The sequence below is a fragment of the Mycolicibacterium palauense genome (assembly GCF_002592005.1).
GTDB lineage: Bacteria > Actinomycetota > Actinomycetes > Mycobacteriales > Mycobacteriaceae > Mycobacterium > Mycobacterium palauense.
Genome location: NZ_NVQF01000032.1, coordinates 1 through 56841 on the forward strand (window position 1 = coordinate 1; position 56841 = coordinate 56841).

The 56841-nt window shown below is 70.6% G+C and carries 55 protein-coding genes and 1 riboswitch (1 of these 56 only partly in view); of the genes, 30 read left to right on the plus strand and 25 right to left on the minus strand.

Annotation, left to right across the window (positions count from 1 at the left end):
- Positions 1–121: 121 nt before the first annotated feature.
- Positions 122–604, minus strand: coding sequence for an SRPBCC family protein (locus tag CSR00_RS14475; protein WP_099023110.1), 483 nt, complete (start codon positions 602–604; stop codon positions 122–124).
- 136 nt (positions 605–740) lie between these two features.
- Between CSR00_RS14475 and CSR00_RS14480 the strand changes: the two genes are divergently transcribed.
- Genes CSR00_RS14480 through mnhG form a run of 6 tightly spaced genes read left to right on the plus strand, consistent with a single transcriptional unit; the run spans position 741 to position 6867 of the window.
- On the plus strand, positions 741–3620 hold the full coding sequence (locus tag CSR00_RS14480) for a Na+/H+ antiporter subunit A (RefSeq protein WP_099023111.1): 2880 nt from the start codon (positions 741–743) through the stop codon (positions 3618–3620).
- Positions 3617–4084, plus strand: a complete 468-nt coding sequence (locus CSR00_RS14485) for a Na(+)/H(+) antiporter subunit C (RefSeq protein WP_099023112.1) — start codon at positions 3617–3619, stop codon at positions 4082–4084. Before CSR00_RS14480 ends, CSR00_RS14485 begins: the two co-directional genes overlap by 4 nt.
- Complete coding sequence (locus tag CSR00_RS14490) at positions 4081–5697, plus strand: Na+/H+ antiporter subunit D (RefSeq protein ID WP_099023113.1); 1617 nt, start codon at positions 4081–4083, stop codon at positions 5695–5697. The genes CSR00_RS14485 and CSR00_RS14490 overlap by 4 nt, the downstream gene beginning before the upstream one ends.
- A complete protein-coding gene (locus tag CSR00_RS14495) occupies positions 5694–6269 on the plus strand; it encodes a Na+/H+ antiporter subunit E (RefSeq protein WP_099023114.1) in 576 nt (191 codons plus the stop codon). The genes CSR00_RS14490 and CSR00_RS14495 overlap by 4 nt, the downstream gene beginning before the upstream one ends.
- Positions 6266–6544: a monovalent cation/H+ antiporter complex subunit F gene (locus CSR00_RS14500; RefSeq protein ID WP_099023115.1), complete on the plus strand. Its 279-nt coding sequence runs from the start codon at positions 6266–6268 to the stop codon at positions 6542–6544. Before CSR00_RS14495 ends, CSR00_RS14500 begins: the two co-directional genes overlap by 4 nt.
- Positions 6544–6867, plus strand: a complete 324-nt coding sequence (mnhG, locus tag CSR00_RS14505; RefSeq protein WP_407662447.1) for a monovalent cation/H(+) antiporter subunit G — start codon at positions 6544–6546, stop codon at positions 6865–6867. Before CSR00_RS14500 ends, mnhG begins: the two co-directional genes overlap by 1 nt.
- 25 nt (positions 6868–6892) lie before the next feature.
- Here mnhG and CSR00_RS14510 read toward each other — a convergent pair whose 3' ends face one another.
- The 6 genes from CSR00_RS14510 to CSR00_RS14535 are packed head-to-tail and all read right to left on the minus strand — an operon-like array spanning position 6893 to position 10597.
- A complete protein-coding gene (locus tag CSR00_RS14510; RefSeq protein ID WP_099023117.1) occupies positions 6893–7525 on the minus strand; it encodes an LON peptidase substrate-binding domain-containing protein in 633 nt (210 codons plus the stop codon).
- A 2-nt stretch (positions 7526–7527) separates the two neighbouring features.
- Entirely contained in the window at positions 7528–7890 is a 363-nt protein-coding gene (locus CSR00_RS14515) for a hypothetical protein (protein WP_099023118.1), read from the minus strand.
- Between the two features lie 9 nt (positions 7891–7899).
- Entirely contained in the window at positions 7900–9048 is a 1149-nt protein-coding gene (locus tag CSR00_RS14520) for a glutamate--cysteine ligase (RefSeq protein WP_099023119.1), read from the minus strand.
- The gene (sodC, locus tag CSR00_RS14525) at positions 9029–9763 is read right to left on the minus strand and encodes a superoxide dismutase[Cu-Zn] (RefSeq protein WP_099023120.1); all 735 of its coding nucleotides are present in this window, start codon (positions 9761–9763) and stop codon (positions 9029–9031) included. The genes CSR00_RS14520 and sodC overlap by 20 nt, the downstream gene beginning before the upstream one ends.
- A gap of 9 nt (positions 9764–9772) precedes the next feature.
- Positions 9773–10240, minus strand: a complete 468-nt coding sequence (locus CSR00_RS14530) for a LytR C-terminal domain-containing protein (RefSeq protein WP_099023121.1) — start codon at positions 10238–10240, stop codon at positions 9773–9775.
- 48 nt (positions 10241–10288) lie between these two features.
- Positions 10289–10597 (minus strand): nucleoid-associated protein NapA, encoded by a 309-nt coding sequence (locus CSR00_RS14535; RefSeq protein ID WP_099023122.1) that lies wholly within the window; start codon positions 10595–10597, stop codon positions 10289–10291.
- A 143-nt stretch (positions 10598–10740) separates the two neighbouring features.
- Between CSR00_RS14535 and CSR00_RS14540 the strand changes: the two genes are divergently transcribed.
- From CSR00_RS14540 to CSR00_RS14555, 4 genes are all read left to right on the plus strand, one after another.
- Positions 10741–11334, plus strand: coding sequence for a peptide deformylase (locus CSR00_RS14540; RefSeq protein ID WP_099023123.1), 594 nt, complete (start codon positions 10741–10743; stop codon positions 11332–11334).
- A 7-nt stretch (positions 11335–11341) separates the two neighbouring features.
- The gene (locus CSR00_RS14545) at positions 11342–12250 is read left to right on the plus strand and encodes an N-acetylglutamate synthase, CG3035 family (protein WP_099023124.1); all 909 of its coding nucleotides are present in this window, start codon (positions 11342–11344) and stop codon (positions 12248–12250) included.
- 3 nt (positions 12251–12253) lie between these two features.
- Complete coding sequence (locus tag CSR00_RS14550; RefSeq protein WP_099023125.1) at positions 12254–13087, plus strand: exodeoxyribonuclease III; 834 nt, start codon at positions 12254–12256, stop codon at positions 13085–13087.
- A 110-nt stretch (positions 13088–13197) separates the two neighbouring features.
- Positions 13198–13602 carry an Imm1 family immunity protein gene (locus tag CSR00_RS14555; protein WP_099023126.1) on the plus strand — a complete coding sequence of 135 codons (405 nt, stop codon included), beginning with the start codon at positions 13198–13200 and terminating at the stop codon, positions 13600–13602.
- Between the two features lie 424 nt (positions 13603–14026).
- Here the strand turns inward: CSR00_RS14555 and CSR00_RS14560 are convergent, their stop codons facing one another.
- Both CSR00_RS14560 and CSR00_RS14565 read right to left on the minus strand, forming a co-directional pair.
- A complete protein-coding gene (locus CSR00_RS14560) occupies positions 14027–15796 on the minus strand; it encodes an MFS transporter (RefSeq protein ID WP_099023127.1) in 1770 nt (589 codons plus the stop codon).
- A gap of 161 nt (positions 15797–15957) precedes the next feature.
- Positions 15958–16839 (minus strand): SCO6745 family protein, encoded by an 882-nt coding sequence (locus CSR00_RS14565; RefSeq protein ID WP_099023128.1) that lies wholly within the window; start codon positions 16837–16839, stop codon positions 15958–15960.
- Positions 16840–16933: 94 nt separating this feature from the next.
- Here CSR00_RS14565 and CSR00_RS14570 point away from each other — a divergent pair, with 94 nt between their 5' ends.
- From CSR00_RS14570 to CSR00_RS14615, 10 genes are all read left to right on the plus strand, one after another.
- A complete protein-coding gene (locus tag CSR00_RS14570; protein ID WP_218014486.1) occupies positions 16934–18340 on the plus strand; it encodes an aminotransferase-like domain-containing protein in 1407 nt (468 codons plus the stop codon).
- 61 nt (positions 18341–18401) lie between these two features.
- On the plus strand, positions 18402–18911 hold the full coding sequence (locus CSR00_RS14575) for a GNAT family N-acetyltransferase (protein ID WP_099023130.1): 510 nt from the start codon (positions 18402–18404) through the stop codon (positions 18909–18911).
- Positions 18912–18918: 7 nt separating this feature from the next.
- A riboswitch (TPP riboswitch) is annotated at positions 18919–19034 on the plus strand.
- A complete protein-coding gene (gene thiC, locus CSR00_RS14580; protein WP_099023131.1) occupies positions 19024–20625 on the plus strand; it encodes a phosphomethylpyrimidine synthase ThiC in 1602 nt (533 codons plus the stop codon). (Overlaps the previous riboswitch by 11 nt.)
- On the plus strand, positions 20622–21482 hold the full coding sequence (gene thiD, locus CSR00_RS14585; protein WP_245906018.1) for a bifunctional hydroxymethylpyrimidine kinase/phosphomethylpyrimidine kinase: 861 nt from the start codon (positions 20622–20624) through the stop codon (positions 21480–21482). Before thiC ends, thiD begins: the two co-directional genes overlap by 4 nt.
- Complete coding sequence (locus CSR00_RS14590; RefSeq protein ID WP_099023132.1) at positions 21472–22098, plus strand: alpha/beta hydrolase family protein; 627 nt, start codon at positions 21472–21474, stop codon at positions 22096–22098. The genes thiD and CSR00_RS14590 overlap by 11 nt, the downstream gene beginning before the upstream one ends.
- A gap of 94 nt (positions 22099–22192) precedes the next feature.
- The gene (locus CSR00_RS14595) at positions 22193–23680 is read left to right on the plus strand and encodes a flavin-containing monooxygenase (RefSeq protein ID WP_099023133.1); all 1488 of its coding nucleotides are present in this window, start codon (positions 22193–22195) and stop codon (positions 23678–23680) included.
- A gap of 18 nt (positions 23681–23698) precedes the next feature.
- Positions 23699–23992 (plus strand): DoxX-related protein, encoded by a 294-nt coding sequence (locus CSR00_RS14600; RefSeq protein ID WP_099023134.1) that lies wholly within the window; start codon positions 23699–23701, stop codon positions 23990–23992.
- A 66-nt stretch (positions 23993–24058) separates the two neighbouring features.
- A complete protein-coding gene (locus CSR00_RS14605; RefSeq protein ID WP_099023135.1) occupies positions 24059–24283 on the plus strand; it encodes a hypothetical protein in 225 nt (74 codons plus the stop codon).
- Entirely contained in the window at positions 24280–25149 is an 870-nt protein-coding gene (locus CSR00_RS14610; RefSeq protein WP_176562065.1) for an oxygenase MpaB family protein, read from the plus strand. Before CSR00_RS14605 ends, CSR00_RS14610 begins: the two co-directional genes overlap by 4 nt.
- Before the next feature lie 358 nt (positions 25150–25507).
- Positions 25508–26731, plus strand: coding sequence for an APC family permease (locus CSR00_RS14615; RefSeq protein WP_099023136.1), 1224 nt, complete (start codon positions 25508–25510; stop codon positions 26729–26731).
- Positions 26732–26735: 4 nt separating this feature from the next.
- Here the strand turns inward: CSR00_RS14615 and CSR00_RS14620 are convergent, their stop codons facing one another.
- Positions 26736–28412 (minus strand): SulP family inorganic anion transporter, encoded by a 1677-nt coding sequence (locus tag CSR00_RS14620; protein ID WP_099023137.1) that lies wholly within the window; start codon positions 28410–28412, stop codon positions 26736–26738.
- Positions 28413–28516: 104 nt separating this feature from the next.
- On the opposite strand from CSR00_RS14620, the gene CSR00_RS14625 reads away from it, so the two are divergent.
- A complete protein-coding gene (locus tag CSR00_RS14625) occupies positions 28517–29800 on the plus strand; it encodes a uracil-xanthine permease family protein (protein ID WP_407662445.1) in 1284 nt (427 codons plus the stop codon).
- Positions 29801–29805: 5 nt separating this feature from the next.
- Here the strand turns inward: CSR00_RS14625 and CSR00_RS14630 are convergent, their stop codons facing one another.
- Positions 29806–31311, minus strand: coding sequence for a M28 family peptidase (locus tag CSR00_RS14630; protein ID WP_407662446.1), 1506 nt, complete (start codon positions 31309–31311; stop codon positions 29806–29808).
- Positions 31312–31337: 26 nt separating this feature from the next.
- Complete coding sequence (locus tag CSR00_RS14635) at positions 31338–32843, minus strand: M28 family metallopeptidase (protein ID WP_099023139.1); 1506 nt, start codon at positions 32841–32843, stop codon at positions 31338–31340.
- A 120-nt stretch (positions 32844–32963) separates the two neighbouring features.
- On the opposite strand from CSR00_RS14635, the gene CSR00_RS14640 reads away from it, so the two are divergent.
- On the plus strand, positions 32964–33449 hold the full coding sequence (locus CSR00_RS14640) for a DUF1697 domain-containing protein (protein ID WP_407662448.1): 486 nt from the start codon (positions 32964–32966) through the stop codon (positions 33447–33449).
- A 54-nt stretch (positions 33450–33503) separates the two neighbouring features.
- On the opposite strand, the gene thiG is transcribed toward CSR00_RS14640, so the two are convergent.
- From thiG to thiO, 3 genes are read right to left on the minus strand one after another with little or no spacing between them, the layout of a single operon-like run.
- Positions 33504–34277, minus strand: coding sequence for a thiazole synthase (thiG, locus tag CSR00_RS14645; RefSeq protein ID WP_099023141.1), 774 nt, complete (start codon positions 34275–34277; stop codon positions 33504–33506).
- Positions 34270–34467 (minus strand): sulfur carrier protein ThiS, encoded by a 198-nt coding sequence (gene thiS / locus CSR00_RS14650; RefSeq protein WP_099023142.1) that lies wholly within the window; start codon positions 34465–34467, stop codon positions 34270–34272. The genes thiG and thiS overlap by 8 nt, the downstream gene beginning before the upstream one ends.
- Positions 34464–35522, minus strand: coding sequence for a glycine oxidase ThiO (gene thiO, locus CSR00_RS14655; RefSeq protein WP_099023162.1), 1059 nt, complete (start codon positions 35520–35522; stop codon positions 34464–34466). The genes thiS and thiO overlap by 4 nt, the downstream gene beginning before the upstream one ends.
- Before the next feature lie 165 nt (positions 35523–35687).
- On the opposite strand from thiO, the gene thiE reads away from it, so the two are divergent.
- Complete coding sequence (gene thiE / locus CSR00_RS14660; protein WP_328514713.1) at positions 35688–36374, plus strand: thiamine phosphate synthase; 687 nt, start codon at positions 35688–35690, stop codon at positions 36372–36374.
- Here the strand turns inward: thiE and CSR00_RS14665 are convergent.
- Complete coding sequence (locus CSR00_RS14665) at positions 36337–36846, minus strand: NUDIX hydrolase (protein ID WP_099023143.1); 510 nt, start codon at positions 36844–36846, stop codon at positions 36337–36339. The genes thiE and CSR00_RS14665 overlap by 38 nt on opposite strands.
- 162 nt (positions 36847–37008) lie before the next feature.
- On the opposite strand from CSR00_RS14665, the gene glnX reads away from it, so the two are divergent.
- The 4 genes from glnX to CSR00_RS14685 all read left to right on the plus strand — a co-directional run bounded on the left by glnX (position 37009) and on the right by CSR00_RS14685 (position 43439).
- A complete protein-coding gene (glnX, locus tag CSR00_RS14670) occupies positions 37009–38328 on the plus strand; it encodes a protein kinase G-activating protein GlnX (RefSeq protein WP_099023144.1) in 1320 nt (439 codons plus the stop codon).
- Positions 38329–38333: 5 nt separating this feature from the next.
- Positions 38334–39329, plus strand: a complete 996-nt coding sequence (locus CSR00_RS14675; protein WP_099023164.1) for a glutamate ABC transporter substrate-binding protein — start codon at positions 38334–38336, stop codon at positions 39327–39329.
- Positions 39330–39424: 95 nt separating this feature from the next.
- Positions 39425–41695, plus strand: a complete 2271-nt coding sequence (locus tag CSR00_RS14680; RefSeq protein ID WP_099023165.1) for a serine/threonine-protein kinase PknG — start codon at positions 39425–39427, stop codon at positions 41693–41695.
- A 154-nt stretch (positions 41696–41849) separates the two neighbouring features.
- Positions 41850–43439 carry an LCP family protein gene (locus CSR00_RS14685; RefSeq protein ID WP_099023145.1) on the plus strand — a complete coding sequence of 530 codons (1590 nt, stop codon included), beginning with the start codon at positions 41850–41852 and terminating at the stop codon, positions 43437–43439.
- 27 nt (positions 43440–43466) lie between these two features.
- On the opposite strand, the gene CSR00_RS14690 is transcribed toward CSR00_RS14685, so the two are convergent.
- The 3 genes from CSR00_RS14690 to fgd form a co-directional block, all read right to left on the minus strand.
- Positions 43467–44678, minus strand: coding sequence for an acetate kinase (locus CSR00_RS14690; protein WP_099023146.1), 1212 nt, complete (start codon positions 44676–44678; stop codon positions 43467–43469).
- Positions 44679–44682: 4 nt separating this feature from the next.
- Positions 44683–46782, minus strand: a complete 2100-nt coding sequence (gene pta, locus CSR00_RS14695) for a phosphate acetyltransferase (protein WP_099023147.1) — start codon at positions 46780–46782, stop codon at positions 44683–44685.
- 61 nt (positions 46783–46843) lie between these two features.
- Positions 46844–47854, minus strand: coding sequence for a glucose-6-phosphate dehydrogenase (coenzyme-F420) (fgd, locus tag CSR00_RS14700; RefSeq protein WP_099023148.1), 1011 nt, complete (start codon positions 47852–47854; stop codon positions 46844–46846).
- A 46-nt stretch (positions 47855–47900) separates the two neighbouring features.
- Between fgd and CSR00_RS14705 the strand changes: the two genes are divergently transcribed.
- Positions 47901–48644 carry an MBL fold metallo-hydrolase gene (locus CSR00_RS14705; protein ID WP_099023149.1) on the plus strand — a complete coding sequence of 248 codons (744 nt, stop codon included), beginning with the start codon at positions 47901–47903 and terminating at the stop codon, positions 48642–48644.
- 100 nt (positions 48645–48744) lie between these two features.
- Positions 48745–49002: a hypothetical protein gene (locus tag CSR00_RS14710; protein WP_099023150.1), complete on the plus strand. Its 258-nt coding sequence runs from the start codon at positions 48745–48747 to the stop codon at positions 49000–49002.
- Here CSR00_RS14710 and CSR00_RS30175 read toward each other — a convergent pair.
- The 3 genes from CSR00_RS30175 to CSR00_RS14725 form a co-directional block, all read right to left on the minus strand.
- Positions 48984–49421 (minus strand): hypothetical protein, encoded by a 438-nt coding sequence (locus CSR00_RS30175; protein WP_141564361.1) that lies wholly within the window; start codon positions 49419–49421, stop codon positions 48984–48986. The genes CSR00_RS14710 and CSR00_RS30175 overlap by 19 nt on opposite strands.
- On the minus strand, positions 49418–50722 hold the full coding sequence (locus CSR00_RS14720) for a hypothetical protein (RefSeq protein WP_141564362.1): 1305 nt from the start codon (positions 50720–50722) through the stop codon (positions 49418–49420). Before CSR00_RS14720 ends, CSR00_RS30175 begins: the two co-directional genes overlap by 4 nt.
- A gap of 586 nt (positions 50723–51308) precedes the next feature.
- Positions 51309–51767, minus strand: coding sequence for a GNAT family N-acetyltransferase (locus CSR00_RS14725; RefSeq protein ID WP_099023166.1), 459 nt, complete (start codon positions 51765–51767; stop codon positions 51309–51311).
- 84 nt (positions 51768–51851) lie between these two features.
- On the opposite strand from CSR00_RS14725, the gene CSR00_RS14730 reads away from it, so the two are divergent.
- Positions 51852–52727: an SDR family oxidoreductase gene (locus CSR00_RS14730; protein ID WP_099023153.1), complete on the plus strand. Its 876-nt coding sequence runs from the start codon at positions 51852–51854 to the stop codon at positions 52725–52727.
- A gap of 77 nt (positions 52728–52804) precedes the next feature.
- Here CSR00_RS14730 and CSR00_RS14735 read toward each other — a convergent pair whose 3' ends face one another.
- The 3 genes in view from CSR00_RS14735 to CSR00_RS14745 are tightly spaced (at most 40 nt apart) and all read right to left on the minus strand, a layout consistent with a single transcriptional unit that may run on beyond the window.
- Positions 52805–55423, minus strand: coding sequence for a helix-turn-helix transcriptional regulator (locus tag CSR00_RS14735; protein ID WP_099023154.1), 2619 nt, complete (start codon positions 55421–55423; stop codon positions 52805–52807).
- 40 nt (positions 55424–55463) lie between these two features.
- Positions 55464–56699: an O-succinylhomoserine sulfhydrylase gene (locus CSR00_RS14740; protein WP_099023155.1), complete on the minus strand. Its 1236-nt coding sequence runs from the start codon at positions 56697–56699 to the stop codon at positions 55464–55466.
- On the minus strand, positions 56696–56841 hold the final stretch of the coding sequence (locus CSR00_RS14745) for a rhodanese-like domain-containing protein (RefSeq protein ID WP_099023167.1). The gene runs 280 nt beyond the window's last position; the window shows 146 of its 426 coding nt (coding positions 281–426); its start codon lies off the right edge, out of view — the gene reads right to left on this strand; it ends in the stop codon at positions 56696–56698. Before CSR00_RS14745 ends, CSR00_RS14740 begins: the two co-directional genes overlap by 4 nt.

Genomic DNA, 56841 nt, shown 5'->3' on the forward strand with positions numbered 1-56841 from the left:
CTACCCACCACACCCGCATCCCGCCCTACCCGCACCGAACGTGCGTGCAGATCGGGGTGAAGCGCCGGGCATCCGACTGAGCGCACACTCGATGCGCCAGGACCGAAGCCCCGTCGACCCGCTACTTCCCCTCGGCCCGCTCCTCGGCCAGGGCGGCGAGGCGGTCCAGGGAGCCGCGCAGCCGCTCGGCGGTGGTGGCCCGGGCCCGCTCCTCGCGCGCGGGGTCGGACAGCTGCGTCCAGTCGTAGGTGTGGGTGACCCGGGTGCGCTGCCCGTCGATCGGGCTGAGCTCCCAGCGCCACAGGTGACCGGGCGGCGCCGCACCGGGTTCGGAGGGCCGCCACGCGATCCGCCGGCCCTCCTCGAACTCCACGACGTGGTTGTCGCGGCGCGCGCCGTTGGTCAGCGTCATCGAGAACACCTCGCCGACGCCGCGCACCCGATGCCCCGTCGGCGCGGCGGCCAGGTTGTCGTTGCCGTCCCAGCGGGGCTGCTGGGACGGGTCGGCGATGAGCTCGAAGACGACGGCGGCGGGGGCGGCGACCTCGCGGCCGGCGGAGACGATCCGCCCGGCGTCATCGGCGCGACCAGGTGACTCTGACATGGCTCTACCGTGCCACGGCGCTCGCGACGACTCGACGAAACCCGCCTCCCCGTAGACTCACTCGCGACCAAGCCAAGATTTCTCGTCCGGAATTTTCGGCTGACACCCCGACCGAAGACCCCCAGATCGGAGTGCCGTGCTCGCCATCCTGCTGGCCCACGCGGTCGCGACGGCGTTGGCGCCCGCACTGGTGCACCGGTGGGGTCGGCGGGCCTTCTATCCATTGGCGCTGGTCCCGCTGGGCTCACTGGTGTGGGTGGCGGCCAACTTCCCGGCCGACCAGTCCGACGACCACCGCGTCACCATCAGCTGGGTGCCGTCGCTGTCGATGGACATCGACCTGCGCTTCGACACCCTCGCGGCGATCATGAGCGTGCTGGTGCTCAGCGTGGGCGCCCTGGTGCTGTTCTACTGCGGGCAGTACTTCCACCACCGCGACGAGCACACCGAACCGCGGCTGCCCAGTTTCGCCGCCGAACTGGTCGCGTTCTCCGGGGCCATGTTCGGTCTGGTGGTCAGCGACAACATGCTGCTGCTCTACGTGTTCTGGGAACTGACGTCGGTGCTGTCGTTCCTGCTCGTCGGCCACTACGCCGAACGGGCCACCAGCCGCCGGGCGGCCACCCAGGCGCTGATGGTCACCACCGCCGGCGGGCTGGCCATGCTGGTCGGGATCGTCATCCTGGGCCAGTACTCGGGCACCTATCTGCTCTCGGCGCTCATCGCGCAGGGTCCGGGCGGCACCGCCATCAACGTCGGGCTGGTGCTCGTGCTGGTCGGCGCGCTGAGCAAGTCGGCCATCATCCCGATGCACTTCTGGCTGCCGGGGGCGATGGCCGCTCCGACCCCGGTCAGCGCCTACCTGCACGCGGCGGCGATGGTCAAGGCCGGGGTCTACCTGATCGCCCGGATGACCCCGGGCTTCGCCGACACCCTGATGTGGCGCCCGGTGATCGTCGGCCTGGGGTTGGCCACCATGCTGCTGGCCGGCTGGCGCGCGATTCGCGAGTACGACCTCAAGCTCATCCTCGCCTTCGGCACGGTCAGCCAGCTCGGCCTGATCACCCTGTTGGTGGGCTCCGGCGGCGCCGACCTGATGCTGGTCGGCCTGGCCATGCTGTTCGCCCACGCCATGTTCAAGGCCGCCCTGTTCATGGTCGTCGGGATCATCGACCACTCCACCGGCACCCGCGACATCCGCCGGCTCGCCTGGCTCGGGCACCGACTGCCCGCGCTGTTCGTCATCGCCGCGGGCGCCGCCGCGAGCATGGCGGCGATCCCGCCGTTCCTGGGGTTCGTCGCCAAGGAGGGCGCCCTGGAGACGCTGTTGCACAGCAGGGCGCTAGGGCCGTTCGGACCGTGGGTGCTGGCCGGGGTCGTCCTCGGCTCGGTGTTCACGACGATCTACAGCCTGCGGTTCCTGTGGGGCGCCTTCGCCCGCAAGGGCCGCAACCAGCCGAGCACCCGGGTGGCCGAGCTGCACCCGCCGACGGTGACCTTCCTGCTGGCGCCCGGGGTGCTGGCCGCCGCGGGCCTGGTGTTCGGTCTGGTGCCCGGGCTGCTGGAGAAGATGCTCGACGCCTACGCCGACTCGGTGCCCGGCGGCTACAAATACCACCTCGCGCTCTGGCACGGCTTCACCCTGCCGCTGCTGCTCTCGGCGCTGGTCCTGGCGGTCGGCATCGGCTCGTTCCTGGCCCGGGGCCGGCTGCGCCGCACCCGGGTGGACTGGCTGCCGCTGGGCAACGCCGACCGCGTGTACGACGCGGCCCTGCGGTATCTGGACTACGCCGCCTTCAAGCTGACCGGCGCCACTCAGCGCGGGTCGATCCCGGCCACCCAGTCGGCGATCCTGCTGACCCTGGTGGCGCTGCCGATGGTGGTGCTCACGCTGGGCGGGCGCAACCGGCCCGAGCTGCGGTTCTGGGAGGGCCCGCTGCAACCCACGGTCGGCCTGCTGATGGTGGGCGGCGCGATCGGGGCGACGATGATGCGCAACCGGCTGGCCGCGGTGCTGCTGGTGGGGGTGACCGGGTACGGCTGCGGCACCATCTTCGCGCTGCACGGCGCCCCCGACCTGGCCCTGACCCAGTTCCTGGTGGAAACCCTGACGCTGGTGATCTTCGTGCTGGTGTTGCGGACGCTGCCCGCCGAGTCCGACGGTGCGGCCATGCGCCAGCACCGGCTGCCGCGGGCGCTGCTGGCCTTCGCGGTCGGCGCGACGGTCTCGACGCTGGGCGCCGTCGCGGTGGCCGCGCGCACCGCCACGCCGCTGGCCGAACTGCTGCCCGACGCCGCCTACTACCGCGGCCACGGCGGCAACACCGTCAACGTCATCCTGGTCGACATCCGCGCCTGGGACACCCTCGGCGAGGTGTCGGTGCTGGTGGTGGCCGCCACCGGGGTGGCCTCCCTGGTGTTCCGGCACCGCCGGTTCGGCGGGGCGCCCCGGATCCCGCTGGCCGCCGGGCAGCCCGACATCGGGCCGGTGCTGGCCGCCAGCCCCTACAGTCCCGCGGTCAGTGACATCACCTGGCTGCGCGGCAGCGACTACCGCGACCCGCGCTACCGCTCGCTGGTGCTGGAGGTCGCGACGCGCATCATCTTCCCGCTGATCATGGTGCTCTCGGCGTACTTCTTCTTCACCGGCCACAACACGCCCGGCGGCGGCTTCGCCGGGGGGCTCACCGCGGGCCTGGCGTTGGTGCTGCGCTACCTGGCCGGGGGGCGCTACGAGCTCGGCGAGACGCTGCCGCTGGACGCCGGCAAGATCCTGGGCGCCGGGCTGGCCCTGTCGGCGGGGACGGCGGTGGCCTCGGTGCTGGTCGGGGCGCCCGCGTTGTCCTCGGCGCTGATCAGCCTCGACCTGCCGGTGCTGGGTCAGCTGAAGTTCATGACCTCGTTGTTCTTCGACCTGGGGGTGTACCTGATCGTGGTCGGCCTGGTACTCGACGTGCTGCGCAGCCTGGGCGCGCGCATCGACGAAGAGATCGCGGCCGGGGCGGTACGCCGATGACAACCTACGTAATGCCGCTGATCATCATCGGCGTACTGACCACCTGCGGGGTCTATCTGCTGCTGGAACGCAACCTGACCCGCATGTTGCTGGGCCTGCTGCTGGTCAGCAACGCGATCAACCTGCTGATCCTCACCGCCGGCGGGCCGTCGGGCAATCCGCCGGTACGGGGCCGCGGCGACGCCGTGGCCGACACCACCGCCGATCCGCTGGCGCAGGCGATGATCCTCACCGCGATCGTGATCACCATGGGGATCGCGGCGTTCGTGTTGGCCCTGACCTACCGGGCCTACCGGCTGACCACCGCCGAGGATGTCTACGACGATCCCGAGGATGCGCGGGTGTCGCAGCAGTCCGAATCCGACGCCGAGGAGAGGGCCATCGGCCAGCCCGAGGTGGTCTCCCCCGACACCGACGCGCCCGACGAACTCGACGCGCTGCCCGGCCACGAGGGCTCCCGGTGAGCGCCGCGCACCTGGGCCAGGTGCTGATCCCGCTGCCGGTGCTGATCTCGATGATCGCCGCCGCGGCGACGCTGATCGCGGGCCGGCGTCCCCGGCTGCAGCGCTACATCGCCCTGGGCGCGCTGGCCGCGGTGTTCGGGGTCAGCGCCGCGCTTCTGGTGGTGGTGGACCGCTACGGCACGATGGCCCTGCAGGTCGGCGGCTGGGGTCCCTCGGTGCCCGGCATGGGTCCGCTGGGCATCACCCTGGTGGCCGACCGGCTCTCGGCGCTGATGCTGGTGGTGTCGACGATCGTGCTGCTGGCGGTGGTGTTCTACGCGATCGGCCAGGGCATCCGCGACGGCGACGACCGCCAGCCGGTGTCGATCTTCCTGCCCACCTATCTGGTGCTCGCGGCGGGCGTGTGCAACGCGTTCCTGGCCGGCGACCTGTTCAACCTGTTCGTCGGTTTCGAGGTGCTGCTGGCCGCCAGCTTCGTGCTGCTGACCATCGGAGCCAGCGAGGAGCGGGTCCGCGCCGGCATCGCCTACGTGATGGTGTCGATGGTGTCGTCGCTGATCTTCCTGCTCGGCATCGCGCTGGTGTACGCGGCCACCGGGACGCTGAACCTGGCCGAGTTGGCGGTGCGCCTCGACGAGGTTCCGCAGGGCACCCGCGGCGCGCTGTTCGCGGTGCTGCTGGTGGCCTTCGGCATCAAGGCGGCCGTGTTCCCGCTGTCGACGTGGCTGCCGGACTCCTACCCCACCGCTCCGGCGCCGGTCACCGCGGTGTTCGCCGGCCTGTTGACCAAGGTCGGTGTCTACGCCATCATCCGCGCGCATTCGCTGCTGTTCCCCAGCGGCGGACTGGATCCGGTGCTGCTGGTGGCGGCGTTGCTGACCATGCTCGTCGGGATCCTGGGCGCGATCGCCCAGAGCGACATCAAACGCCTGCTGTCGTTCACGCTGGTCAGCCACATCGGCTACATGGTGTTCGGGATCGCGCTGTCCAGCCGGCTGGGCATGTCGGGCGCCATCTACTACGTGGCGCACCACATCATCGTGCAGACCACGCTGTTCCTGGTGGTGGGTCTGATCGAGCGTCAGGCCGGGGCCTCGACGCTGCGCCGCCTCGGCGGGCTCGCCGCGGCCAGCCCCATGCTGGCGTTCGTGTTCGTGGTGCCGGCGCTCAACCTCGGCGGCATCCCGCCGTTCTCCGGTTTCATCGGCAAGGTGGCGCTGCTGGAGGCCGGCGGCGCCAACGGCTCGGTGCTGGCGTGGACGCTGGTGGCCGGTTCGGTGCTGACCAGTCTGCTGACCCTCTACGTGGTGGTGCGGGTGTGGACCAAGGCGTTCTGGCGGGCCCGCGCCGACGCCCCCGAGGGGCAGGTGTCGGCCACCCCGGTGGCGCTGCTCGACGACGCGGAGGACATCGCCTACGCCGACCGCGCCGACGTGGGACGCATTCCGTTCGGGATGCTGGCGCCGACGATGGCACTGATCGGCGTGGGGCTGATCCTCACCGTGGCGGCCGGCCCGATCTTCGGCTACAGCGAGCGCGCCGCCGAGCAGATCCTGGACCGCGGCAACTACGTCTCGGCGGTCATCGGCGGTCAGCGGGGTGATGAGGGATGAGCGTGCGTCCCGGCCCCGCCCGCACCCGCCGGGTCACGCTGCGGGCCTGGTCGCTGATCTGGCTGGTGCTCGTCTGGGTGCTGCTGTGGGGCGATGTGTCCTGGGCCAACCTGCTCAGCGGGCTGGGGATCGCACTGCTCATCACGGTGCTGCTGCCGCTGCCGCCGGTGCCCGTGGAGGGGCGGCTGCACCCGCTGTCGCTGCTGCACCTGATCGTGCGGGTGGCCTGGTATCTGGTGCAGTCCAGCGTGCAGATGATGTGGCTGGCGGTCCGGCCGGCGCCGCCGCCGCTGGCGGCGGTGATGCGGGCCAACCTGCACATCAAATCGGACCTGGTGCTGGCGCTGGCGGTCAACATCATCAACCTGATTCCGGGCTCGATCGTGCTGGAGATCGACCAGGTGCGCCGGTTGATCTACGTGCACGTCATCGATGTCGGTTCGGAACGCGCCGTCCGGCAGTTCTACCGGCAGATCGCCAAGGTGGAGCAGCTGCTGGTGGCGACGTTCGAACGGGAGGCCGAGTGGCGTTCGGCCGCCGACCAGGACGAGCAGAGCGGAGGAACCCAATGAGCGTCGTGTGGATCATCGCGGGCGTGCTGCTGATCGCCGCTGCCGCCACCACGATGTTCCGGTTGCTGGCCGGGCCGAGCACCCTGGACCGCCTGGTGGCACTGGACACGCTGATCGCGGTGACGATGTGCGCGATCGGCACGTGGGCGGCGTTCAGCCTCGACACGACGGTCACCTACAGCCTGGCCGCGCTGGCGTTGATCAGCTTCGTCGGGTCGGTCAGCATCGCCCGGTTCCGGGTGCCCGACGAACGGCGGGAGCGTGGGCGGCCGTGATGGTCTCGGAGGTGTTGTGCGCGGTGCTGATCCTGGCGGGCTCGGTGCTGGCGCTGACCGCGGCCATCGGCGTCGTCCGCTTCCCCGACACGCTGTCGCGGATGCACTCGGCCACCAAGCCGCAGGTGCTCGGTCTGCTGCTGGTGCTCGCCGGGGCCGCAATCCGGCTGCGTGGCCACGCCGATGTCGGGATGCTCATCCTGACCGGCCTGTTCACCCTGATCACCGCCCCGGTGGTGGCCCAGCGGGTCGGTCAGCTGGCCTACCGGGAGAACCTGCGCAGGGACCGCCTGACCGTCGACGAGATGGACGACCGGGACTGAACAATCCGCGGGCCGGTTCCGGTGATCAGTTCGTGCCGAGCTGGAACTCGACCATGGCGGTGACGGTCTCCACCGCCTCGCGCAGGGCCACCAGCCGGTCCGCCGGCGACGGCGCGGCCAGCACCGCGTAGCGGTCCGCGCTGCCCATCGGCAGCCGGGACGCCAGGCGGTACAGGTAGCGGCCGGTGTCGTCGGCGACCGCGGGAGCCAGCAGCTCGTCGCGGGGCGGCAGCGCCATCTCGCGTGCCGAGGCGATCCGCTCGAACAACGCCCAGATGTCGTCCTCCACCGAGCGCAGCTCGTCGGCCGCGACGGGGCCGGGGGTGTCGGGCCACTCCTCGGTCCGCGCCCGGGGGTAGGGGTCGTCGGGCAGCCATTCCACGACACGGATGCGTTCGCCCAGCAGGCATCTCAGCCGGTACCGGCCGCCGCCGAGCTCCTGGTGCTCGGCGATGTGGGCCAGCACGCCCACGTCGCAGCGCATGTCACCGCCGCCGACCTCACGGCCCTGGGCGATCAGCACCACGCCGAACGCGCGGTCGCCGTCGGCCAGGCAGTCGGCGACCAGCGCCGAATACCGCGGCTCGAAGACCCGCAGCGGCAGTTCGTCGCCGGGCAGCACCGCGCTCTCCAGCGGGAACATGGGGCGTACCGGCACGGTTACCGCGGGCTCCCGATGACGGCGTCGGCCACCTTGGTGGTGGGCCCGGCGAAGGTGCACATCATGTCCGCCAGCCCGATCCACAGTTCGGGATTCATGGCCACGAGCTGGTTCTCCTCGCTGATCGCGTCGATCACCGCCCGCTTCTGCACGTCGTTGAACGTCTTGTACTCGCTGCAGGTGGAGTCCGCTCCCGGGGCCGCGGACCCGCCCGGGGAGGTCGAGGACTCCGATTCCAGCGGCACACCGGCGTAGGCCGGGTCGGCCTGCGGGGTTCCCGGGACGGTCTTGGCGCAGCCCACCATCGTGGCCGCGACGACGGCAAGCATCGTCAGGAACAGCGGTATGCGATGCGTGCTCACCGTTCCAGACTAGAGGTCGAGTTCGTCGATCAGTGCGTCCACCACCGCACGCAGGTCTCCGTCGTGTTCCTCGGCCACCCGCCGCTGGCGTTGATAGGAGGCGCCGCGCCGCGGGATGTCGGCGACGGCGGCAAGTTCGTCGGTGCAGTCCAGGAGCCGCGCAACGGGTTCCAGCCGGGTCAGCAGATCGTCGAGGTCGTCGGTGACCAGCCGCTCGTTGCTGTCGGCGTCGAGGATGATCACGGCGTCCAGGCCGTAGCGGGCCGCGCGCCACTTGTTCTCCTGGACGTGCCAGGGCGGCATGATGGGCAGCGTCTCCCCGGCGTCGAGGCGGTGGTCGAGGTCGACGACCAGGCAGTGGGTCAGCGCCACGAGCGCCGAGAGCTCCCGCAGGTTGGACACCCCGTCGAAGACCCGGATCTCGATGGTGCCCAGGTGCGGCGAGGGCCGGATGTCCCAGCGGACCTCGTTGATGTGGTCGATGATGCCGGTCTTCTTCTGGTCGTGGACGAAGCCCTCGAACTCCGACCAGGTCTGGAACTGGAACGGCAGCCCGGCCGTGGGCAGCTGCTGGAACATCATGGCCCGGTTGCTGGCGTAGCCGGTGTCCTCGCCGGCCCACCACGGGGAGGACGCCGAGAGCGCCAGCAGGTGCGGGTACTGGTTGAGCAGCGAGGAGATGATCGGCATCACCTTCTGCGCCGAGGACACCCCGACGTGCACGTGCACTCCCCAGATCAGCATCTGCCGGCCCCACCACTGGGTCCGCTTGATCAGCTCGGCGTAGCGGGGAGCGTCGGTGAGTTTCTGCGTCGACCACTGCGCGAACGGGTGGGTGCCCGCGCAGAACAGCTCCATGCCGCGGGCGCCGACGACGTCGCGGACGGTGCGCAGGGTGGCGCGCAGATCCGCCATGGCCTCGGCGGTGGTGTCGCACACGCCGGTGACGATCTCGACGGTGTTGCGCAGCAGTTCCTTGTGGATGTGCGGGTTCTCGCCGAGTTCGGCGATCACCGCGGCCGCCTCGTTCGACAGGTCCCGGGTGTCGGCGTCGACGAGGGCGAACTCCCACTCGACGCCCAGGGTCGGCCGCGGCGAGCCGGCGAAGTCGATGCGCGCCGGCCCGTCCGGGACGGCGTTAGGAGCCGCTGATGACACCGCAGGCGACTCGCGAACCGGCGTCACCGGTGGCCAGGGTGCTCTGGTCGGGCCCCGGCGTGCCGTTGACCTGGTTGTAGCGTTCCTCGGGGATGTTGGCGAAGTTGTCCGGGCCGGAGTGGATCATGATCGCCGTCCCGTTGCCGGCCTGCAGATCCTCTTCGGTGAACCGGTCGGTTTCGGTGACCAGCATGCCCGAGCCGTCCTCGCGCACCAGCAGCGGCGGCAGCTGTCCGCTCATCGCCGCGCCGCTGGCCTGCGTCCCGGGCGCGTTCCAGTGCCCACCGGCGGACAGGAAGTTCCCCGGGGCACCGCCGTCGGGGGCCACCGAGTTGGCCTCGCACTTGCCGACGGTGTGGATGTGCATGCCGTGGAAGCCGGGTTCGAGCTTGCCGGGGCCGGTCGTCTCGACGGTGACGGTGGCGTAGCTCTCCGAGAACTCGAAGGTCGCGGTGGCCACCTGCTGACCGCTGGGGTTCATCATCGGAACCTCCAGCGTGCCGCTCTCGCTGACCTGGGTTTCCTGCCCGGTCTCCTCGGTGCCCTCCATGCCCTCGGCGGGCTCCGGTGCGGGCGAACCGGTCCAGATCGCCGGCGTGGTTCCGGGTGTCGTCGCCGGCACCTGCCCGGGCGGGGCACAGGCACTGAGCAGCGCGACGGGCGTGGCGAAAAGGGCGGTGACGGTGACGGCGCGGAGCGTGGCAGCGGAGACCATGCGCAGAGCTTATCCCGTGACGACCACGATCACGCCCGGTGGTTGCTCAGCCACCGGCGGAATGCGCGGTTCCACCGGGGCGTCGAGGATGCGGCCCACCTCCTCGGCGGCCTGCTGCTCACCCTCGGCGCCGCCGAAATACACCGTGGTGACCGGGACGTCGGGCAACACGAGGTTGCCGGTCTCGGTGACGTTCCAGCCCTGATCACGCAGGACGTTGGCGGTCCGTTCGGCCGCGCCGGCCACCTCCGAGATGTTGAACACGCGAACCTCGGCCTGGGGGGCCGGTTCCTCGGAGGTCGTCGTCGTGGTGGTGGTCGTGGTGACCGTGGTCGCGGCGTTGTCCTCGTCGGAGTCACCGCCGCCGCCGCCCATGGCCTGGAACGCGACCAGCAGGAAGACCACACCGAGGAACAGCAGCACCATCACCATGGCGCGCAGGGGAAGCCCGGAGGAGTCGGGGACGCGCTCGTTCATCGCGCCTACCCTAGCCGCGGCCCGGCCCGATGGAAAAAACCGCCGGGATCAGGTGACCTCGAACCCGAGTCGCCGTGCCGCACGGGCCTTCTGCCTGCTCGCCCGCAACCGGCGCAGCCGCTTGACCAGCATCGGGTCGGCGGCCAGGGCCTCGGGCCGGTCGACGAGCGCGTTGAGAACCTGGTAGTACCGCGTAGCCGACAACCCGAAGAGCTCCTTGATGGCCTCTTCCTTGGCGCCGGCGTACTTCCACCATTGCCGTTCGAACGCCAAGATGTCGTGCTCGCGGCGGGTCAGACCATCGGTGAGCTCGGCGTCGTCCCCCGTCCGCTCAGCCCTTGCTGCGCCGCCGTCCATATCGCTCCCTCGGCCTCCTGGCCCGCATGATCGAAAATGACATCCGTGTACTTCGCGCGGTGTTCCGGCGAACATTCAATCACGGACAGCCTTGTTGGGACGGCACCCGACACCGCGCGTCGGCTGACTTAAGCTTGCCGACCATGGCAGTGCGACCAATCGTGATCGTGGGCGACCCCGTCTTGCACAATCCGACCCAGCCGGTGGCGGTCAACGACGACGGCACCCTCCCGGCCGACGTCGTCGAATTGATCGACGACATGTTCGAGACGATGGACGCCGCGTACGGGGTCGGCTTGGCCGCCAACCAGATCGGCGTACCGCTGCGGGTCTTCGTCTACGACTGCGCCGACGAGAAGGGCATGACCACCCGCCACCGTGGCGTCGTGGTCAATCCGGTGCTGGAGACCTCCGACGTCCCCGAGACCATGCCCGACCCCGACAACGACGACGAGGGTTGTCTGTCGGTGCCGGGCGAGTCCTTCCCGACCGGGCGCGCCGGCTGGGCGCGGGTGACCGGACTCGACGGCGAGGGCAAACCGGTGACCCTGGAGGGTCACGATCTGTTCGCCCGGATGCTGCAGCACGAGACGGGCCACCTGGACGGCTTCCTCTATCTGGACCGGCTGATCGGACGGCACGCCCGCGCCGCCAAGCGCGCGGTGAAGTCGCACGGCTGGGGGGTGCCCGGCCTGTCGTGGACGCCGGGCGAGGGCCCGGATCCGTTCGGGCACTGAGCCGCTGATGCCCAGGCCGGAGCTGCCACGCCCGGGCACCCGGGTGTCGATCCGCTACCGCCTCGCCGGCGGTGGGCTCACCGACGTGATCGGGCACCTGGAATCGGTGTCGCCCGCGGTGGCGGTGCGGACGAAGTCCGACGGCGTCGTCGAGATGGCGCCCGAGCAGATCGTCGCGGCGCGCGAACTGCCCTATGCCGCGGTGCGGACCTCCGAGATCCGCAACCTCGAGCACGCTGCGGCCCTGGCCTGGCCCGGAGTCGAACAGCAGTGGATCGGCGGCTGGCTGGCCCGGTTCGGCCACGGCGTCACCAGCCGGGCGAATTCCGCCGTGCCGCTGGACTTCTCCGCCAACCTGACCGCGGTACCCGCGATCGCCGACTTCTACCGCGCCCGCGGCCTGCAGCCGTGGCTGGCGCTCCCGGATCGGGTGGTGCCGGTGCGGGTACCGGGCACCACACCGACCCGGGTGATGGTCGCCGACCTCGCCGACATCCGCGCGGGCTCCGCCACCGGGGTGTCGTCGTCCCCGACGCCCGACGCGGGATGGCTGCAGACCTACGAGCGCAATGTGCCGCTGGACGTGCTGACGGCGGTGGTCGACGGCGCGGTGTCCTTCGCCACCGTGCCCGGGGCCGCGGTGGGCCGCGGGGCGGTCACCACGGCACCCGACGGCACCGCGTGGCTGGGGATCTCGGCGGTGCGGGTGGCCGCCGCGCACCGGCGGCGCGGGCATGCCCGCGCGGTCTGTGCGGCACTGGCGGACTGGGGCCGCGCCCGGGGCGCGAGCCGCGTGTACGTCCAGGTGCTCACCGACAACGAGCCGGCCATCACGCTCTACCACGAGATGGGCTTCCGGCTGCACCACGGCCAGCGGTACCTCGATGCCCACACTCTGCTGCCGCCTACGATCTAACCCATGCGACTGGCCACCTGGAACGTCAACTCGATCCGCACCCGCGTGGACCGGGTGACCGACTGGCTCGCCCGCGCCGATGTCGATGTGCTGGCGATGCAGGAGACCAAGTGCACCGACGCGCAGTTCCCCACGATGCCGTTCGCCGCCCTGGGCTACGAGGTGGCACACGTCGGTGTCAACCAGTGGAACGGCGTGGCGATCGCGTCCCGGGTCGGGCTGGACGCCGTGGAGATCGGGTTCGAGGGACAGCCGATGTGGAACGGCAACCCCGAGGCGGAGGCGGCCGCCGAGGCGCGGGCCATCGGGGCCACCTGCGGCGGGGTCCGGGTATGGAGCCTCTACATTCCCAACGGGCGCACCCTGGACGACCCGCACTACACCTACAAGCTGGAGTGGCTTGCCGCGCTGCGTGACACGGCCGCCGGCTGGCTGAGCGACGATCCGGACGCGCCGATCGCCCTGGTCGGCGACTGGAACATCGCCCCCGAGGACGAGGACGTCTGGGACATGGCCGCATTCGCGGGCAAGACCCACGTCTCCGACGCCGAGCGGGCCGCGTTCCGGGCGCTCAACGACGCCCGGTTCGCCGACGTGGTGCGCCCGTTCACCCCCGGACCCGGTGTCTACACCTATTGGGATTACACGCAATTGGCGTTCCAGAAGCGCCGCGGCATGCGCATCGACTTCATCCTGGGCTCCCCCGCGCTGGCCCGGCGCGTCACCGACGCCGAGATCGTCAAGGACGAGCGGCGTCCCGCCAAGAAGGGGGCCGAGGGACCGAAGGCCGTGGCGCCCAGCGACCACGCACCGGTACTGGTGGAGCTGGGCGGTTAGGAACGGGCGACGAACCTGGTTGGTGCCCCATGGGAGTCAGGGCAGCCTCGTCGCCCCCCGGCTGGTTCAGTGGTGGTCGCATATCCCGGATCGTCGGATAGCGTGGAGACGTGCTGCTGCGCTGGGAAGACCAAGACACGATGGTCGACACCCGGACGTTGGACGACGTGCTCGACGAGATCGCCGCGCGGGTTTCCGATCCCGTGCTGGTGTCGCTGAGCGGTCCCGCCGGCGCGCTCAGCCTGGGCCTGGGACATCCCGGTGGCGGGTTGCTGCTGTTCCTACCGGGCGATGGTTCCACCGGACCCCTTCACAGCATCGGCGACGTCCAAGCGCGCGATGGTCGCGATGGTGACGTGCGGTTCCGCCGGGCCGGTCAGTCTTTCTGTTTCTCCCCTCGATGCTTGATCCCCCACGACGTGATGCGGGACGCGGCACGCTTTTTCGTGGCCGCGGGGACGCTGCCGTCGCAAGTGAGCTGGGAGGCGGAACCATCCGCGGCCGGGCCGGCCTAAGAGCAGCCCGGCGGGTAGGAACCCGACGGGTATCGGCAACATGGGGCTCGCGGCCCACGGCGGTGAGGATCAGCGGTTTCATGCGGATCGCGACCATGTGGCGGTATACACCAATCAACAGCGCCAGGTGACCCGAGGAGACCGGCATGGGCATGGCGACGGCGAGCGAGGTTCTGGCCAGTGCACAGGAGCGGACCGCCCCCCGGCTGGATCGGCTGGGTCGTCGTGATCGTGATCGGGTTGGTGGGCGCAACACTCACGGAACGCATTCCTGCCGTCCACAACGCGACAGCCTGGCAGCGAGGGGTCGCCGCGGGCATCGGCGGTGCAGCCGCCGCTGCCGTCGTCTGGTGCCTGGCCTATTGCGTCTTCGGAGTCGACCTACCGTGACGACCCACCCTGGGCCGGTCGCGGGCCCGCCGGCTCACGCCTTGTCGTCGGCCACCGGGACATCCGCGTAGCGGCCCGGGTTGAACAGCGAGGCGATCCCGCCGATCACCATCATGATCGCCGCGGCGGTGAACACCACCGTCAGACCGGTGTGGAACGGCGCGGTGATCAGATCCGGGAAGAACGTCTTACCGGTCAGCACCTCGACGTTGACGCCGGGCTGGTGCAGCGCGTGATACGGCGCCAGCAGCTCGGCCATCGGGTTGTAGCCCAGGAACGCCGCGAACAGGCTGCCCACCGGGGGCAGGTCGGCGACGTGGTTGGCGACGTCGGCCGAAACACCCTGGGCCTGCAGGCCGGAACTCAACGCACCGGGCAGGGTGGCCGCGAGGCCGACGATCATCAGCGAGAAGAACACCCCGATCGACAGCGACGACCCGGCGTTGAAGAACGTCGCGCGCACCCCGGAGGCGGCACCGCGCTGCGCGGCCGGGACGCTGGACATGATCGCGGCGGTGTTGGGCGAGGTGAAGATTCCGCCGCCCAGACCGTTGATGAAGATCAGCAGCGCGAAGACCCAGTAGTCGAAGTTGACCGGGATCATCATCAGCGCGGCGAACGAGCCGGCCATCAGCGCCATCCCGGCCACGGTGAAGGGGCGGGCGCCGTAGCGGTCGGAGAGCAGCCCCGCCACGGGGCCCGCGATCAGGAACCCGACGGTGATCGGCAACATGTAGACCGCCGCCCACAGCGGGGTGGATTCGAAGGTGTAACCGTGCAGGGGCAGCCAGATGCCCTGCAGCCAGATGATGAGCATGAACTGCAGCCCGCCGCGCCCCATCGAGGACATCAGCCCGGCGAGGTTGCCCATCCCGAACGAGGTGGACTTGAACAGCCGGATGTCCACCATCGGCTGTGCGACGTGCAGCTCCACGAAACAGAAGGCCACCAACAGCAGCAGGCCCGCCGCGATCGAGCCGAGCACCCACGGGCTGGTCCACCCGGTGGGCGAATCTCCGTAGGGCTGAATTCCGTAGGTGATGCCGACCAGCAGCACCGTGAGCCCCACCCCGAAGGTCAGGGTGCCGGCCCAGTCCAGCCGCCCCGGTGTCCTGGCGCCGATCTCCCGTAGCGAGCGCAGGCTCCACACCGTGCCCAGCAACCCGATCGGAACGCCGACCCAGAAGATCGCCTTCCAGTGCCATTCGGACAGGAAGCCACCGATCAGCAACCCCAGGAAGGACCCGGCGACGGCGGCGACCATGTTGATGCCCAGCGCCATCCCGCGCTGGTTGGCCGGGAAGGCGTCGGTCAGGATGGCCGAGGACGACGCCATCAGCATCGCGCCACCGACACCCTGAACCACACGCCAGGCGATCAGCCACAGCGCTCCGTTGCCGAGATGGAACGGGTCGAAGGACAGCGCGACCGCCGCGAGCGTGAAGACGATGAAGCCCAGGTTGTAGATGCGGACCCGCCCGTACATGTCGCCCATCCGGCCGAACGGGACCACCAGCACGGCGGTGACCACCAGATACCCCATCAGCATCCACAGCAGGTAGCTGACGTTGCCGGGTGCCAGCGGGTTCAGCCCGATGCCGCGGAAGATCGCCGGCAGCGAGATCAGCACGATCGAGGCGTTGATGGTGGCCAGCAGGGTGCCCAGCGTGGTGTTGGACAGCACGACCCACTTGTAGAACGGGTGTTCGTGGTCGATGCGCCGGCGTCGCCGCGCGGTCTCGGCCACCGCGGCTTCGGGGTCGGTCGCCAACGGTGATTTCGTCGTATCGGCCTCAGTCGTCATCTCGCACTATTCGTCTTCGCCGTTCACGTGGTCGTCAGGGAAGCGGCAGCACCACAGCGTGCACCCAATTTCGCATATGTTAGCTATACAAAGCATCTCGGGGCAATATTGTTCCCCGAGGGGACACGGCGGACCTTGTTCCCCGAGGGCAGTGGGCCGGCTCAGCGTCCCGCCCGGCGCCCGGGCCGCGGGACGCCGATCGGATTCGGGTCGGTCATGGCGCCGGCGTCGTAGAGCGCCGCGCTGATCGGCGTGCAGATGTCGATCACCGCCTCGGCCCCCGCGGGCCCCAGCGCGGTCACCGGGTCGCCGGCCAGCATGTCGGTGCGGTCCTCGACCTCCCGGCGCAGCGCACCGCCCACCCGGGTGAGCCGCCCGTCACCGTCGATCAACCGCCGGGCCCGCATCCGGCGCCTGCCCGCATCCCACTCCTCGTCACTCCAGCCGCGGTTGCGCTGCAGCACCTCCCGGGTGACCGAACCGGTGGCGACGTGGGTCAGCAGTGCGTCGATGCCGGCCAGGCCCTCGCGCACGCAGGCCAGAACGTGCCCGTCGCCGCGGTGCTCCCGCAGCACGGTGGCCGCCAGCCAGATGCGCGCGGCCACGCAGTCGGGCCGGACCACCTGGGACCACGCCGCGGCCAGCGGGCGCCCGTCGAATCCGCACCCGTCGGCCGCGGCCTCCAGCAACCCGGCCAGCCGGTCCTGCTCCGGGCGGCCGACCCGGGCCAGATACGGGTTCAGCACCTCGACGGCGGTGTCGATCCGGGCCGCCAGGACGGCCTCCGGCGTCGCGTGCGACCAGGCCCCGGGCAGCGCGCGAGCCACCCGCCCGGGCGCGAAGCTGTAGAACATGGCGGCCACCGGCGCGGCGGTGATGGCCCCCAGCGGGGCCGAGCGGGCCGAGAAGTACCCCATCCAGTACCCACTCATGCCCAGGCCGAGCGCGACCTCGCGCGCCCGGGGCGCGAAGTAGACCGCCGCGTGCAGTGGCTCCACGGCCTCCCAGAGCCGCCGGGCAAGCGTCGCCGCCGGTGACACCACGTCTCCTCCTGATCCCCGAGCCATGCTCGCGTCAGTTCGGTTGATCTTCGGTTCGTCACTGAACCCCCGCCGGGCCCGGCAATACAGTGCCACTGTGAGCCACTATGACCGAATGGACCAGAACGCGTGGTGGTCGACGGTCGCGCTGGAGGGTTGGTCGGACCGCCCCGGCCCGCGCTACCGCCGCCTGGCGGACGCCATCGAGGGTGCCGTCGACGGCGGTCTGCTCGCCGCCGGGCAGCGCGTCCCCGCCGAACGCGTGCTCGCCGACCTGCTGGGCGTCAGCCGGGGCACGGTGGTCCGCGCCTTCGACGAGTCGGTCGCCGCGGGCATCCTGGGCCGGCTGCACGGCTCGGGCACCTTCGTGCGGGCCCGTCCACGCCGGATGTCCCGGCCACCCGCCCCCGTCGACGAGCCCGACCCCGACCTGATCGACCTGTCGCTGGCCGGTCCCCCGTCACCCGACCACCTCCCGGTCACCACCGTCGACGTCGCCACGGCGCCCCTCGACGCCGCCGCGGACCCCGTCGGCCTGCGCGCCCTGCGGGAAGCGCTGGCGCGCCGGCTCGGTGATCGCCTCGGGGTCCCGACCACCCCCGAACAGCTGCTCATCACCGCGGGCACGAGCGAATCGCTGACGCTGCTCCGGGACGGTCTGGGACTGCACGCCCGTGACGTCCTGGCCGGCTGCCCGGCGGGCCGGGCCGTCGTGCGGGCCTGCGACCGGTGGGACGCGCGGGTGATCCCGGTCTCCACCGACGCGTTCGGCATCGACGTCACCGCCGTTCAGCGGCTGCAGCGCCGTGTCCCCGAGCCGGTGCTGCTGCTGTCGGCGACCACGGGCCCGCGCGCGGTGCCGCTGACCGACCCCCGGCGCCGCCGCCTGGCCCAGTTGCTGGGCACCGGGCCCGCGATCGCCGTCGAGGAGGTGTCCGAGACCGCCTGGCTGTCCGCCGATTCCGGGGACGGCGCGCCGCTGTCCGCGCTCTCCGACCAGGTGGTGGCGGTCGGCGACCTGGACCGGCTGTTCTGGGCCGGCCTGGGCATCGGCTGGGTCCGGATCCCCGACGGCCTGCGGGCATCGTTCACCGCCCCGGCCGGTTTCCGGCCACCGGGGGTGGCCTCGCAGCTGCTGGCCGCCCGGCTACTCGCCGCCGCCGAGCCGGCCTGGTTCGCGGATCGACGCGCCCGCTGCCGCCACGACGGCCACCTCCTGAGCGGGCTGCTGGCCGCCGAGCTGCCGGCCTGGATTCCCGAGGCCACCGCCGCCGGCCCGGGCCTGTGGGTGCGTCTGCCGGTGCCCGAGACCACCACCTTCAGCCACGTGGCGCGCCGATTCGGCGTGGTGGTCTCCCCCGGCGCCGGGTACTGCCTGGACGGCGCCCATCACGACGCGATCTGGCTGTCGGGCTGGGCCGACGAGGCGGTGCTCCGGCGGGCGGTGGATGCGCTGGCCGAGGCGTGGCGCGCCTATACCCAGCGGGTCGCGGCCACCGTGTGACTGGGCCACCGGCACCAAGTGGCCCTGTCGCCCCCGCCGGCGGCCGCCGTTGCATGGGCGCATGGACGACACCACATCGGCGACCACCATCCGGATCCGGCGGCTGGGCCGCGGGCCGGCCGACCGTGCCCGGGTCGCCGAACTGCAGTCCCACTGTTCGGCCTACGACCTCAAGATGCGTTTCGGCTATCCCCGGGCGCGCCCGGAGAACGTGGACTGGTCGCTGCCCCGGGGTCGCCGCGACGTGGCCTCGCTGATCCTGGTGGACGGGACACCGTGCGGGACCTTCTGCTGCCGCGCGGGACGGCACGGATACGAGCTGGCCGGGATCGTCGCCGAGCCCTGGCAGCGACGCGGCCTGGGACGCGCCGGGCTGCTCTGGACCCTGGCCCGGCTGCCGCACGGAGCCGTGGTGATGGGGCAGATCGACGCGGTCAACGTCGCCGCCCGACGCCTGCTTCAACGCTGCGTCGCCGGCGTTGCGTTCGACTTCGACAGTGAGACAGTGAGTTTCGAATTCAGCAGAATTTCGGCGAGGGAGGGGTGTTGCAAACCGGTGGTCCTGCACTAGGTTGGGTGCAGTAACCCACGGGAGCGCACGCCCGAGTGCGCTGAGAGGACGGCTGAACAGGCGCCGTCGACCGTACGAACCTGTCCGGGTCATGCCGGCGTAGGGAGTGAACATGACTGCTGTGCCCGTTTCCGTCGAGTCCGTCACCACCGGCCCCATCGCGGGCAGCTCGAAGCTCTACCGCACCACCGCGCAGGGGGATCGGGTGCCGTTTCGCCGGGTGCACCTGTCCGACGGCGACCACCTCGATCTCTACGACACCTCTGGGCCCTACACCGATTCCGACGCGGTGATCGACCTGACCGCGGGCCTGCCGCCGCGGCCCGGGGTGGTGCGCGACCGCGGCACCCAGCTGCAGCGGGCCCGCGCCGGCGAGATCACCGCCGAGATGGCGTTCATCGCCGAGCGCGAGGGCCTGCCGGCCGAGCTCGTACGCGACGAGGTCGCCCGCGGCCGTGCCGTCATCCCGGCCAACCACCACCACCCCGAGAGCGAGCCGATGATCATCGGCAAGGCCTTCGCGGTGAAAGTCAATGCCAACATCGGCAATTCGGCGGTCACTTCGTCGATCGGCGAGGAGGTCGACAAGATGGTGTGGGCCACCCGGTGGGGTGCCGACACCATCATGGACCTGTCCACCGGGCGCGATATCCACACCACCCGGGAGTGGATCCTGCGCAACTCCCCGGTGCCCGTCGGCACGGTGCCCATCTACCAGGCCCTGGAGAAGGTCAACGGCGATCCCACCAAGCTGACGTGGGAGATGTACCGCGACACCGTGATCGAACAGTGCGAGCAGGGCGTGGACTACATGACGGTGCACGCCGGGGTTCTGCTGCGCTACATCCCGTTGACCGTCAACCGGGTGACCGGGATCGTCTCCCGCGGCGGGTCGATCATGGCGGCCTGGTGCCTGGCGCATCACACCGAGTCGTTCCTGTACACCCACTTCGCCGAGCTCTGCGAGATCCTGGCGCGCTACGACGTGACGTTCTCGCTGGGCGACGGGCTGCGCCCGGGCTCGATCGCCGACGCCAACGACGAGGCGCAGTTCGCCGAGCTGCGCACCCTCGGTGAGCTGACCGCGATCGCCAAATCCCATGGGGTGCAGGTGATGATCGAGGGTCCCGGGCACGTGCCGATGCACAAGATCGCCGAGAACGTGCGCCTGGAGGAGGAGCTCTGCGACGAGGCGCCGTTCTACACGCTGGGGCCGCTGACCACCGACATCGCGCCGGCCTATGACCACATCACCTCGGCGATCGGCGCGGCGATGATCGCCCAGGCCGGCACCGCGATGCTGTGTTACGTCACGCCCAAGGAGCACCTCGGGCTGCCCAACCGCCAGGACGTCAAGGACGGCGTGATCGCCTACAAGATCGCCGCCCACGCCGCCGACCTGGCCAAGTGCCATCCCCGCGCGCAGGAACGCGACGACGCGCTGAGCAAGGCCCGGTTCGAGTTCCGCTGGCATGACCAGTTCGCGCTGAGCCTCGATCCCGACACCGCGCGGGAGTTCCACGACGAGACCCTGCCGGCCGAACCGGCCAAGACGGCGCACTTCTGCTCCATGTGCGGGCCGAAGTTCTGCTCCATGCGCATCACCCAGGACATCCGCGACACCTACGGCGAGCAGATCGAGCAGGGCATGGCCGCCAAATCCGCGGAGTTCGCCGAGCACGGCAACCGGGTCTATCTACCCTTGAGCACGTGAACTACCTACCGTTGACACCGCCGGGGCAGACGCCGCTGCGGGTGATGACCATCGCCGGGTCCGATTCCGGCGGCGGCGCCGGCATCCAGGCCGACCTGCGCACCTTCGCGATGCTCGGCCTGCACGGATGCGTCGCCATGACCGCGGTCACCGTGCAGAACTCTGTGGGAGTCAAGGGCTTTCACGAGATCCCCCTCGACGTGGTGGCCGGCCAGATCTCCGCGGTCACCTCCGACATCGGCATCCAGGCGGCCAAGACGGGGATGCTGGCCTCCTCGGAGATCATCGAGACCATCGCCGCGACCTGGCGCACCGAGATCCTCGACGGCCCCGGCGCCCCGGCCCCACTGGTCGTCGACCCGGTGTGCGCCTCCATGCACGGCGACCCGCTGCTGCACCCCAGCGCGCTCGACGCCCTGCGCACCCGGCTGTTCCCGCTGGCCACGCTGATCACGCCCAACCTCGACGAGGTGCGGCTGCTGGTGGACATCGAGGTGGTCGACGAGTCCTCACAGCGGGAGGCGGCGCGGGCGCTGCACGCCCTGGGCCCGCGGTGGGTGCTCGTCAAGGGTGGCCACCTGCGGTCCTCGGCGCAGAGCCCGGACCTGCTGTTCGACGGCAGCGACTTCCACGAGTTCGCCGCACCCAGGGTGCACACCGGAGACGACCACGGCGCCGGGGACACCCTGGCCGCGGCCACCAGCTGCGCTCTGGCACACGGCTATTCGGTGCCCGACGCGGTGGCGTTCGCCAAACAGTGGGTCACCGCGTGCATCCGGGCCGCCTATCCGCTGGGCCACGGCCACGGCCCGGTTTCGGCGCTGTTCCGGTTGACCGGCCTGCCCGATGAATCCTGACGCGATCGCGGGCGTCGCCCACGAACCCGAGGCCGCGCCGACGGGTGTGGTGCTGCTGACCCACGGCGCCGGCGGCAGCCGCGAATCGCCGCTGCTGATCCGCCTGTGCGACGAGTGGGCCCGGCGCGGCTGGCTCGCGGTGCGCTACAACCTGCCCTACCGGCGGCGCCGCCCCAAGGGGCCACCCTCGGGGTCGGCGGCCTCCGATCAGGCCGGTGTCCGGGAGGCCATCCAGGCGGCCCGCGCGGCGGGGCTCGGCCCGGTGATCGCCGGCGGGCACTCCTACGGCGGCCGGATGACCTCGATGGTGGTCGCCGACCGGGGTCAGGGCGGGGCCGCCGCGGACGTGCTCACCCTGTTCTCCTATCCGCTGCACCCGCCGGGCAAGCCGGAACGCGCACGCACCGAACACCTGCCGGCGATCACCGTCCCGACGGTGTTCACCCACGGCACCGCCGACCCGTTCGGCAGCATCGAGGAGCTGCGCGCCGCGGCCGGGCTGCTCGGGGGGCCAAGCGAGATCGTCGAGATCACCGGTGCGCGCCACGACCTGGGGTCCAAGACGCTGGACGTGCCGGTGCTGGCGGTCGACGCCGCGATTCGCCTGCTGGATTGACGGGTCGCGGCGGCCACACCAGCGACTTTGGTCCCTAGAGTTAGGGCCGACACGCTGATATTACCGCCGAGTAAGTCGTTGTAGTCTGGCTGCCATGTCCGCAGCACCACTGGATGCCGTGATCGTCGGCGCCGGGTTCGCCGGCATCGGCGCGGCCATCCAGCTCACACGGCTGGGTTACCGGGATTTCGTCATCCTCGACCGCGAGGACGACCTCGGCGGCACCTGGCACGTCAACCACTATCCGGGCCTGGCCGTCGACGTGCCGACCACCACCTATTCGTACTTCTTCGAGCCCAACCCGAACTGGTCGCGGCTGTTCTCCACCGGCACGGAGATCAAGCAGTACGCCGCCGACGTCGCCGACAAGTACGACCTGCGCCGGCGCATGCGGTTCAACACCACCGTCGAGAGCGCCCGCTGGGACGAGGAGACCGATCAGTGGCGGGTGACGCTGGCCGACGGCCAGACGCTGGCCGCCCGCTACCTGATCACCGCGACCGGGTTCCTCTCGCAGCCGCACATGCCCGACATCCCCGGGATCACCGAGTTCGGTGGGCGGATCATCCACACCACCGCCTGGGACGACGCCTACAACCCCGCCGGTGACCGCATCGCCGTGATCGGGACCGGCGCCACCGCGGTCCAGCTCGTTCCCGAACTGGCCAAGTCGGCCGCCGACCTGACCGTCTACCAGCGCACCCCGATCTGGGTGGTGCCCAAGATCGACGTCCGGTTCTCCGAGCGCGCCAAACGGCTCTTCGCCCGGGTGCCGTTGACGCAGCGCGCCATCCGCGCCGTCACCGACGGCGTCTACGAGTTCATGGTCTATGTCGGTGTGGTGCACAACAAGGTGTTCCGGGGCCGGTTCAACATCGCGGCCTCCGATCTGGCCAAGATGCACCGGTTCGCCTCGATCCGCGACAAGGATCTGCGCGCCCGGCTGACCCCCGACTACGACTTCGGGTGCAAGCGCCCCACCTTCTCCAACAGCTACTACCGCACGTTCACCAAGCCGCACGTGCACCTGCAGGACGCCGGGATCGCCCGGATCGAGCCCGACGGCATCGTGGCCAACGACGGCACCAAGACGGCCATCGACACCTTGGTGCTGGCCACCGGCTTCGACCTGTGGGAGGCGAACTTCCCGGCGATCGAGGTCATCGGTCGCCAGGGCCGCAATCTGGGCAAGTGGTGGCGCGACACACGGTTCCAGGCCTACCAGGGCATCTCGATGCCGCTGTTCCCGAACTTCCTGTCGCTGGCCAGCCCGTACGCCTTCCTGGGGTTGAACTTCTTCAACACGATGGAGTACCAGATGCGGCTGATGGACCGGTTGTTCACCGAGGTCCAGCGGCGCAAGGCGACCACCTTCGAGGTCACCGAGGACGCCAATACGCGCTATCTGGACCGGATGACCGAACTGCTCGGCGACTCGCTGTTCACCAACGGCGACTGCGCCTCGGCGCGGTCGTACTATTTCAACCCCAGCGGGGAGGCCACCCTGCTGCGCCCGATGAGCATGCGCAGGGCGATCCGGGAGGCCTCGCGGTTCCCGCTGTCGGACTACCGCATCTCCTGACCAGAAACGAGGACCGCGATGACGGACGCACCACAGGGTTGCCAGGGTTGCCGGGGTTCCCGTGCACCGCGGGTGGCGGGACTGCTGCTCACCGCCGCGGGTTTGTCGCATTTCGTCAAACCGGGCATCTACGAGCCGTTGACCACGGCCGCCTTCCCGACCCGCACCCGCCAGTACGTGTACATCAACGGCGGCATCGAAACCGCGCTCGGCCTGGGGTTGCTCAGCCGTCGCACGCGCAGGTTCTCCCTCGTCGGCATCCTGGGCTACCTGGGGTATCTGGGCGCCAACGCCGCCCGCAACGCCGGCTGACGTCCTCGGCCATTCGGCCCCACCGGGCGAGAATAGCCATTAACATAGCGCCTCGGAAGGAGGCGCATGCTCACCAGGATCCGACAGTTGCTCGCCTATGAGTTCACCGTCGCCGAGCTCATCGGACTGGCCATCATCGTGGGTACGCCGTACCTGCTGATCGGGGTGGTGTGGTCGTTCACCCACACCGACCATCTCGACCAACTCAGGGGCGTCGACCTGGCGGTGTCGTTCCTGGGTTCGATCGTGTGCTGGCCGGTGCTGGTGTTCTCGAATGTGTGCATGACATGACGACGGATCTGCAGCGCACCCGCATCCGGATCACCCGGCGCACCGCCCGCTGGGACGACCGCGAGGTCACCGCCGCCGATGCCATGGACTTCTGGGCGTTCGCCGCCGGTGCGGCCAACGTGGTGATGCAGTTGTCCTGGCCGGAGGTCGGCCACGGCGTCGCGGAGAGCACGGTGACCTCCGGAAGCCTGATGCACCATCCGTGGAAACGCGCCCGCACCACGTTCAGCTATCTGGCGGTGGCCATCATCGGCAACGACGAGGACCGCGCCGCCTACCGCGCCGCCGTCGACGGTGCGCACCGGCAGGTGCGTTCGACCCCGGCGAGCCCGGTCAAGTACAACGCGTTCGACCGGGACCTGCAGATGTGGGTGGCGGCCTGCCTGTTCGTCGGCCTGGAGGACACCTATCAGCTGCTGCGCGGGGAGTTGACCGAGGAGCAGGCCGAACAGTTCTACCGGTCGGCGTTCACGCTGGGCACGACACTGCAGGTGTCCGAGGATCAGTGGCCCCCGACCCGCGCCGCCTTCGACACCTACTGGGAGCAGGCGTGCCGGCGGGTGGCGATGGACGACACCGTCCGCGACTACCTGCACCATCTGATCGGGCTGAAGATGGTCAACCCGATGCTGCGTCCCTTCAACGGCCCGCTGCTGCGCTTCCTGACCGCCGGGTTCCTGGCCCCGGTGTTCCGCGACGCGCTGGGTGTCACCTGGTCGGACCGCCGCCAGCGCTGGTTCGAGCGACTGTTCCTGCTGGTGGCGTTCGTGAACCGTTTTCTGCCGCAGTTCATCCGGCAGGGCGGCAGTTATGTGCTGCTCGCCGACATCCGGCGGCGGGTGCGGCGCAACAAGCCGCTGATCTGACCGGATCCGTGTCGCGAGTCGGACAGCCATGACCTCCCGCGCGGTTTCGCCGATCCTGTAGCCACCGAGGAGAAGTCCGATGCAGCGGCACGGCAACGACAGGCTGGCGGGTGGCCGGCGAGGTCTCGACAGGCGGTGCTACCCCGCGATGCCGTCGATGAGGCGGTCACAGACGATGTTCATCTCCTCGCGCGCGGTGCGCGGGTCCTCGGACCGCGACACGTAGAGCGCGGCCGCCGGCTGGCCGCGGCCTTCCCCACTCCGAGTTCATCGAGGTGCCGGGTGCGCGAACCTTTGTGAGCCTGGATAATCCGGGCATGGTGATCGACGCGATCGCACGGGTGAGCCCCGCCGTGAAGTGACCGGCGCGCTGTCGCGCCGGCTCGGACTGCTCGACGCCGTCACCGTCGGCCTCTCCTCGATGATCGGTGCGGGAGTGTTCGCCGCCTTCGCCCCCGCCGCCGCGGCCGCCGGGACGGGCCTGCTGGTCGCGCTCGGGGTCGCGGCCGTCGTGGCCTACTGCAACGCCATGTCCTCGGCGCGGCTGGCCGCCCGCTACCCCCGGTCCGGCGGCACCTACGTCTACGGGCGCGAACGGCTGGGCCCGTTCTGGGGATACCTGGCCGGGTTCAGCTTCGTGGTCGGCAAGACTGCCTCGTGTGCGGCGATGGCTCTGACCGCCGGCCTGTACCTGTGGCCGCAGCAGGCGCACCTGGTCGCCGCGGTGGCCGTCGCCGCGCTCACCGCGCTGTCGTGCAGCGGTATTCAGCGCACCGCGCTGACCGCCCGGCTGATCGTGGTGGCCGTGCTGGCGGTGCTGGCGGTGGTCGTCGTGGCGATCGCGGTCTCCGGACGGGCCGACCCCGCCCACCTGCAGCTCGCCGAGGTGGGCGCCGGCGGCGTGCTGCAGGCCGCGGGACTGCTGTTCTTCGCCTTCGCCGGCTACGCCCGCATCGCCACGCTGGGCGAGGAGGTCCGCGACCCGGCGCGGGTGATCCCGGCCGCGATCCCGCTGGCCCTGGGGATCACCCTGGTGGTCTACACCGCGGTGGCGGTCGCGGTGCTGGCCGCCCTGGGCGCTCAGGCGCTGGCGGGTTCGGCGGCCCCGCTGTCCGACGCGGTCGCCGCCGTGGGTCTGCACGGGCTGGACCCGGTGGTGCGTGCGGGTGCGGCCCTGGCCGCCCTGGGCGCCCTGCTGGCCCTGATCCTCGGTGTGTCCCGGACCGCGCTGGCGATGGCCCGCGACGGCCATCTGCCCGCCCGGCTGGCCTCGGTGTCCGGTTCGGGTGTGCCGCGCACCGTGGAGGTGACCGTCGGGATCGTGGTGGCGGTGCTGGCGGCCACCGCCGATCTGCGCGCCGCCCTGGGGTTCTCGTCGTTCGGGGTGTTGGTCTACTACGCGATCGCCAACTGTTCGGCCTGGTCCCTGCGGCGCTCGGTCATCCCGGTGGCGGGCCTGTTCGGTTGTGTCGTGCTGGCGGTGACGCTGCCGCGGGGGTCGGTGCTCACCGGCGCCGCGGTGCTGGCCGCCGGTGCCGCGCTGTACGGGATCCGGGCGGCGTTGCGCGCGCGACGGGCCTGACCGGCTACCGGTTGCGGAACGCCTCCACCGCGGTGGGCAGGGTCGCGAAGATCCGGTCCTCGCCGACCCGCTGCAGGAATCCCCCGGCCTCCAGGTCGTCGCGCAGATCCTGTTTGACCCTGGCCATCGCGAACACGATGCCGCGGGAGGTCAGTTCTCGGCGCAACTGCTCCAGGGCGTCGACCGCGGTCATGTCGGGGTCGATGTTGGCCTCGGAGTTGAGCACGAACCATTCCACCGGGACGGGGCTCTGATCGACCGCGGACAGCGCGCGCTGGCGGAAGTTCTCGGCGTTGGCGAAGAACAACGGTGCGTCGTAGCGGTAGACGACCAGGCCGGGCACCGGCATCGCCTCGGGGTAGTCGTCGATGTCGTGCATACCGGCCAGCCCCGGCACGTAGCCGAGCACCCCGTCGTGGGGGCGCGCGACGCGGCGCAGTACGTCCAGGATCGACAGCATGATCGCCACCAGCACCCCGTAGAGCACGCCCAGGGCCAGCACCGCCACCGTGGTGGCCAGCGCCAGCACCAATTCGCTGCGGCGGAACCGGGCCAGCCGGGCGAACTCGTCGACGTCGATCAGTTTCAGCGCCGCATAGATGACCAGTGCCCCCAGCGCGGGCATCGGGAAGTGCTCCAGCAGGCCGCGGCCGCCGAGCATCACCGCCACCACCGTGGCCAGCATCACCAGCGAGTACAGCTGGGTGCGGCTGCCCACGCTGTCGCCCAGCGCGGTGCGGCTTCCGCTGGAGCTGACCGGAAAGCCCTGGGTGACACCGGCGCTCAGGTTGCACACCCCCAACGCCCGCAACTCGGCGTTGACGTCGATGTTCTGTCCCTTGCGCGCGGCGAAGGTGCGTGCGGTCAGCGTGTTGTCCGAGAACGCCACCACCGCCACCCCGATCGCCGGGATCACCAGCGCGGCGAGATCGGCCGCGCCGACGTCGGGCAGCCCGGGGACCGGCAGCCCGGGCGGGATCCGGCCGACGACACGGATTCCGCTGTCGTCCAGGGCGAACACCATCACCACCCCGGCGGCCAGCAGCATCGCCAGCAGGGGCACCGGGAAGCGCGGAAAGATCCGGTAGACGACGACCAGCAGGGTCAGCACTCCCGCCGACAACAACACCGTCGGCGGGTGCCACTGCCCGATCTGGGTGACGAAGGACCGGACCTGGTCGACGAACTCCTCGCCCCGGACCGGTACGCCGGTCACCTTGCCCAACTGCCCGCCGATCATGATGGCCGCGACCCCGGTCATGTAGCCGATCAGCACCGGGCGCGACAGCAGATCGGCGAGGAATCCCAGCCGGGCCAGGCCCGCCAGCAGGCACATCCCGCCGACCAGCAGCGCCAGCACCGCGGCCATGGCCGCATAGCGTGCCGGGTCGCCGAGGGCCAGCGGCGCCAGCGCAGTGGCCGTCATCAGCGCGGTGGTGGACTCGGGTCCCACCGACAGCTGCCGGGAGGATCCCAGCAGCGCGTAGACGGCCATCGGCACCAGCGCCGCCCACAGTCCGGCCACCGGCGGCAGTCCCGCGACGGTGGCGTAGGCCATCACCTGGGGCACCAGATAGGCGGCCACGGTGATCCCGGCCAGCACGTCGCCGCGCAGCCACCGGCGCTGGTAGTGCCGCAGCCTGACCAGTCCGGGTGCCCATTCCGTCGCGCTCGCCGCCATCACCGGTGATTTTGACATCTCGGCCCGCGCCGTGTTCGGAACACGATTTCGCAGGACGTTTGAGGTGCGGGCCGGGCCGCCATGGTGTGTAGTCGGGAATCGTGATGCCGCTGAGTTGGATCCCGGTGCCGAGCCGCACCGACGAGGACTTCGTGGTCGCCCCGCACGAGCGCCTGAGCTGGCCCCGGACCATCGGGATCGGCGCCCAACACGTGGTCGCGATGTTCGGTGCGACGTTCCTGGTCCCGGTGCTCACCGGGTTTCCGCCCGCCACCACGCTGTTGTTCTCCGGGGTGGGCACCCTGCTGTTCCTGGTCATCACCGGGAACCGGCTGCCCAGCTACCTGGGATCGAGTTTCTCGGTGATCGCCCCGGTGACCGCCGCGGCGGCCTCCGACGGCCCCGGGGGCGCGCTGGCCGGCATCGTCGCCGTCGGGGTGCTGCTCGTGGTCATCGGTGTGGTGGTGCACCTGGTGGGCACGCGGTGGATCGACCTGGTGCTGCCGCCGGTGGTCACCGGAGCGATCGTCGCACTGATCGGATTCAACCTGGCCCCGGCGGCCAAGTCGAACTTCGAGCAGGGCCCGCTGGTCGGCATCGTCACCCTCGTGCTGCTGGTGGCCGCGCTGGCGTTCTTCCGCGGCCTGCTGGGCCGCCTGGCCATCTTCCTGGCGGTGGCGCTGGGCTATCTGCTGGCGTTGGTTCTCGGCGAGGTGGACACCGCCGGGATCGGCGCCGCGTCGTGGATCGGCCTGCCCGAATTCCAGACGCCGACCTTCACCCTCTCGGTGCTGCCGATGTTCCTGCCCGCGGTGATCGCCCTGGTCGCCGAGAACATCGGGCACGTGAAGTCGGTCGGACAGATGACGGGCACCGACACCGACCCGGTGACCGGCCGCGCACTGGCCGCCGACGGCGTGGCCACGGTGCTGGCCGGGGTCGGCGGCGGCTCGGCCACCACCACCTACGCCGAGAACATCGGCGTGATGGCCGCCACGCGCGTCTATTCGACGGCCGCGTACTGGGTGGCCGGGCTCGTCGCCATCGGGCTGTCGCTGTGCCCGAAGGTGGGCGCGACCATCTCGGCGATCCCCGCCGGGGTGCTGGGCGGTGCGACGGTGGTGCTCTACGGCCTGGTCGGTGTGCTCGGCGTGCGGATCTGGCTGACCAACCGCGTCGACTTCTCGCGGCCGATCAACCAGATGACCGCGGCCATCGCGCTGATCATCGGCATCGCCGACTTCACCTGGCAGATCGGCGGTCTCACGTTCACCGGCATCGCGCTCGGGTCGATCGCGGCGCTGCTGGTCTACCACGGCATGCGGCTGCTGGGGCTGCTGCGCGGCGGGCATCCCGAGGCGGTGCCCACCGACGATGTCGTTGGTTGATGTCGTCAGGGCGCCAAGGCAGCCCGGTGCCGCCGGTCGCGCGCCGGCACCCCGTTGACGCCGTCGATCGACTGGGCATAGGTGGCCACCGCGAACGCCGCCGCGGGGGCGGTCACCGCCAGCGCCTCGCGGTTGACCGCGGCGACGTCGTCGCCGGCGGTGTGGTAGTTCGGGTCGAAGGGCCGGCCGGCCGTGCCGTCCCACAACCGGGCCTGGGTGTTGGTCATGGTCTGGTCCGCTCCGGTGGTCACGCCGCCGATCGGCACCCCCGCGGTCAGGAACGGGCTGTAGTCGGTGTCGGCGGCCAGCGGCATGTCCGCGGGCCGCCGGCCCGCCAGGTTGAGGTAGCCGGCCAGGGTCCGCTCGATGCCGGCCGAGCCGGCCGGGACGTCGTCGGGGTCGACCTGCGGGCTGACCGGCCCGGACTGGTCGCCGTCGTAGGTGAAGTAGCCGGCGTTGGGTGAGGCGAGCATGTCGAAGTTCAGGTAGAGCGCGATGTCGTTGAGGTCCGTGCGGCTCAGGCCGAAGACGTAGTCGACCGACCCGGCCAGGCGCCGTTCCTCGGCACCCCAGAACGCGAACCGCACGGCGTTGGCGGTCTCCGGCGCCGGCCCCAGCTGCAGCGCGGTCTCCAGCACCGCGGCGACCCCGGAACCGTCGTCGTTGATGCCCGGCCCCTCGGCCACGCTGTCCAGGTGCGCGCCGACGACCACCACGTCGTGTTGTGACCCGGTTCTGGTCTGGGCCAACACGTTGTGGGAGACCACCTTGACGACCTCGGTGTCCAGCAGCAGCCGCACCGGCGCCGAGGTGCGGCGCATCGCGGATCCGGCCTCCGGCCCGGCCACCGCGACGGGGATCGTCATCCCCTCGTAGTAGCCGTGTCCGAACAGTCCGGGTGGGCTGCCGTTGCGGCCGCCCTCGCTGATCACCACCAGCGCGGCGGCCCCCCTGGCCACGGCGGCGTCGTGCTTGGCGACCACCGAGCACCCGGTGTCGTCGACGACGGCGATTCCGCCGGGGGCGACAGATCCCGGGGTTCCCGGATAGTCCGCCGGTGAGCAGCCCGCACTGTTCCGCGGGACGAGCACCCTGCCGCGCACCCCGTCGGCCGGTGTCCGCAGCAGCAGCGAGGCCTGGTCCACCTCGTAGGTGCGGCCGCCGACGGTCAGCCTCGGATGCCCGGGCTGCAGCGTCTCCAACCGCTGGAACTGCGGTGTCTGAACGTCAAAGCCCCTGTTGCGCAGGGCCGTCACCACGTAGTCGACGCTGGCGTCGAAGCCCGCGGTGCCGTCGGCGCGGGTGCCGCGGTGCTCGTCGGCGATGGCCTGCAGCCGCTGCAGGTGCTCGACGAGGGCGTCCACCTTGACCGCGGCGGCCAGCTGCCGGGCGAAACTCATGGCCGGCTCGGGCGGTTCGGCGCCGTGGTTCCCCGCGGCGCAGGAGGTGAGCAGCAACAGCGCCGACAGGGCCGCGGCGAGGGACCCGGCAGCGCGCGGACGGAGCGTCACCTGCACAGGGTAGTCCCGCTCACCGGTCAGGATTCCTTGATGGCGTGCCGGGTGCGGTCAGCGCGGTCCGGGATCCCGTTGCGTCCGCTGAGGTCCTGGGCGTACAGGCCGACCGCGAAGGCCACCCCGCCGCCCTGGATCGCCAGGCAGTCCTGGTCGATGTTGTCGATGGTGTCGCCGGCCTTGTGGTAGTTCGGGTCGTAGGGTTCGTCGGCCTGTCCGCCCCACAGCTGGGCCTGTTCGGCCGTCTTCTTCTGCTCCGCCCCGGCGAACAACCCGCCGGAGGGGACACCGGCCCGGGTGAAGGCGTCGTAGTCGGAGCGCCCGTCGAATTCGGTGTCCTGGGCGGGCTTGCCCGCCGAATTCAGGTATTCGACCAGGGTGCGTTCGATACCCGCCGAGCCCTCGGGGACGCGCGGAACCTGCTGACCCGACTCCCGGGGGGCGGACTGGTCGCCGTCGTAGGTGAAATACCCGGCGTTCGGCGAGGCCAGCATGTCGAAGTTCAGGTACAGGGCGATGTCCTTGAGCCCCTCGACGCTCAGCGTCTCGATATAGCTGCGCGAACCCACCAACCCGAGTTCCTCGGCGCCCCAGAACGCGAACCGCACGGCGTTGCGCACCGGCGGGGTGGGCCCCATCTGCAGCGCCGTCTCCAGCACGGCGGCGACCCCGGACCCGTCGTCGTTGATGCCCGGCCCCTCGGGGACGCTGTCGAGGTGGGCGCCGGCCATCACCACGTTCTCGGTGGACCCGGTCTTGGTCTGGGCGATCACGTTCCGGGCGGTCACGTCGCGGACGCTGGCGTTCAGCGCGACGGTGACCGCTCCGCTGTATCCGCGCAGCGCCGCACCGTCGGGCTTGGTCACCGACACCACCGGGATCGTGACCTCGGTGTCCTCCCCCAGCGTGCCGCCCATGGTCTCCTCGTCGACGTTGTCGGCGATGATCAGCGCGGCGGCGCCGCGCTGGGCGGCGGCGGCCAGCTTCTCGGAGAACGGGCAGGTACCGCGGTCGACGAGCACCACCGCACCGGCCACCGGCAGCCCGTCGTAGTCCGAGGCCGTGCACCCGGGGGTGTCCTCGACCGGGGCGGGCACCAGCGGCCCGCGCACACCGTCCCCGGACGTCCCGACGGTGTATTGCAGCGGACGCGCCTCGTACCGGGCCCCACCGGCGCTGATCGTGCCGGGCTCGGACTCGGAGACCCGGAAGGTGAACTCGGGGGTCTGCACGTCGAAGCCCCTGTCACGCAACGCGTTGGCGACGAAGTCGACGCTGGCCCGGTAGCCGGGGGTTTCCACGGCCCGGGTGCCGCCGTTGGCGTCGGCGATGTCCTGCAGCGTGTGCAGGTGGCCCATCATCGCCTCGACGCCGACCCGCTGGCGCAGATCGCCGGCGTAGCTCGCCGCCTCGGGGTGCGCGGCGGTCGGCGCGGCCGGCTGGGCCGACCGGGCCGACCCACCGCACCCGGCCATCAACACCGCGACCGTCATGGCGGCCAACCCGACGGTCCATGTCCTGCGCACCATTTCACCCAGACTAGAGGACCGGGGCGCGGGGCCGGCGCGTTCGGCACCGTGCACACTCGGGAGGTGGCCTCACGCGTACTGTTCCTGCGCGCCGTCAACGTCGGCGGCGCCACATTGCCGATGGCCGGGCTGCGGGCGCTGGCCACCGAGCTCGGCGCCCGCGACGTCTCGACCTACATCGCGTCGGGGAACCTGCTGTGCAGCCCACCCGGTGACGCCGACGAGTTCGACCGGGCGCTGGAGTCGGCGGTCGAGACGAAGTACGGGTTCTTCCGGGAGGTGATCAGCCGCACCCCCGAGCAGCTGCGCGACGCACTGGAGGCCCATCCGTTCGAGGTCGTCGAGGACCGCTTCTCCTATGTGTACTTCCTGACCGGCACCCCGGAGGAACCGGCCGTCCGGGCGTTCGAGGCCCGGGTGCAGCGGAGCGAGTTCGGCGCCGACGAGGCCCGCGTGCTCGGCAGCGACCTGCACATCCGGTACGCCGCCGGTGCGGGCCGGTCGAATCTGGACGCCCGCACCATCGCCAGGGAGCTCGGGGTGCAGGGCACCGGGCGCAACCTGGCCACGGTGCGCAGGGTCATCGGGCTCGGCGCGGGTGAGTGACCACCGACTCCCCGGCACGGCCATTCCGGTGGTGTCGGGTGAAACGGTGCCGGGTCACGAGGCCGAGACGGCTCCCGTCGGGCTCGATGCCTGCGCCCAGAACCGCTTGGGGATCCGGCCGGCGTGCCGGGCCAGGTAGCCGGCGGTCACCCCGGCGGCCATCGCGGCGGCCATCGCCGGCGGGTCCGCCGAGCGGGTGACCGCGGTGGCCAGCAGTACCGCGTCGCAGCCCAGTTCCATCGCCAGGGCGGCGTCGCTGGCCGTGCCGATCCCGGCGTCGAGGATCACCGGGACCCCCGCCTGGTCGACGATCATCTCGATGTTGTGCGGGTTGGCGATGCCCAGCCCGGTCCCGATCGGGGAGCCCAACGGCATCACCGCCGCGCACCCGGTGTCCTCCAGCCGCCGGGCCAGCACCGGGTCATCGGTGGTGTAGGGCAGCACGACGAATCCGTCGTCGACCAGTTGCTCTGCGGCGCGGACCAATTCGACCGCATCGGGCAGCAGCGTGCGCTCGTCGGCGATCACCTCCAGCTTGACCCAGTCCGTGCCGAGCGCCTCGCGCGCGAGCTGCGCGGTCAGCACGGCCTCCGCGGCGCCCCGGCAGCCGGCGGTGTTGGGCAGCGGGGTGATCCCGAGCCGTCCGAGCAGATCCAGCACCCCGGTGCCGCCCTCGGCGTCCACCCGGCGCATCGCCACGGTGGTCAGTTCGGTTCCGGAGGCCACCAGCGCCTCCTCGAGCACCGCCAGGTTGGCGGCACCCCCGGTGCCCATGATCAGCCGCGATCCGAAGGTGCGCCCGGCGATCTCCAGCATCGAGTCAGCCACCCTGCACCGCCGTGACCACCTCGACGCGGGCACCCTCGGGAAGGGTCGTCGCCCAGTCCGAACGCGGGATGACCGTCCAGTTCAGGGCCACGGCGATGCCCTTGTCGGGGAACCCGAGCCGCTCCAGCAGCGCGGCGACCGAGGTCGACTCGTCGACCTGGATCTCCTCGTCGTTGACGATCACCCTCATGTCCTGACCTTCACATCCGTTCTCAGTTCGTCCACCAGCTCCGCCAGCACACGCTCGGCGGTCCAGGGGGCCAGCAGGAAGCCCGACCGCCCGTGGCCGGCGGCCACCAGTGTCCGCTCATCCAGCCGCCCCACCAAGGGGACCCCGTCCGGGGTCATGGGTCGCAGCCCCGCCGAGCACTCGGCCAGCTCGTACTCGCCCAGCGCCGGAACCACCGCGCAGGCGTCGTCGAGCAGTTCCCGCGCCCCGGTGACCGAGACGGCGGTGTCGCGTCCGTGCTCGTACTGGGTGGCCCCCACCACCACGCCGTCGCCGCGCGGCACCAGGTACACCTGCCTGCCGTGGACGCGGGCGCGGATCACCCGCCGCGGCGGCGGCATGCAGCCCTTGCGCCACCGCAGCCGCAGCACCTCACCCTTCACCGGGCGGATCGGCAGGCCGGGCCACAGCGTCGGCGCGTCGACGCCGTTGGCGATCACGGTCATCTCGGCATCGGCATCGGCCTCGGCGAGGTCGGCGACCGGCGGCGCCCATTCGACGCCGAGCCGGTCGCAGTGCTCCGCCAACGCGCGAACAACCAGCCGGTTGTCGACGGCGAGCTCGGTGCCGGCCGCGAACCCGTGCCGGATGCCCTGGGCCAGAAGGGGTTCGATGTCACGGGCGGCGGTGGTCGTGGTGACCGGGTGGCCCTGGGCGGCCAGCCACTCGGCCACCGTGCGCAGGTCGGCGGCGTCGGCCCGGTCCACGGCGACCACCAGCGACTCGTGGGCGGTGAACACCTCGGCGGGCAGGCCGTCGCGGTAGCTGCCCGGCCCCTCGAGGCGCCACAACCGCAGCGACTCCAGGCCGATCCGCAGCAGGGCGTCCTCTCCCGGCCAGCCCTCACTGTGCGGGGCCAGCATGCCTCCGGCCACCCAGGAGGCGCCGGGCTCGTCGCTGCGGTGCACCCGCACTCGCCAGCCCTGTTGGGCGGCCCGGCGGGCCACCGACAGGCCGATGACGCCGCCGCCGATGACGGCCAGCGACCGGGTGGCCCGCGCCGGAGACGCTGTCATGGGTTTCCTCCCTTCGCCGGCATGACCCGGATCAGGTGCAACGGTCAGGGCGGTGTCCTGTTCCCCGCGGAAAACTCCGTGAACTCCGCGGAAGACGAGTGCCCACTCTCAGTCCCGTTTCCCCGGGACTCCCGTGTGTACGGCCCTCCACAGTACCCTCGCGGGGTGACTCGACACCCGGAGCCGCTGCCGCTGGACCGCCTGGCCGGAGCACGTCTCTACCTGTGCACCGACGCCCGCCGCGAGACCGGCGACCTGGCCGAATTCGCCGACGCCGCGCTGGCCGGCGGCGTGGACATCATTCAGCTGCGGGACAAGGGCTCGGTCGGCGAACAGCGGTTCGGGCAGCTGGAGGCCCGCCAGGAGCTGGCCGCGCTGGAGATCCTGCTCGACGCGGCCCACCGCCACGGCGCCCTGGTGGCCGCCAACGACCGCGCCGACGTCGCCCGCGCGGCCGGAGCCGATGTGCTGCACCTGGGCCAGGACGACCTGCCGCTGCAGGTGGCGCGCGACATCGTCGGCGCCCGCGTCGTGATCGGCCGCTCCACCCACGATGTCGAACAGGTGGGCACCGCCACGGTCGAGGAGGTCGACTACTTCTGCGTGGGGCCGTGCTGGCCGACGCCGACCAAACCGGGCCGCCCCGCGCCCGGCCTTGACCTGGTGCGGGCCGCGGCCTCGCTGCAGACCGCCAAGCCGTGGTTCGCCATCGGCGGGATCGACGAGCAGCGGCTGCCGGAGGTGCTGGCCGCCGGCGCCAGGCGCGTGGTGGTGGTCCGCGCCATCACCGGGGCCGAGGACCCGCGAGCGGCGGCTAGTCGTCTGTCGGCAGCGTTGCGAGCAGCGGGATAGTCGCGGCCACCTCGCGCAACCGCGGCCAGCTGGCGGCGAAACCGGGGTGCAGCGGCAGCCCGGCGACCTCGTCCTCGGCCACCCAGCGCAGCTCGGAGCTCTCCCGGTTGGGAACGGTGTCGAGCATCGCCGGCGCGTCGGCGATGACGGTGGTGTAGGTCCACTGGGTGCCCCCGGAGCCGACCACCTCGGCGGTGACGACGCTGACCCGCACGGTCAGTGCGGCCGAGGTCAGCCCGGCCTCCTCGTGGGCCTCCCGCACCGCGGCCTGTTCCGGGGTCTCGTGACTGTCGCGGGCGCCCCCCGGCAGCCCCCACGTCCCGCCCTGGTGGCTCCACGGCGCCCGATGCTGCAGCAGCACCGCCGATCCGTCCGGGTGCGGGGCCCGCAGCAGCAGCCCGGCCGCGCCGTGCCGGCCCCAGAAGTGCGCACCGGTGTCGGACAGCACCCACCCGTCTCCGTCACCGCGCACGCGCTCAAGGATAAGCAGGTGCACAGCTTCGCGTGCGGGCCCGCACGGACGCCGCGCCGCCGAACCCGATCCGCCACATCCGTCACACCATTGCTCTTAGAATCTCTTTATAGAGTGGGACAGGTCGGAACAAGCCGGACGACACGAAGGTAGGTCCGCAAGGTGACGGTTGAGCTGGCGCATCCGTCGACCGAGCCGCTGGCGTCCCGGTCGCCGACCCGCCCCGCCCACCCGCGCTGGTGGTTCCTGTGGACCACCCCGGGCCGCATCCTGCTGATCGGGTTCATCCTGGCCACGCTCGGCGTGTCCAGCGCCTTCGCCACGTCCACCACCATCGACCAGCGCCAGCAGCAGCTGACCACGGTGCTCAACCACACCGAGCCGCTGTCCTTCGCCGCGGGCCGGCTCTACACCACGCTGTCGGTCGCCGACGCGGCCGCGGCGACGGCCTTCATCGCCGGGGTGGAGCCCAGGCCGGTGCGGCAGCGCTACGAACAGGCGATCACCGACGCCGCGGTCGCCCTCACCCAGGCCTCCAGCGGGCTCACCGACGAATCGATGCAGGAACTGCTGGGCCGGATCAACGCCAACCTGGCCGTCTACACCGGCCTGATCGAGACGGCACGCACCAACAACCGGTCGGGCAACCCGGTCGGCTCGTCCTACCTGTCGGAGGCCTCGGGGCTGATGCAGGGCACCATCCTGCCCGACGCGCAGCGGTTGTATCAGGACACCTCGTCGCGGGTGGACGCCGAGACCACCGCGTCCACCCGCATCCCGGCGCCGGTCATCCTCGTCGTCGCGACGACGATCGTGTTCGGGGCATTCGCGCACCGCTGGCTGGCCCGCCGGACACGCCGCCGGGTCAACATCGGTCTCGTCGCGGGCGGGCTGGCCATCGCGATTATGGTGGGATGGGTGGGCACGGCTCTGGCCATCTCCACCGCGGGCAGTCGCAGCGCCAAGAACACCGCGGCGGAATCACTGAAAACCGTCACCAACCTCGCCATCACGGCACAGCAGGCCCGGGCCGACGAGACGCTGTCGTTGATTCGGCGTGGCGACGAGGACGTCCGCAAGCAGTCCTACTACCAGCGCATCGACACCATGAAACAGCAGCTCGCCGACTACCTGGCCCGTGACGACGCGATCGACAAGTCCGACCTGGCCAACGCCAGCGCACTGCTGGACCGCTGGCGGGCCGCCGACGAGCGGATCAACGCCTACATCTCGGTGGGCAACTATCAGGCCGCCACCCAGGTGGCGCTGGGCACCGGTGAGGACGATTCGACGCCGGCCTTCGACAAGCTGGAGGCCGCACTCGACGGCGGCATCCAGGAGAGCCGCGAGCAGCTGCGCGACGACATCCTCAACGCCCGCCGGGTGCTCTCGGGCGCCACCATCGGCGGGGTGGTGCTCTCGCTGGGCGCGGCGATCGCGGTGGCCCTGGGTCTGTGGCCCCGGTTGAGCGAGTACGGGTGATCGCGATGACCATCACCCGGCCCCGCCTCCGGACATCGGCCAGGACCGTGGTCTGCCTGCTGGCGGTGCTGGCCACGGTGCTCTCCGGGTGCGCCCAGTCGCAGTCGACGGCGGTGGTGCCCAGCCTGACGCTGCCGCCGCCCACGCCGGCGGGGATGCAGGAGATCAAGCCCGAAGGCCCACCGCCGCCACCGATCGACAACAGCGACTGCAACCTGACGGCCAGCCTGCGCCCGTTCCCCACCAAGGCCGAGGCCGACGCGGCGGTGGCCAACATCCGCAACCGGGGCCGGCTGATCGTCGGGCTCGACATCGGCAGCAACCTGTTCAGCTTCCGCGACCCCATCACCGGTGACATCACCGGATTCGACGTGGACATCGCCGGCGAGGTGGCCCGCGACATCTTCGGGACCCCGTCGCAGGTCGAGTACCGCATCCTGGCCTCGGGTGACCGCATCCATGCGCTGGAGCGCAACCAGGTCGACATCGTCGTCAAGACGATGAGCATCACCTGCGCCCGCCGCAAGCTGGTGAACTTCTCCACGGTGTATCTGACGGCCTACCAACGGATCCTGGTGCCGCGCGACTCCGCGATCAGCCAGGCCAGCGACCTCTCGGGCCGGCGGGTGTGTGTCGCGGAGGGCACCACCTCGCTCAAACGGGTCCAGGAGATCACGCCGGCACCGATCATCGTGTCGGTGGTGACCTGGGCCGACTGCCTGGTGGCGATTCAGCAGCGCCAGGTCGACGCGATCAGCACCGACGACACGATCCTGGCCGGGCTCGTCGCCCAGGACCCGTTCCTGCACATCGTCGGCCCGAGCATGGCGCAGGAGCCCTACGGCATCGGGATCAACCTGGAGAACACCGGGTTGGTGCGGTTCGTCAACGGCACCCTGGCGCGCATCCGCCGGGACGGAACCTGGTACACGCTGTACCGCAAGTGGCTGACCGTGCTCGGCCCGACACCGTCTCCGCCCCCGGCCCGGTACCTGGACTAGGCGCGCACATGGGGGAACCGCAGATCGACGACGAATACGACCCGGACGAGGGACCGGGCACCCAACCGGCCGTGAGGACCCAGCCGGCGGAATCCATGCTCGACCCCGAGACCGACTCTGAAGACGGCTCTGAAACGGACTCGGAAACGGACTCAGAAACCGGCCCGGAAACCGACTCTGAAACCGGTTCGGTGCCGACCCAGCGCCCGGTCGGCACGCAGGCGATCTTCCGGCCCGATTTCGACGACTCCGAACCGCTGTCGCATCCCACCGTCGACACCGAACCCACCGACACCACCACGGTGACCCGCGCCATCGCCCCGACGCGGCGCATCGGCGGCGGCCTGGTGGAGATCCCGCGGGTACCCGAGATCGATCCGCTCTCGGCGTTGATGACCAACCCCGTCGTCGCGGAGTCCAAGCGGTTCTGCTGGAACTGCGGCAAGCCGGTGGGCCGCTCCAGCCCGGACGGCAGGGCGCTCTCGGAGGGCTGGTGCCCGCACTGCGGCAGCCCGTATTCGTTCCTGCCGCAGCTGGGGCCCGGCGACATGGTCGCCGACCAGTACGAGATCAAGGGCTGCGTCGCCCACGGCGGGCTGGGCTGGATCTACCTGGCCGTCGACCACAACGTCAACGAGCGCCCGGTGGTGCTCAAGGGCCTGGTGCACTCCGGCGACGCCGAGGCGCAGGCCATCGCCATGGCCGAACGCCAGTTCCTGGCCGAGGTCGCCCACCCGTCGATCGTGAAGATCTTCAACTTCGTCGAACACTCCGACAAACACGGTGAACCCGTCGGGTTCATCGTGATGGAGTACGTCGGCGGCACCTCGCTCAAACAGGCCAAGGGCCAGCGTCTGCCGGTGAGCCAGGCCATCGCCTACATGCTGGAGATCCTGCCCGCGCTGGGCTATCTGCACTCCATCGGCCTGTGCTACAACGACCTCAAGCCCGAGAACATCATGCTCACCGGCGACCAGCTGAAGCTGATCGACCTCGGCGCGGTGTCACGGATCAACTCCTACGGCTACCTCTACGGCACCCCGGGCTATCAGGCACCCGAGATCGTGCGTACGGGTCCCACCGTGCAGACCGACATCTACACGGTGGGACGCACCCTGGCCGCGCTGACCCTGCAGATGCGCACCCGCAGGGGCCGCTACGTGCCGGGACTGCCCGAGGACGACCCGGTGTTGCAGCGCTACGACGGCTTCGCCCGGCTGCTGCGCCGGGCCATCGACCCCGATCCGCGGCGCCGGTTCGCCAGCGCCGACGAGATGTCGGCCCAGCTGCTCGGCGTGCTGCGCGAGGTGGTGGCCGTCGACACCGGGGTGCCCCGCCCGGGCCTGTCGGCGGTGTTCAGCCCGTCACGCTCGACGTTCGGGGTGGACCTGCTCATCGCCCACACCGATGTGTACCTCGACGGCCAGCCGCACTCGGAGAAGCTGACCGCCGCCGAGATCGTCACCGCGCTGCCGGTGCCGCTGGTCAACCCCACCGACGTCGGCGCCGCCGTGCTCTCGGCCACCGTGCTGTCCTCACCGGTGCAGACACTGGATTCGCTGCGCGCCGCCCGCCACGGCGCGCTGGACTCCGAGGGCATCGACCTGAGCGAGTCGGTGGAGCTGCCGCTGATGGAGGTGCGCGCACTGCTTGACCTCGGTGACGTCGCCAAGGCCACCCGCAAGCTCGACGACCTGGCCGCCCGCGTCGGCTGGCCGTGGCGGCTGGTGTGGTTCCGCGCCGTGTCGGAGCTGCTGAGCGCCGACTACGACTCGGCCACCAAGCATTTCACCGAGGTCCTCGACATACTGCCCGGCGAGCTGGCGCCCAAGCTGGCCCTGGCGGCCACCGCCGAGCTGGCCGGCAACACCGACGAGGAGAAGTTCTACAAGACGGTCTGGAACACCGACAACGGCGTCATCTCGGCCGGTTTCGGGTTGGCCCGGGCCCAGTCGGTGGCCGGCGAGCGCCAGGCGGCGGTGCGCACCCTCGACCAGGTGCCGCCCACCTCCCGCCACTTCACCACCGCACGGCTGACCAGCGCGGTCACCCTGTTGTCGGGGCGCTCGAGCAAGGAGCTCACCGAACAGCAGCTGCGCGACGCCGCCCGCCGGGTGGAGGCGCTGCCCGACACCGAGCCCCGGGTGCTGCAGTTGCGCGCCCTGGTGCTGGGCACCGCGATGGACTGGATCACCGACCACGAGGCCAGCAGCAACCACATCCTCGGATTCCCGTTCACCCAACATGGGCTGCAGCTGGGGGTGGAGGCCTCGTTGCGCGCCCTGGCCCGCGCCGCACCCACCCAGGCCCACCGCTACGCCCTGGTCGACATGGCCAACACGGTGCGGCCCCCGTCGACCTTCTAGTCCCCTGGGTCGGAGAACCCACCACCGCTACCGTGAGTGACGAGCGCGGCAACCGCGGGTTCGAGGGAACTTCGAGGGAACTTCGAGGGAGTGAAGAGCACCAACGGGTCTCAGCGACCTCTCATCTTGGTGCCGTAGCGTAACGGCGTTTGTCATGGTGGAAGGCGTTCGGAAGGCGTTCGGAAGGGCGGGTCAGGAGGTCACAGTGGCGCGAGCCTCCACGGGCCGTCATCGCCTGCCCAGGAACGATCGCGGTACCGCCGGGGTGGTCGGCCGGGTCCTGGTCGCCGTGGTGGCCGCCGCGGCGGTGCTGATCACCGGGACCGGCTGGTGGTACGTCCACGGCACCCTGGGGGGCATCACACTGTCGGGGGCCCTGGCCGACGACGCTCCCCGCTCGACGGGCGGGGCGATGAACATCCTGCTCATCGGCCTGGACTCGCGCAAGGACCAGGACGGCAACGACCTGCCTCGCGAGATCCTCGACCAGCTGCATGCCGGGGACTCCGAGGACGGCGGCTACAACACCAACACCCTGATCCTGGTGCACATCGGTGCCGACGACCGGGTTTCGGCGTTCTCGATTCCGCGTGACGACTACGTCGCCGTCGACGACATCCCCGGCTATCACCACATCAAGATCAAGGAGGCCTACGGGCTGACGAAGGCCGCCACCGAACAGCAGCTCGTCGACGACGGCGTGACCGACCGTCACGAGCTGGAGACCCGAGGCCGGGAGGCCGGACGCGCGGCCACCCTGGCCGCGGTGCGCAACCTGACCGGGGTGCCCATCGACTACTTCGCCGAGGTCAACCTGGCCGGCTTCTACGACCTCGCCTCCACCCTGGGCGGGGTGAAGGTGTGCCTGAAGGCTCCGGTGCACGACGACTACTCGGGCGCGGACTTCCCCGCCGGCGTGCAGACCCTCGACGCGGCCCAGGCGCTGGCGTTCGTGCGGCAGCGCCACGGCCTGACCAACGGCGACCTGGACCGCACCCACCGCCAGCAGGCCTTCCTGGTGTCGGTCATGCACCAGCTGCGCGATACGGGCACCTTCACCGACCTGAACAAGCTCGACGGCCTGATCGCCGTGGCGCGCAAGGATCTGGTGCTCTCCCGGGGGTGGGGCCAGGACCAGTTCCGCCGGCTCGGAGCCCTGGCCGACGGCGACGTCGAGTACCGCACCCTTCCGGTGGTGCGCTACGACACCATCAACGGCCAGGACGTCAACATCGTCTCGCCGCCGACGATCCGCCGCGAGGTGGCCGCCGCGTTCGCCGACGGTGCCTCGCCGGCACCGGACACCGGGGTCGCGGTGGACGTGGTGGACGCCAGCGGCAGCACCGACGCCGGCACCCGGCTGGCCGCCGTGCTGGCCGGCCACGACTACCGCATCGGCGCGGTGAGCACCGACGAGTCCGCGGCCACCACCTCGGTCGTCGACTACGGCGCGGGGGCCGCACGCAGCGCCCGCGCGCTGGGCCTGCTGCTGGGTGTGCGTCCCGCCTCGCAGGCCGACCCCGATCTGGGCCGCGACCGGATGCGGGTCACCGTGGCCGACGACTACACGCCGTTGGAGACCCCGTCCGCGGCCGGGACGGAACCCCTCGCCGACTACAGCGCCATCCCGGGTGCCATCCCGGGTGCCGCCTCGGGCGCGACCTCCGCGGACACCAGCTCGGCGCCGCCCACCCCCGACGAGGGGGCACCGGTCACCAACGACGGCATTCCCTGTGTGAACTGACGCGCGTACCGACGCCGCGGCCGCCGGCTAGGCGGACGCCTCGATGGTGGCCACGCAGGCCCGGGCGATGGCCAGTTCCTCGTCGGTCGGGATCACCAGGACAGTGATCGGCGACATCTCCGCGGAGATCACCCGCGGACCGTGCGCCGGACTGTCGTTGAGGTGTTCGTCGAGTTCGACGCCCAGCGGGGCCAGCCCGGTCAGTGCGTCGCGGCGCACGGCCGCGTCGTTCTCGCCGACACCCGCGGTGAAGGTGATGACATCGGTGCTGCCCAGCACCGCCAGGTAGGCCCCGATGTACTTGCGCAGCCGGTGGATGTACACGTCGTAGGCCAGCCGCGCCGCTGCGCGCTCGGATTCGTCGCCGGTTTCGGCCAGCCGGTGCAGCTCGCGGAAATCGTTGCTGCCGCACAGCCCCGCCACCCCGGAACGCCGGTTGAGCATCGACTCGATGTCCTCGACGGCCATGCCCGCCGTGCGGGCCAGATAGAACACGATCCCCGGGTCGATGTCGCCGCTGCGGGTACCCATCACCAACCCCTCCATCGGGGTCAGGCCCATCGAGGTGTCCACCGGCCGGCCCCCGGCGACGGCCGAGGCCGACGCGCCGTTGCCCAGGTGCAGCACGATCTGGTTCAGGCTTTCCAGCGGGGCGCCCAGGAACACCGCGGCCTGCTCGCTGACGTACTGGTGGGAGGTGCCGTGGAATCCGTAGCGGCGCACCCGCCACTGTTCGGCCACCTCGGCGTCGATGGCGTAGGTCGCCGCCGCCGCGGGCAGGTCGTGGAAGAAGGCGGTGTCGAACACCGCGACGTGCGGGAGGTCCGGCAGCAGCTTTCGCGCGACCTCGATGCCGCGCAGCGCCGGCGGGTTGTGCAGCGGTGCCAGGGGCGACAGCGCACTCACCCGCTGCACCAGGGCGTCGTCGATGAGCGTCGGCCGGTAGAAGTCGCGTCCGCCGTGGACCACCCGGTGCCCGACGGCCACCAGACCCAGCGTCTCCAGGTGGCCGCCGGTCTCGGCGAACAGGTCGAAGGCCAGTCGCAGCGCCGCCTCGTGGTCCACGACGCTGCGCTCCCGCTGGATCTTGAGCCCGCCGAACTCCAGGCGGGCCATCGAGTGCTCGCCGCCGATCTCCTCGATGATCCCGTCGGCCACCGACACACCGGTATCGGGCTGCACCAGACTGAATTTCAATGAGGACGAGCCGGAGTTGAGCACCAGAACGGTCCGCTGCATCGGGCTAGTCCCCCTGCGCCTGGATGGCGGTGATGGCCACCGTGTTGACGATGTCGGAGACCAGCGCCCCTCGCGACAGATCGTTGACCGGCTTGTTCAGGCCCTGCAGCACCGGGCCGATCGCCACGGCCCCGGCGCTGCGCTGCACCGCCTTGTAGGTGTTGTTGCCGGTGTTGAGGTCGGGGAAGATCAGCACCGTCGCGCGGCCGGCGACCGGAGAGTCGGGCATCTTGGTGGCCGCCACCGACGGTTCGACGGCCGCATCGTATTGGATGGGCCCCTCGACCATGATCTCCGGTGCACGCCGGCGCACGAGTTCGGTGGCCGCCCTGACCTTCTCGACGTCGGCACCGGCGCCCGAGGTCCCCGTGGAGTAGGACAGCATCGCCACGCGCGGCTCGATGCCGAACCGCGCCGACGTCCGCGCCGAGGAGATGGCGATGTCGGCCAACTGCTCGGAGGTGGGGTCCGGCACGATCGCGCAGTCGCCGTAGGCCAGCACCCGGTCGGCCAGGCACATCAGGAAGATGCTGGACACGGTGGAGACGTCGGGCAGCGTCCTGATGATCTCGAAGGCGGGCCGCACGGTGTGTGCGGTGGTGTGCCGGGCCCCGGAGACCATCCCGTCGACGAGGTCGTTGTGCACCAGCATGGTGCCGAAATACGAGACGTCACGCATGGTTTCGCGGGCCTGCTCGTAGGTGACACCCTTGCTTCGGCGCAGTTCGGCGTACTGGTCGGCGAACCGGTCGCGCAGCTCGCTGGTCTTCGGGTTGAGCACGTCGGCCGTCGAGATGTCCACGCCGAGTTCGGCCGCGCGGCCCCGGACCTTGGACTCCTCGCCGAGGATGGTCAGGTCGGCGACCTGGCGCTGCAGCAACCGGCCGGCGGCCTTGAGGATGCGGTCGTCGTCGCCCTCCGGCAGCACGATGCGCCGGCGGTCGGCACGCGCCCGCTGCAGCAGCTGATATTCGAACATCTGCGGCGTGACGACCGTCGGCATGGGAATCGCCAACTGGTTCAACAGATCTGCGACGTCGACGTACTCCTCCATCAGCGCCAGCGCGGTGTCGATCTTGCGCTGCGAGGTGACGGTGACCCGACCCCGTGCCGAGGCCACCGCGCTGGCGGTCTCGAAGGTGTCGGTGCCGGTGGCGATGATCGGCAGCGCCAGCCGCAGACCGTCGACCAGGGCGGCGATCGACGGGTGCAGCTCGAACCCGCCGTTGAGGATCACCCCGGACAACGACGGAAACCCCTCGGCGGCATGCGCGCTCATGACAGCCAGCACCACGTCGGAGCGGTCTCCGGGGGTCACCACCACCGCACCCTCGACGAGGCGCTCCAGCACGTGTTCGGCCGTCATGCCGGCCACCACCACGCCGAGCGCCTCGCGTCCGAGCATCGCCTTGTCGCCCTTGATGAATTCGCCGCCGATCGCCGCGCACAGATCCCCGATGGAGGGCGCGACCAGCAGCGGTTCCTCGGGCAGCACGTAGATCCTCGGGGCCGCCTCCCGGCCGGTGGGCGCCAGCCGTTCCAGCGCGGCGGTCACGTCCTTCATCCGGTCGGGGTCGCATCGGTTGGCCACCACCGCCGCGGTGTGCGCGTGCTGACCGGCCAGCTCGGCCAGGCACAGTTCCGCGACGTTGGCGACCTCGTCGGGGGTGCGCCCCCGGGCCCGCACCGACAACACGACGGGGGCGCCGAGGTTGACCGCAATGCGGGCGTTCATCGACAGCTCGCTGGGGGTGGCGACGTCGGTGTAGTCGCTACCGACGATCACCACCACGTCGCACTGGTCGGCGACCCGGTGGAACCGGTCGACGATATCGGCGATGGCCCGGTCGGGGTCCTCGTGCAATTCCTGGTAGCCCACCCCGAAGCACTGCTCGTAGCCGAGGCCTGCGGTGCTGTGCGCCAGCAGCAGTTCGAGGATGTAGTCGTGGGCCTCGCCGAGCCGGGTGATCGGCCGGAACACCCCCACCCTGGCGACCATCGAGGTCAGGCGGTGCAGGATGCCCAGCGCGACGGTCGACTTACCGGTGTCCCCCTCGGGGGATGCGACGTAGATGCTGGAGGCGAACGCAGACCCGGCAGTCACGGTGTCCAGCTTTGCGCAATTTGACCGACGGGGCCAGCGCACCCGGGCCGCACGGCCACCTCTAGCCCAGCTTTCGCAACCTCGGGGCCAGGTCGCGCTGGAACAGATCCAGGAAGCGGCGCTGGTCGTGCCCGGGGGCGTGGAACACCAGATGGTTCAGGCCCCACTTGACGTAGTCGGCGACCTTCTCGACGGCCTCGTCGGGATCCGAGGCCACGATCCAGCGCTTGGCGACCTGCTCGATGGGCAGCGCGTCGGCGGCCTTCTCCATTTCGATGGGGTCGTCGATGGAGTGCTTCTGCTCGGCGCTCAGCGACAGCGGTGCCCAGAACCGGGTATTCTCCAGGGCCAGCCCCGGATCGGTGTCGTAGGAGATCTTGATCTCGATCATCTTGTCGATGTCGTCGGGGTTGCGCTCGGCGGCGGCCGCACCCTCGGCCACGGCGGGGATCAGCTTGTCCTGGTAGAGCTCGGCGCCCTTGCCCGAGGTGCAGATGAACCCGTCGCCGGCGCGTCCGGCGTACTTGGCCACCACCGGTCCGCCGGCGGCGATGTAGACCGGCACACCGCCGTCGGGCACGTCGTAGATCGAGGCGCCCTTGAGCCGGTAGTACTCGCCGTCGAAGTCGACCCGGTCACCACGCCACAGTTCGCGCATCAGCCGCACCGACTCGCGCAGCCGGGCGAAGCGTTCCTTGAAGTCCGGCCACTCACCCTGATAGCCGGTGGCGATCTCGTTGAGCGCCTCCCCGGTGCCCACACCGAGGAACACCCGTTGCGGGTACAGGCAGGCCATGGTCGCGAAGGCCTGCGCGATCACCGCCGGGTTGTAGCGGAAGGTCGGCGTCAGCACCGAGGTCCCCAGCATCAGGTGCCGGGTGCGCTCACCGACCGCGGTCATCCAGGCCAGGGAGAACGGGGCATGGCCGCCGTCGTGTCGCCACGGCTGGAAGTGGTCGCTGACGGTGGCGCTGTCCATGCCGTGTTCTTCGGCGGACACCGCCAACTCCACCAGCTCGCGCGGTGCGAACTGCTCTGCAGACGCCTTGTATCCCAGTTTGAGTTCAGCCACGATATCTTTTCTACTCTCCCTCGCGCGCCGCCCTTACACTCGCCAGATGGCAGCCGCCCCCGATGAGCTGGTACAGGTGACCGACCGGGTGCACGTGGCCCGGACGGAGCTGGTGAACTGGACGCTGGTCACCGGCGACGACGGTGTCCTGTTGATCGACGCCGGGTTTCCGGGACAGCGCGCCGAAGTGCTGGCCTCCATCCGCGAGCTGGGTTACGAGGCCGGCGACGTGCAGGCGATCCTGTTGACCCACGCCCACATTGACCACTTCGGGACCGCGGTCTGGTTCGCCGCCGAGCACCGCACGCCGGTCTACTGCCACGCCAACGAGGTCGGCCACGCCAAACGCGAACACCTCGAGCAGGCCTCACCCCTGGACGTCGCCAAGCATGCCTGGCAGCCGCGCTGGCTGCTCTGGTCGGCCGAGATCGCCCGCAAGGGCGCCTTCATGCGCGGCGGCATCCCCACCGCGCAAGCGATCACCGAGGACGTCGCCACCGACCTGCCCGGTCAGCCCATGACCGTTCCCACCCCCGGTCACACCGGCGGGCACTGCTCGTATCTGGTGGACGACGTGCTGGTGTCGGGTGACGCGCTGGTCACCGGTCATCCGACGACCTCCCGCCGGGGACCGCAACTGCTGCACCGGGTGTTCAACCACGACCAGAGCGGCTGCCTGCGCAGCCTGGGGGCGCTGTCCATGCTGGAGACCGAGGTACTGGTGCCCGGGCACGGCGATGTGTGGCACGGCCCGATCCGGGAGCTGACCGAGCAGGCCACCCCCGCCTGAGAGCCCATCTGAGGCGAGGTGCTGTGGAGAGGCGACAACACCGGATCCCACGGTGTCCTACGCTTGGCTCAGTGACCCCCGCTTCGCCTGGACACCGCTAATGACAGTGCTCGTCGTGCTCGCCAAGGTGATACTGATCGCGTTTCTGGTGTTGGGTACCGCGACCTTCGTCGTGACGTTCTTTCGCCGACGGCGCCGTCGCGGGCCGCTGCCACCCTGGCCGCCGACCGGCCCGGTGTACTACGGCCAGGCCCGGCTTCCGCTGCCGCCGTGGCTCGATGAGTATGGCAATGTCGCCGACCCCGACGGCACCGACGAGGACCGGTCCCCGGGGAAGGGTCAGGCGGGGCAGGCCTGAACGAGTTCGTCCTGTTGGGCCAGGAACTGGCGATTGAGTTGAGCATATTGCCCCGCCGCCGGCCCCGCGGTGGGCTGGGGCGCTGACAGTTCCGCGAGTACCGCAGAGTTCAGCGCTACAGATTGGTGTGCCAGGTCGGCCATACGGTGGGCCTGCGGTGCCAATTTCGGGTCATCGATTTCGACAGCCAGCTCCCCGAGCCTGTCGGCCCATTGCTGATACTCATCCTGCGTAGCCTGCACACCGGCATTGGCCTGTGCATCGACTTGCGTTGAGTGTTCGTGATTCACCGCGATCATCTCGCGTACGAATGCACAGTCTCCACGCGGGCTCCCATGCGATGCGACCAGCCACACTCCCACAGATACGACGGCAAAGGCGATCACGGCAGCGGCCAACAACCAGTAGCGCCGACTCATCCCGGCACCTGGATCAGCGGCGCTCCGGTCGAGGGAGTCATCGCCGGCACGGCGGATTCGACGGCATACCCGCCGCCGGGCATCCCAGCGACGAACGTCGACTGAGGGCCGCACTCATTGGGGACGTAGTACGTGGTGAGCGGGTTCTGCGCGGATAAGACTGCGATCTGCGGCAGCGTGATCGATTTCCACTCATGGTCGATGAAAGGCGGTGGGCTTAAGGCACCGATGTCGCTGGGCCGGTCGGCCACCACATCCCCACCAAGCAACAACCGGGTATTGCGCTGGTAATCGTAAGTGTTCTGCACCCACTGTTGGGTAACTGTCTGGCCGTTCTCAGTGACCTGCCGCGTGTACTCGGTGGGCTGGAAACCCGATACGCGAAACCGGTAGGCCTCCTGGTACTGGGCCCATGGCGCCGCGTCTGGATCGGCCCAGTTCTTGCCCACGGTGTAGAGACCCGTCGTTCCGCCTAGCCCCGGGGTGAAGTCGCCCTGGTTCTCCGCGTCGAACGGACGCCACTTGGTGGACATTGGGCCGGTTTCACCGTGGGGGTAGGGTCCAGTCGGCGAGGACGACACCTCCTCCCAGTGCCCATATCGGACGTCACCGACGAACGGGTTGCCGCGTTCCGGAGAGATTTCCACCGACCCGGGAGACCCGTCCTCGGCCAATGCATTGTCGACGAGCTGAATCCTCGGCTGATCTGGTTTCTGGCCGTTCTGGGTGGGGTTGTCCATCGCACGGACTCCACCTGCCGGTTCGTTGTCTTCGGAAAAGGCGGCATCGCCCAATCCTTCGGCAGCGGTGGCAATACTGGCCGCAACCTGCTGGTCTTTGCTTACCAGTTCGCCGAGGTGGATTCTGATATCGGCAGCTAAGGCTTCGGCCTGGGCTTGGCGGGCAGAGAGGAACGCTATGTCGCCGGCCTCCTGGCTGGACAGCGAGAAGTCCTCACCGACGGTGAAGCCAGCTCGCAGGGCGGCATCGACAGCGGAGAGAACTGCGGCACGCGCAGATGCGACCTGCTGTGCGCCAATGCGGGCCACCATCGATGCCTCGTGCAGCCGATCTGCTAGGCCAACGACTTTCAGGCGGTCCTCGAAGACCCGCTGTTGAGCGGCGTCGGCGCCCTTCCCCGTCCAAGGCGTCCCGCTAGGAGCACTTACCTGCTGTGAGAGCTGGGTGAAATTCTCCTCCCAGACTGTGGCCACTCTCGTCCAATGGGTTGCGGCTTTGGTTAAGTGATCGGTATCCCAGCCCTTAACCTGGGACAAGGTGGGAATAGCGACGCTGGCCACCGCAGCCTAAGTTCCCCTGCTCAAAGCAGCGAGTCCCACCGCGGAGGCATCCTCCGCGTTTGTGTACTGCGTTCCAGCGGTGATCAGTTTCGCCGCCACGGACCGCAGGCACGTAGCTATGGCCATTCCCGCCGCAGCAGTATCGGCGTGTACCGCATTGACCGCCACGCTGGTCGCCTGGCACGGCATGGGCGATGACGGTGGCGGTGTGGTTGCGGATACCTCAGTGGACCATGATTCACACTGGACCGCGAGTACCTGCAACCCGGCGGGGTCAACATCCAGCAAACTCACGCAGGCCAATATACCGACTCCCGAACTGTGCGGGTCGGACAGATAGTGCTGCCGGATAGTTCGGCGTCGCCATCTCCACCCTCCGTCGGCGGACACGCGCGGAGGCCGCAACTGACTGCTCGCGTGATGGCCCAGAGCGTCTCCCCGCGGTCGTATCCACCACCGCACCGGGTAATGAACTGGGGAACATCGCCGGTTCCACCGGCCGAGCTGGATGCCATCCCCGCGAGCGCGCACTCAGGTACGAAGACCCCGCCGGAATGTGTACGCCAGTGAGCGCTCGCGGGCGTCTCTACAGCACCTTCTGGAAGGCCACCGGGTGCACCGGACCCGCCGAGGGCAGGGGCTCCTCGAGCCGGGTGTAGCCGGCGGCGGTGTAGAGGGCCTCGGCCTCGGGTTGGCGGTCGCCGGTCATCAGGTAGATCCGCCGGTAGCCGCGCGCGGCGATGTCGGCCTCCAGCTCGGCCAGCAGGGCACCGGCATAGCCGCGGCGGCGGTACCGGCTGTCGGTCCAGATCCGTTTGAGCTCGGCGGTCTGGGAGTCGAACCGCCGGAACGCGCCGCCGGTCACCGGGACACCGTCGACCAGGCCGAGCACCAGCGCCCCGTCGGGCCCGGTGAACTCGTCGCCGGGATAGTTGCGCAGCGCCTCGAGATGGGCGGCCACCGTGCCGCCGTAGCGCGCCGAGTACTCGGCTGCCAGCTCGGCCAGCAGGGGCGCGGCCAGCGGATGGTCCTGGGAGACACGCATGAACACCGTCCAACGATCTCATGCGCCCGATCGCGGCCCGCAGGGTTGACACCGCAAAACTTGACAGGTGTAAAGTTTCGCGCCATGGACAACATCAGGGGCAAGACGATCGTCATCACGGGGGCCGCCCGGGGCATCGGATACGCCACCGCCAAGGCGCTGCTGGCCCGCGGCGCACGCGTGGTGATCGGCGACCGCGACGTCGCCGTCCTCGACAAGGCCGTCACCGAACTGGCCCGCGGCGGGCAGGCGACCGGCTACCCGCTCGACGTCACCGACGCCGAGTCGTTCGCGATGTTCCTCGACAAGGCCCGCGCCGACGGCGCCGGTCACATCGATGTGCTGATCAACAACGCCGGGGTGATGCCGGTAGGCCCCTTCCTCGAGCAGTCCGACCAGGCCATCCGCACCTCCGTCGAGGTGAACTTCTACGGCGTGCTCACGGGCTGCCGGCTGGTGCTGCCGGAGATGGTCAAGCGGCACAGCGGCCACATCGTCAACATCTCCTCGCTGGCCGGCATGGTCGCGGTGCCCGGCCAGGTGGTCTACGCCGGCACCAAGTTCGCCGTGGTCGGGCTCTCCACGGCGATGGCCGACGAGTTCGCCCCGCAGGGGGTGGCCGTCAGCGTGGTGCTGCCGACCTTCACCAACACCGAACTGATCTCGGGCACCGCGACCTCCTCGGCGCAGAAGCCGGTGCAGCCCGAGGACATCGCCGCCGGCGTCGTCAAGGTGCTCGACAAGCCGGCGATCACCCACCTGTCGGTGCCGGGGCCGCTGCGCGCCGTCGGGGCGATCACCCAACTGCTGCCGCCCCGGGCGCGCCGCTGGCTCTCCCACAAGATGGGCAACGACACCGTCTTCCTCACGTTCGACGCGAACGCGCGCGCCGACTACGAACGGCGGGCCCAGTCGGCCGTCGGCGTCCTCGAGACGGCACCGGAGCAGCCAAGCTCCTGAGGCTCACGCGCCCAGGCCCCAACGGCGCTCACGCGCCCAGGCCCAACGGCGCTCACGCGCCCAGGCCCCACCGGCGCTCACGCGCCGGTACCCGCCCGCATCACCGCGACCAGCTCACCCCGCGATGTCGCACCAACCCGCTGGCAGGCCTTGAGGATATGGCCCTCGACCGTGCGCACCGAGGTGTGCAGCCGGTCGGCGATGTCCTTGTTCGTCAACCCGGCGGCCACCAGCTCGGCGACCTCGCGCTGCCGGCCGGTCAGCGGCGTCGGCGAGACGGGGCTGCGCAACGCGGGAGTGGACAACCCGCCGCACTCGGCGGCCAGCCGGCGGGCCAGCGTCGCCGCCAGCAACCCGCGGCTGCTGTGCTGGGCACCGGCGAAGGCCACCGCCGCCTGCGCCGCCGCGTCGGCGGCCGAGCACCGGTCACCCAGCTCCTGGTAGGACTTCTCCACCGCCAGGAGTTCCTCGCCGTCACCGCGGCGCAGGGCCTCGGCGTGGGCGGCGACGGTCCGGGCCAGCGGCAGACCCAGACGCTCGGCCAGCTGCGCGGCCCGCTCGGCCGCCGTCGCGTCACCCCAGAGCACCGCCGCCTGCAGGCAGGCCAGCTCATGGGTGGGCTGGTCGCGCTCACGGGCCGCGGCCGCCTCGTCGGCCACGGTCTGCACGGCCTCGGCGAGCCGGCCGGCGGCGGCCAGCGCCCACCCCGCGGCCACCGCGAGCGCGGTCTGCATGTGCAGATAGTCCGGCGGGACCACCGACCTGGCCCGCTCCAGCATCGCGGCGGCCTCGTCGGCCTCGCCGCGCTTGGCATGCGCCTCGGTCAACGCGAAGTAGCAGGCGGGCCGCAGCGTGGCCGCACCGTGGTGTTCGGCGGCCGCCAGCGCCTCGTGCAACAGAGTGACCGACTCACCCAGCTCGCCGCGCAGCATCGCCGCGCTGCCCTGCAGGAAGACCAGGTTGGCGTGCGGCAGCCCGGGAGCGTCGCGGGCCAGCTCGGCCAGCATCACCGCCGCGCGCTGGCACTCGTCGATGCGCCCGGTCAGCCGGCAGGCCCGCAGGTACACACCACCGAACCAGAACCGGAAATGCGCGGTCTCAAAGGAACTGGTCGCCCGCGCGATGGCGGCGTTGGCCACCTCCGACAGCCCCTCGGTGTGCCCCAGCGCCCCGCAGGCCATCACGTAGGCGACCGCCGCCATCATCGCGTTCAGGTCGGAGAGCCCGCCGCAGTCCAGCGCCTCCCGGGCCTTCTGCTCGGCCAGGGCGCACCGCCCGGCGATGACGTCGACGCAGGCTTCCAGGGCCAGCCGGCCGGCCCGCTCGGCCGCGGTTTCCGCCGGCCCGGCCAGTTCGCTCAGCAGCTCCATCGCCTCGGCGGGGCGGCCCAGCATCCAGATCATGTTGGCCGCGCGCATCAGCACCCAGTCGTGCGCGTCGGCGTCGTCGGCGGGAACGACGTCGGCCAGGAATGCCTCGGCATCGGGGCCGCGTCCGCGCACCACCATGGCGCGGGCCTGGATCTCGGCCGCACCGACGGGGTCCCGCCGCGCGGCGGCATCGGCGAACCGGGCCGCCAGGTCCAGGTCGAGCAGCCGCATCGCGTGCCGGGCCGCCGCGAGCAGCAGCTGCGGATCCGGCGCGACGTCGGAGTCCAGCGCCAACTGGGCGCGCCGCACCGTGGTCTGCGGGTCGGTGTCCTCGCCGGATACCGCCGATCCCAGCAGCTCGGCGAGCCGGCCGCGCAGGTTGGACAGGTACATCTCCCCCGCGGCCGGGCGGCGCAACTCACCGAACAGCGGGTGGGCCAACCGCGCCAGCAGCGTCTCGGCCGTGCGCTCCACGGTGATCAGACGCATCTGTTCGGCGGCCTCCAGGTCCTCGCGGCTGACCAGCTCACGCAGGATGGGCACCGCCAGCGGTTCGCACTGCGTCAACGCGTCGACCACCAGGGCCGGCCCGGGGGGCAGCCGGTCCAGGCGGTTACCCACCAGGTCGCTCATGCTCTGTGAGACGGCGACGGCACCGTCCCACATCCACACGCCGCTGACCTCCCGGAGCCGGCCCGCGGCAACCTGGTCCTTGACGAGTTGCTCGACGAACAGCGGGTTGCCCCGCGTGAGGCGCCAAAAGCGTTGCGCGCTACGGGAATCGATGGGCGCTTCCAGTAGGCTCTCGACCATCGCGTGGGTTGCCTTGGCCGACAGCGGTTCCAGGTCCAGCCTGGTCAGCAGGCCGTCCCGCCACAACGCCTTGACCGCGTCGGGTTCCCCGCCGCCGGTGCGCAGCGTCACCACCAGCCGGGCGGAACGGGTCTGGGCCAACTGATGTACCACGTGCGCGGAGAAGCCGTCCAGCAGGTGGCCGTCGTCGACTCCGATGAGCATGCGGCCCGGCCGCTGGGCGACCAGTGCGTTGATCACCCGCCGAACGCTGGGACCGGGCTCGCCGGCCACGTCACCGACCGCGATCGCGAAGGCGCCCAGGGGAATAGGACGCGCCGAGGCGGTACCCACCACCCAGTGCGTGCGGGTACCCGGCGTGGCGGTCTGTACCAGCTCCCGCGCCAACCGCGTCTTGCCCACCCCGGCGGGCCCGGCGATCACCACACCCGCAACGTTGCCCGCCCCGCTCAGCGTCCTGCGGAGTGCCGCCAGCTCAGTGTCCCGCCCCGCCAGCGCGTTTCCGCTGACCACGGGCCGACTATAGCGCGCAGCGCCGGACGGCACCGCGCGATCAGCGCCGCAGGGCCTGGTCGAGATCCGCCAGCAGGTCCTCGGTGCCCTCAAGTCCGACCGAGATCCGCACGACGCCGTCACCCAGGCCGATCGCGGCGCGGCCCTCCGGGCCCATGGCACGGTGGGTGGTGGTGGCGGGATGGGTGATCAGGGTCTTGGCGTCACCGAGGTTGTTGGAGATGTCGATCAGCGCCAGCTTGTCGAGCACCTCGAAGGCGCGCTCCTTGCCGCGCCCGTCGGGGGCGTCGAGCTCGAAGGTGACCACGGTGCCCCCGCCCGACATCTGCCGGGTGGCCAGGTCGTGCTGCGGGTGCGATTCCAGGAAGGGGTAGCGGGCCCAGCGCACCGCCGGGTGGTTCTGCAGGAATTCGGCGACGCGCTGCGCCGAGGCGTTGGCGTACTGCACCCGCACCGAGAGCGTCTCCAGACCCTTGAGCAGGGTCCAGGCGTTGAACGGGCTCATCGCCGGCCCGGTGTGGCGCATCAGCGTCTGCACGGGGCCGTCGATGTACTCCCGATCGCCGAGGATGGCCCCGCCCAGCACCCGGCCCTGCCCGTCGATGTGTTTGGTGCCGGAGTAGACCACGACGTCGGCGCCCAGGGGCATCCCCTGCTGCAGCAGCGGCGTGGCGAACACGTTGTCCAGCACAACTTTCGCGCCGGCCGCGTGGGCCATCTCGCTGACCGCGGCGATGTCGACCAACGACTGCATGGGGTTCGACGGGGTTTCGAAGAACACCGCCTGGGTCGGGGTGGCCAGCGCCCGTTCCCACTGGTCGAGGTCGTCGCCGTCGACGAAGACCGTCTCCACCCCCCACCGCGGCAGGATCTCGTTGCACACCACGAAGCAGGATCCGAACAGGCTGCGCGCGGCGACCAGCCGGTCGCCGGCTCCCAGCAGCGCCCCCAGCGACGTGAACACCGCGGCCATGCCCGACGCCGTCGCGAAGGCCGCCGGCGCCCCCTCGATCAGGCGCAGCCGCTCCTCGAACATCGACACGGTGGGGTTGCCGTACCGCGAGTACACGTACCGGTCGATGTCACCGGTGAACGCCTTCTCCGCGGCGGCCGCCGATTCGTAGACATAGCCGGAGGTCAGATACAACGCCTCGGCGGTCTCCTCGAAGCCCGAGCGCAACAGCCCGCCACGCACACCGATGGTGGCCTGGCCGACACCGTCGGGCAGCGGTTTGGGTCTGCGCACCGAGGGCTTGTCGCCGGAGGTCGGGCTCATGACTGGACCCACGGCAGACCGATCGCACGCCAGCCGGCGGCGCCACGGTGCTTGAACTCGTCGAGGTCGCCCTCGAAGCCGTCCAGGATGTTGTACGACGGCGCGAGGCCGGCCTCGGTCGCCAGCGTGGCGGCACCGATCG

Coding starts and splice junctions, on each gene's coding strand:
- CSR00_RS14475 (WP_099023110.1), bottom strand. CDS start 604: ATGTCAGAGTCACCTGGTCGCGCCGATGACGCCGGGCGGATCGTCTCC.
- CSR00_RS14485 (WP_099023112.1), top strand. CDS start 3,617: ATGACAACCTACGTAATGCCGCTGATCATCATCGGCGTACTGACCACC.
- CSR00_RS14495 (WP_099023114.1), top strand. CDS start 5,694: ATGAGCGTGCGTCCCGGCCCCGCCCGCACCCGCCGGGTCACGCTGCGG.
- CSR00_RS14500 (WP_099023115.1), top strand. CDS start 6,266: ATGAGCGTCGTGTGGATCATCGCGGGCGTGCTGCTGATCGCCGCTGCC.
- mnhG (WP_407662447.1), top strand. CDS start 6,544: ATGGTCTCGGAGGTGTTGTGCGCGGTGCTGATCCTGGCGGGCTCGGTG.
- sodC (WP_099023120.1), bottom strand. CDS start 9,763: ATGGTCTCCGCTGCCACGCTCCGCGCCGTCACCGTCACCGCCCTTTTC.
- CSR00_RS14530 (WP_099023121.1), bottom strand. CDS start 10,240: ATGAACGAGCGCGTCCCCGACTCCTCCGGGCTTCCCCTGCGCGCCATG.
- CSR00_RS14535 (WP_099023122.1), bottom strand. CDS start 10,597: ATGGACGGCGGCGCAGCAAGGGCTGAGCGGACGGGGGACGACGCCGAG.
- CSR00_RS14540 (WP_099023123.1), top strand. CDS start 10,741: ATGGCAGTGCGACCAATCGTGATCGTGGGCGACCCCGTCTTGCACAAT.
- CSR00_RS14545 (WP_099023124.1), top strand. CDS start 11,342: ATGCCCAGGCCGGAGCTGCCACGCCCGGGCACCCGGGTGTCGATCCGC.
- CSR00_RS14550 (WP_099023125.1), top strand. CDS start 12,254: ATGCGACTGGCCACCTGGAACGTCAACTCGATCCGCACCCGCGTGGAC.
- CSR00_RS14560 (WP_099023127.1), bottom strand. CDS start 15,796: ATGACGACTGAGGCCGATACGACGAAATCACCGTTGGCGACCGACCCC.
- CSR00_RS14575 (WP_099023130.1), top strand. CDS start 18,402: ATGGACGACACCACATCGGCGACCACCATCCGGATCCGGCGGCTGGGC.
- thiC (WP_099023131.1), top strand. CDS start 19,024: ATGACTGCTGTGCCCGTTTCCGTCGAGTCCGTCACCACCGGCCCCATC.
- CSR00_RS14590 (WP_099023132.1), top strand. CDS start 21,472: ATGAATCCTGACGCGATCGCGGGCGTCGCCCACGAACCCGAGGCCGCG.
- CSR00_RS14595 (WP_099023133.1), top strand. CDS start 22,193: ATGTCCGCAGCACCACTGGATGCCGTGATCGTCGGCGCCGGGTTCGCC.
- CSR00_RS14600 (WP_099023134.1), top strand. CDS start 23,699: ATGACGGACGCACCACAGGGTTGCCAGGGTTGCCGGGGTTCCCGTGCA.
- CSR00_RS14605 (WP_099023135.1), top strand. CDS start 24,059: ATGCTCACCAGGATCCGACAGTTGCTCGCCTATGAGTTCACCGTCGCC.
- CSR00_RS14610 (WP_176562065.1), top strand. CDS start 24,280: ATGACGACGGATCTGCAGCGCACCCGCATCCGGATCACCCGGCGCACC.
- CSR00_RS14620 (WP_099023137.1), bottom strand. CDS start 28,412: ATGGCGGCGAGCGCGACGGAATGGGCACCCGGACTGGTCAGGCTGCGG.
- CSR00_RS14625 (WP_407662445.1), top strand. CDS start 28,517: ATGCCGCTGAGTTGGATCCCGGTGCCGAGCCGCACCGACGAGGACTTC.
- CSR00_RS14635 (WP_099023139.1), bottom strand. CDS start 32,843: ATGGTGCGCAGGACATGGACCGTCGGGTTGGCCGCCATGACGGTCGCG.
- CSR00_RS14640 (WP_407662448.1), top strand. CDS start 32,964: ATGGCCGGGCTGCGGGCGCTGGCCACCGAGCTCGGCGCCCGCGACGTC.
- thiS (WP_099023142.1), bottom strand. CDS start 34,467: ATGAGGGTGATCGTCAACGACGAGGAGATCCAGGTCGACGAGTCGACC.
- thiO (WP_099023162.1), bottom strand. CDS start 35,522: ATGACAGCGTCTCCGGCGCGGGCCACCCGGTCGCTGGCCGTCATCGGC.
- CSR00_RS14675 (WP_099023164.1), top strand. CDS start 38,334: ATGACCATCACCCGGCCCCGCCTCCGGACATCGGCCAGGACCGTGGTC.
- CSR00_RS14680 (WP_099023165.1), top strand. CDS start 39,425: ATGCTCGACCCCGAGACCGACTCTGAAGACGGCTCTGAAACGGACTCG.
- CSR00_RS14685 (WP_099023145.1), top strand. CDS start 41,850: ATGGTGGAAGGCGTTCGGAAGGCGTTCGGAAGGGCGGGTCAGGAGGTC.
- CSR00_RS14690 (WP_099023146.1), bottom strand. CDS start 44,678: ATGCAGCGGACCGTTCTGGTGCTCAACTCCGGCTCGTCCTCATTGAAA.
- CSR00_RS14705 (WP_099023149.1), top strand. CDS start 47,901: ATGGCAGCCGCCCCCGATGAGCTGGTACAGGTGACCGACCGGGTGCAC.
- CSR00_RS14710 (WP_099023150.1), top strand. CDS start 48,745: ATGACAGTGCTCGTCGTGCTCGCCAAGGTGATACTGATCGCGTTTCTG.
- CSR00_RS30175 (WP_141564361.1), bottom strand. CDS start 49,421: ATGAGTCGGCGCTACTGGTTGTTGGCCGCTGCCGTGATCGCCTTTGCC.
- CSR00_RS14725 (WP_099023166.1), bottom strand. CDS start 51,767: ATGCGTGTCTCCCAGGACCATCCGCTGGCCGCGCCCCTGCTGGCCGAG.
- CSR00_RS14730 (WP_099023153.1), top strand. CDS start 51,852: ATGGACAACATCAGGGGCAAGACGATCGTCATCACGGGGGCCGCCCGG.
- CSR00_RS14740 (WP_099023155.1), bottom strand. CDS start 56,699: ATGAGCCCGACCTCCGGCGACAAGCCCTCGGTGCGCAGACCCAAACCG.